Source organism: Flagellimonas algicida (assembly GCF_049629585.1).
Lineage (GTDB): Bacteria > Bacteroidota > Bacteroidia > Flavobacteriales > Flavobacteriaceae > Flagellimonas.
In genome coordinates this window covers 287,588-344,034 of the sequence record NZ_JBMYIX010000002.1, presented here as the reverse complement: position 1 = coordinate 344,034, position 56,447 = coordinate 287,588, and the positions used below count along the sequence as shown (strand labels likewise).

Below are 56,447 nucleotides of genomic sequence, written 5' to 3'. Positions count from 1 at the left end.
GGGCATCTTTGGCAAACAGTTCCCCCAGTTCCAAGAAATCGGCCACTCGTCCGGCTTTTTCCAATTCCTGGTTTTTGGAGTCGATGGTGCCGGGAACCTTTACGTTCTCCCAGAAATCCTTACGCAAGTCGGAAATCTCTTTGACGGCCTCTTCCAGCTCTTTGGCGTTTCGGGCCATACCACATTTGTTCCACATGATCTTGCCCAACTTCTTGTGATAGTAATCCACGGAATGGATTCCAGAACCGCCCATCAATTTTTCCATACGGTCGCGAACTTGCTTCTCGGCCTCATCGAATTCCTTGGAGTCGGTTGGGATTTTTCCGGTACGGATATCATCGGACAGATAATCACCAATGGTATAAGGGAGTACAAAGTATCCATCGGCCAGACCTTGCATCAGGGCCGAAGCCCCCAAACGGTTGGCACCGTGGTCGCTAAAGTTGGCCTCACCAGCTGCGTAGCAACCTGGAATGGTGGTCTGTAGGTTGTAATCCACCCAAAGTCCACCCATGGTGTAGTGTACTGCAGGATAGATCATCATCGGGGTTTTATATGGATTCTGATCCACGATTTTTTCGTACATCTGGAACAGGTTTCCATATTTGGCTTCGATAACTTCCTCACCCAATTTTATGATGGTGGCCTCATCTGGATTTTTAAGTCCAGAGGTCAAGGCTTTTTCTTTTCCATATCGTTTAATGGCCGAAGCAAAATCCAAATACACGGCCTCTCCGGTCTTGTTCACACCAAATCCGGCATCGCAACGCTCCTTGGCAGCTCTTGAGGCCACATCACGGGGCACAAGGTTACCGAAAGCGGGATAACGTCGCTCCAAATAGTAATCACGATCTTCTTCCGCAAGTTGCGTAGGCTTCAATTTCCCTTCACGGATGGCCACGGCATCTTCCATTTTCTTGGGCACCCAAATACGACCATCGTTTCGTAGGGATTCGGACATCAAGGTCAATTTGGATTGATGCTCCCCTGAAACCGGAATACAGGTCGGGTGAATCTGCGTAAAACACGGATTGGCAAAGAAAGCCCCTTTTCGGTGTGCCCTCCAAGCCGCCATTACGTTACTTCCCATGGCGTTGGTGGATAGGAAGAACACGTTTCCATACCCCCCGGTAGCCAAAACCACGGCATGGGCACTATGTCGTTCTATTTCACCACTTACCAAATCCCGGGCGATGATACCACGCGCTTTGCCATCCACTAGGACCAAGTCCATCATTTCATGGCGGTTGTACGCTTGGATCTTACCTCGATTGATTTGTCGGTTCATGGCCGAATAGGCCCCTAAAAGCAACTGTTGCCCAGTCTGGCCTTTCGCATAAAAAGTTCTTGAAACCAATACCCCTCCAAAGGAGCGGTTGTCCAAAAGCCCTCCATATTCACGGGCAAAAGGAACCCCTTGGGCCACACATTGGTCAATGATGTTTCCAGATACCTCAGCCAATCGGTATACGTTGGCTTCACGGGAACGGTAGTCCCCTCCTTTGATGGTATCGTAGAAAAGGCGATAGTTACTGTCACCATCCCCTTGATAGTTTTTGGCTGCGTTGATTCCTCCCTGGGCAGCAATGGAGTGTGCCCTACGTGGGGAATCTTGATAGCAGAAAGTCTTTACGTTGTAACCCAACTCGGCCAAGGTAGCGGCTGCCGCACCTCCAGCCAATCCTGTTCCTACCACAATAACATCGATGTTCCTTTTGTTGGCGGGATTTACAAGATTGATATCGTTCTTATGTTTGGTCCATTTATCGGCCAAAGGCCCAGATGGAATTTTGGAATCCATTATGCCCATACTTAATGTGTTACTGGGTTAAGGTGGTGATACAGGGCGATGAAAGCAAAGCCCAATGGAATGACCACCGAAAATATTTTTGCAAATGTCTTGATACCTGGAGAGTACTTGTTGTTCAATCCCATACTCTGGAAAGAAGAGGCAAAGCCATGCCACAGGTGAAGACCCAGAAGGAAAAATGAAACAATGTAGATGATGGTCCTCCAGAAGGGAGCGAACTTTTCTACGGTTTCATGGTAATAACGCGTTGGGTCCTCTGGGGAAACCTCTATGTATTTGTAGGCCATTTCATGAACCCAAAAATCATAAAAGTGGAGTGCCAAAAAAGCTAAGATCACCAATCCGGAATAGATCATGTTTCTGGACACCCATGGTGCGTTGGCGCTTCCCTTGTACTTCACATAACTGCCACCCCTTGCTTTCTTGTTCTGGATTTCCAAGGCAAAACCCATGACAAAATGGATGATTACCCCCGCAATCAGAACGGGCTGAAGAACAAATTGTACCAATGGATTGTATCCCATGAAATGGGACCAAGCATTAAAGGTTTCAGGGTCTAGGACCGAGGCAATGTTAATGGTAAAATGTTGTGTAAGAAAAACAACCAAAAAAAGACCCGAAAGTGCCATCACAACTTTTCGGGCAATTGAAGATTTTATCAATCCACTCATTAGTGCTGGTTTTGAGACAAATTTACAGCACGGACGAGTTTTTAACAAGCTTTCAATATTGGAAAACAGCTTATTTAGATTGATTTTAAGCTGTTGGGCGCCCCTTGGAAGAAATAGGTTTGGCCAATACATAAGGCTTGATCCTATTTTCAAAACCTTCTTGAGATGTTAAGTTTGGGATTTTTGACCGATATTACCGATAATTACCAACCGAAACTTTATCATGGACATTGCCATTTTATCCGTTAGCCTCAACGTACATTCCACCAGAAGAATAGCACAGGAGGCGCAAAATGCAGGACATTATGTGGAAATGATCGATCATACCCGATGTTCGGTACAGTTGGGTACGGACAAACCCAAAATTTATCTGGATGCGGAGGATATCACCGATGAGTTCGATGCCATTATTCCCCGTATTGGCACCACGGTTACCCGGCATGGGGCCGCCATTGTGAAGCAGTTTGAGATGAACGACATCTTCAGTACGGCCAGGTCCTTGGGCATAACCCGGGCCCGAAACAAGGTACGGACCCTCCAGATCATGTCCAGAAAGGGAATCCCCATTCCCGAAACGGTATTTTCCATCAACCCCCACAATGTTGAGGAACAGATCAAGTTTTTGGGTGGCGGTCCGGTGATCATAAAATTGCAGGAAGGCACCCAAGGCAAGGGGGTAATGCTGGCCGAGAGCAAAAAATCGGCCAAGTCCATCATAGATACCCTTTACAATATGAACACGAGTATTTTATTGCAGGAATATATTGAGGAGGCCCATGGCGAAGATCTTCGGATCATTGTGGTGGGAAACAAAGTGGTGGCCAGCATGAAGCGGATCAGCAATATCGATGATTTTAGGTCCAATGTACACCGTGGTGCAGAAACCGAAGCCGTCCAGTTGACCCCAAAAGAAAAATATATTGCCCTCAATGCAACCAAATACTTGGGTCTCGGAGTTGCTGGAGTAGACCTTATCCGTTCCAAAAAAGGACCTTTGTTGATAGAGGTAAATGCCTCTCCGGGATTGAAAGGAATAGAGGCCGCCACAAATGTGAACGTGGCCAAGCACATCATCCAATATGTGGAAAAAAATGGACGTAGAAAAAGATAATAAGACCATCACCATAAATGGGGAGAGCATAGCTCCGGGGGAACAAAAATCAGTTGCGTTGAACATAGCCCGTTTGCCTACGGGAACACTCATTGATATCCCGGTGCATGTATTCAATGGAAAGAAGGCCGGTCCAACCGTGTTGGTGCAAGCCGGATTGCATGGCGATGAGATCAATGGGGTGGAGACCTTAAGGCGAATGCTTCAGGAAAAGAAGTTCAATGTGAAAAAGGGGGCGGTAATGGTGGTCCCTATCCTCAATATTTTTGGATTTATCCATTTTTCAAGGGATGTACCGGATGGCAAAGATGTGAACCGTAGTTTTCCCGGGCGCAAAACAGGTTCCTTGGCTAGCAGGATTGCCCATACCTATGCCTCCCAGCTATTGCCGAAAGTGGATTTTGGAATCGATTTACATACCGGGGGAAGCCAACGCCATAACCATCCCCAGGCACGCTATACCCAAGAAGACCCCAAAAGTAAGATGCTGGCGGAATCCTTCGGGGCGCCATTTCATTTTGCCTCCAAACTGATAACAGGGTCTTTTCGGAAGACGACTTTTAAAATGGGCATACCCACCATGGTGTATGAAGCAGGGGAGAGCATGCGGTTTGATGAAAATGCCATTGCGTTTGGCATGCAGGGGATACAAAATGTATTGAACGGCCTCAACATGTTTTCCAAGAGTGAACCAAAAGAAGAAAAGCAATCGGTCCATCTGGAGTATACCCGATGGGTCAGGGCACCAAGGGCCGGAATGTTCATACCAGAGATTGCGAATGGACAATCGATTCAAAAAGGAGAAGTTTTGGGGTTGGTTACGGATACCTACGCGAAAAAGAACAAAAAAATCAAGGCTCCATTTGATGGTTATGTCATCTGTATCAACCACCAAGCCGTGGTCAATCAAGGTGATGCCCTATTTCATTTGGGGCGTTAGGCCTTTCTTCTCCTCTTCAATTTTGGAAAGGCTCCATGCAATGGCGCTTTCCAAATTTTCAAACTGGCGAATTTTTTCCTTGAAGAACAGTCGCTCCAAAACAATGCTGGACAGCCCACCTTTGTCATAGCTCACAATGGAATAGTATTTGAGCTGATGTCGATTTCTATAAAATTTGAGCCAATCCGTGGGGACAACCGAGTAAGGGTTAATGCGATTGGAGATGTAGGCAACGGGCTCATCCCTCCCAATGATTTCGTAAGCGATGTCTATAATTTTTTTGGCCATGGACCAGTTAAAGACCACACCTTCCTTGATTTCAGAAATGACCAATCCATCAAAGAAATAGAAAATCCCGAATTCGCATTCCCGTATTTCACGGATGTTCTTAAAAAAGTCTATGTCCTTGACGGTTCTCTGCATGCCAAAAAAACTTGGACCGTAAAATTAATCAATCCCAAGACGTATTCCGACACTGTTTTATGAACAGCTTAATTTTTTTAAAGGTAACTGAGCCACCATTTTTCCCTATGGTCGGTCTTGTAATTATTGTACCAGCTACAAATAGGGTACAGGGCCAAGGTCAGCAGAATCCAAATGAGATATACCACCCACAGACTGAACCCATATCCCCTCAATTGAGGCTGTAAGGTGACCCATAGATCGATGACCATATCGGAAAAACTGAACCCGGTAAAGATGGCAGCAAATACGGCCAATATATGGATGACATAAATATGGACGATGTAAAAAAACATGGGTACCCGACCAATGACCACCAATTTTTGGGTCCAGCGGTTTTGCCAATTTTCCACCAAGCCCAAAAAGATCAGTGAAGGTCCAAGCGTGATTAATAAGTAAAGCAAGGATGGGGGATATTTGGTCACATTGAAAAAGGAGGCTATGGTTAGCCCAATACTATCTTGATTTGCCCAAAGATTAGGGTCACCATAGGTGTTGAAAGTCCTCAGGGCAAAAAATATCAGAACCATCCCAGCACCAAGTTGGAAAAGCCTTTTAATCCGAAGTTTGGAATCAAAAGACGGTAGATAGAACCCGCCAAAATAATATCCGAGGGGCATTACAAAGATCCAAGGGATTATGGGGTATCCCACAAAGACTTGGAAACTGCCCAAATCCACCAAATTGAACACATGCAATAACGACCATATACCAGAAGTCACCGGGTCGGTCGGAGCAATGGAATCCAACAGGTTATGGCCAAAAACCGCAATGAGGGAGAGCGCAATCATAAGCTTTTTGGGAAGATGGATGAATCCGGCCAAAAAGATCATGCTGATACCCAACACCCAAATTACTTGAAGAAGGATGGTGGAATAGTCCAGCTTGAACATCCACGCCAGCTTTATAATGGTGAATTCGGCAATCAACAACCAAAGACCGCGTTTCAACAACCATGTGGACAGGGCTTTTTTAGTGATGCGCTGTCCTACAAAAAAAGCTGAGGTCCCGGCCAAGAAAACAAAGACCGGTGCACAAAAATGGGTAACAAACCGGGTCCAGAACAAAGGGACATTGGTTTGGGACATGTCCGTTGGGTCAAAGAAATAGGCATCGAAATGAAAATAGTCACGGACATGGTCCAATGCCATGATGACCATGACAAGTCCTCGGAGCATGTCAATGGATTTGATTCGGTTTTTTCGGTTGGTCTGCATGATGATGTGTTGATGGTTGTTTTTTACCAAAAGGAATAACCTTCTGTACAAGTGCGTTTTAGCATCACCAAATTACGCAAAACCCTTGGAAGAAAATGACCCGAAAATTGCTTTATTTTAAGAAAGGAGCGATTTCCTCAAGAACTAGGGATTATTTTTCCATACTCTTTAGCTGAATCCCCAATGCTTTGGTGGAAAGCTGCACTTCCAACAGGGACAAGAGCAAGGAAATGACCAAAAAGACCAGACTGACCCCAAAGATGACATTGGCCCAAATGTTCAGTTCCACATAGATGAGGAACATGGTCACAGCGGCCAATAAAAAACTGATAATGGCCGTGGCCTGCATGTTTTTGATGATGCCCAAGCGCTTTCTGAGTTGGTTTATTTGTTGTTTCAAGGGTTGGGCCGAGGTTTCCTCAAACTGTTTGTGCAACTGTCGGATCAGTGCCGCAATGGCCAAATACCGGGCATTGTAGGCCAACATGGTCAGTGAAATGGCCGGAAACAAGAGGGCCGGGATGCTTAGGTTGAGCTGCATGGATTTTATTTTAACGGGAAGGTATGAATTTGTCTTCGGGAACACAATTACCTACATTTGGGCAAATCATTTTTTGACATGAAATACTTCCCAATAGACCAAACCCTATTCATAAAGAACCGCAAGAAATTTATGGCGCAGATGAAGCCCAAAAGTATTGCGGTGTTCAATTCCAACGACATTTATCCGATTGGGGCGGACAGTACCATGCCCTTTGAGCAAGCTAGGGATATTTTTTACTTGAGCGGTGCGGATCAGGAGGAAACCATTCTGCTACTTTTTCCGGATGCCTTGGACAAAAAACACAGGGAAATCCTCTTTGTAAGGGAGACCAACGAGCATATTGCCGTTTGGGAAGGGGCCAAGCTAACCAAGGAACAGGCCACTACCGTATCAGGGATTGAAACCGTCTACTGGCTCACGGATTTTGACAAGGTCTTTTTTGATTTGATGACCGAAGCGGATACCATTTATTTCAACACCAATGAGCATTACCGTCAGGCTGTGGAGACCCAGACCCGGGAAGACCGTTTCATCCAAAAATGTAAACAAGACTTTCCGGCCCATCAATGGGCCAAGAGCAATACTATTTTACAACAGATTCGCGGGGTAAAGGAACCTGAGGAAATCGCATTGATGCAGACCGCTTGTGACATCACCGAAAAAGGCTTCCGAAGAATCTTGGGATTTGTGAAACCAGGCGTTTGGGAGTATGAAATAGAAGCGGAGTTCCTTCATGAGTTTGTACGGAACCGTTCCAAAGGCTTTGCCTATACACCCATCATTGCATCGGGCGCCAATGCCAATGTGCTCCACTATGTGGAAAATAACCAACAGGTGAAAGATGGGGATATGATCTTGATGGATTTGGCCGCGGAATATGCCAATTACTCCAGTGACCTTACCCGGACCATACCTGCCAATGGAAGATTCACCGACCGTCAAAAAGCAGTGTACAGCGCGGTGCTCAGGGTAAAGGACGAAGCCACCAAAATGTTGGTGCCCGGCACCCTTTGGGCTGAATACCATAAGGAGGTGGGCAAAATCATGACCTCGGAATTGTTGGGTCTTGGGCTTTTGGACAAGGCCGATGTGCAGAACGAAGACCCCAAATGGCCCGCCTACAAAAAATACTTCATGCACGGCACCAGTCACCATATAGGGTTGGACACCCATGATTACGGAGCATTGAAAACCCCCATGAAGGCCAATATGGTCTTTACCGTGGAACCTGGAATCTATATTCCAAAAGAGGGTATGGGCATCCGTTTGGAGGACGATGTGGTCATACAGGAAAAAGGGGAACCGTTCAATTTGATGCGCAACATCCCCATTGAGATTGAAGAAATAGAGGGGTTGATGAATACATAATCTTGTCACATCGAGCGTAGTCGAGATGATTGGATTCTTCACTTTGCCCAGAATGACAATAACAACTATGAAACTGATTCTGTTTTTACAACAAGCCGATATTGAAAAGAAAATACAGGAAGCCCCGGACAGTGCCTATGAAATAGGCGTGGTCATTGGTAGTTATTTGCCCTTTGTGGTGCTGGCGGGGATTGCCTATGCCCTGTATTATTACAATAAGAAAAAGCGGGGTTCTGATTGAAGTTCAATTAGATAAGGACATTCTATCAAGTGAAACCACAAATCCATTGCCTCATATGGGCTGTTTGTCAATTGTGTCGGGGTAGAGATACAGAAATACCTGAACTTACTTCAAAAATTTCAGCATACATAGATGACCGAAAGCGAATTTATATCATATTGGGATAGGGAATATCCAGAGGCGCTGCCCATCAATCACGAACTAAAGTGGAAATATAAAGACCGATGGTTCAGAATCCATAGCTTGCCAAGCTCCAAAAGATATGCTGAGAACGAAGACGAGTATGGAATTATACTCGATAGACAGAACCAATTGATTAACGACCTCATTGGACAGAAAACGGAAATGTTCATATCGGTTGGATTGTATGAGTATGGGTCATTGGGTGATCGGAGCAAGGAGTTGGAAGGGTTTGATAAATTTCAAAAAGTTTTTTCAGTGGATCTCAAAAAGGAACGACCAGAAGCATATGAAGATGAAGTGCATTTGGAGATATATGTTACCGTAAAAAAATGGGAAAAGAACAGTCAAGACAAGATGCTAAGGGCAATTGCGGATGACAAGTTTCGGGCAATGTTTGTCTGCCCTTCAAAACAATGCATAATTGCCCCATATGATGGAGGGGTCGATATTGTGATGGACACTACCCAAAAGAGAAACGAATTAAAATCGAAATACAAGGATTGGCTTTCCGATAGAGAAGACGGACTCTAAAAAGTATCTGGAGGAATCTTGGTACCTTTAGTTCTATGAAAACATACATCATTGGAGCTGGGTCTGTGGGCAAGACGTTGGCCGTTTGTCTCCATCATCAGGGAAAGGAAGTGGAATTGATTCGCGGTCGCGAAGGTCAGGGCAAACCCCATCAGCAAAAGATTACCTTACAGCTTAAGAATGGAGCTCAGCTTGAGGCGAATATCAGCATCAGTACCTTGGACAACCATAAAACCTTGGATGGGTTGGTGGTCCTTACGAACAAGTCGTTCGGAAATGAGGCACTCGCCGAAAAACTGCAATCCAAAGCCAAAACTTCACCCTTGGTTTTGTTGCAAAATGGACTGGGAGTGGAACAACCTTTTTTGGAGAAAGGCTTTGACGAATTGTACCGATGTGTCCTTTTCATGACCAGCCAGCATAGCGATGCCAATACTGTTAGTTACAAACCCGTTGCGGAATCACCCATTGGGGTTGTTCAACAAAAAACTTCGAGCTTGGAAACGGTGGTCGGCCTATTGGATACCCCCAATTTCAGATTTGTGGCGGAAAAGAACATCCAGCGCACCATCTGGAAAAAAGCCATTGCCAACAGTGTTTTTAATTCCATTTGCCCCTTGTTGGAGGTGGATAATGGCATCTTTCACAGGAATAAGGAAGTGTTGGCCATTGCGCAACGGGTAATCACGGAATGCGTGACCATTGCAAACAAAAAAGGAGTGGATTTGGGTACTTCGGAATTGGAAGACCAGGTATTGACCATAAGCCGAATGTCCGACGGCCAGTTTATCTCCACTTTGCAGGACATCAACAACAAAAGGGAAACGGAAATTGATACCCTGAACTTTGAAATTTACCGAATGGCCCAGGCCATGAACCTATCTGATCGGGTAAAGGAAACCCGATTATTGGGCGAGCTGGTAAAGCTAAAATCCGAACTGCACCGATAGGGTTTTTCTTCTTTTTTTTGCAGGTTTTTGGAAAACCCCGTCCATCACTCTACGGGATTGGGGAACTCCAGTTTAGTTTTACGGGTATATTTGATAAGATACCAAGTTACAATTCCTGGCACGACCAATGTCTGCCAAAGGAAAAACGATAATTGTTCCCATCCACCTAAATCCACACCTTCACCATCTGCAATGAATAATGAATTGCCCAATGGGCCAGCCGAAAAAACAACGATACTGACCACGATCCATCCAAAATGCAATCCCAATGGCGTATACAATGATTTCGTTTTGGCAAAGGCATAGGCCAACATCCAACCTCCTGCTCCGGTCAATAGAAAAACATAGGCCATTGGAATGAGACCACGACCAAACATTTGATAACTGAACCAATGATATATTCCAAATGCCGATGCACTGATGATGCATGCCCAATTAACCCCTAATCTTTTGATTAACAGATATAATAATGCCCCTCGAAAAATAAGTTCTTCAAACAGGGCGGCCTTAAACGCCCACGATATTCCATTTATGCTTTCCCAAATTCCATAATCAGGGTTTCTTACATAGCCAATGTCTTTAAAATAGGACTGGCCTAGTAAATTGATAGTGCAAAACAACGCCATGGAAATCAAACCAATAAAAAACCCTTTCAAGCGTCTCTTGGTCGGTAGTATCCCTAGAACAGTGATGTGTTCTTTTGAAATGATCCAAAGAATTAACCATGAGAGAAGAAAAACAACTACAATACCTAACAAACTGCGCTAAAAAAGAATAAGATCTTTCAATATACTCTTATTTATTTTAAAAAAAGTTAGCACTACAATGTGCACTAAACAGAATTTGAGTTTCTAATCGCATCTGATTGGAGGGGGATTCCACATGAATCATATACAAAATCAAATATTGGAAGCCAGAAACAGGGATAAATACAACGCCACTTCATCTTCACCTTTAATTTTCTGCTCGCTTCACAAAACCGATTCTTCTTCTTTTTTGTGGTTTTTTGAAAGTCCCCGTCAATTACTTTATGGGATTGGTGAACCCATACCTGCCATTCGTCAATTGGGCACACAAACTCATCTAGGGAACCCTGAACTTCGAAGCTCTAACGCTTGAACCGTCCCGTTCTGGCCGCAGATAAGTTTAACCTACTTCATGCCTTGGAGGCGTGCATAATTAAAAAAAGAATGGCAGATTTTATAAAACTGGCAGTACTGTTCTGTTTGTTTTGTCCGAATCTGTTTGCACAGCGCATACAGCCAGATTCCCTAGAACAAAACATCAATTCCGAGTTCAATTACAAAAAGCTGATCATCCCCACAGCTTTGATAAGTTATGGGTTTATAGGTCTTGAAAGTGAAGGCATTAAACGCTTTAATCTACAAATGAGGAGCGAGATGGATGCACTCCGGGACAGGAGTACATATATAGATGACTATAGTCAATACGTTCCCATGGTGTCCGTGTATGCCTTGAATGCAATTGGAGTCAAGGGGAAGCACAATTTTAAGGATAGGACCATCGCCTTGGGCACCGCATATGTGCTCATGGGGGTCACGGTGCAAGGCCTCAAGAGACTCACCGCAATCCAAAGACCGGATGGAACCGCGTATAATGCATTTCCTTCGGGCCATACGGCAACCGCTTTTATGGCCGCCGAATTTTTGAACCAGGAATTTAAGGAAGTATCCATCTGGTATGGGATATCGGGATACATGGTGGCGGCATGTACCGGCTTTCTGCGGATGTACAACAACCGACATTGGTTCACCGATGTGGTCACTGGAGCTGGCATTGGGATTTTAAGCACAAAACTGGCTTATCAAATCGCTCCCTTTGTGAAAAAAATGGTGTTTGGGGATAATGATTTTTTTAAAGGCATCAAGATAGATTTCCAAGGCGGGGAAACGTTTGGGGTGGTGCTATCTGCATCGTTTTGAGAACAGGAATTGGGATTACTCAACTTTTTTCTGAAGTAGGTTGGAGATGGCAAAGGCCATTAAGGCTGGCAACACCCAACCCAATTGATGGTTGGTCAAGGGCAACCATTCAGTGTATGGCCCTATTGTGGAACCCAATCCCACACTTCCCAAAAAATCCGGAACACTAAAAATCACGGTGGTGACCACCACCCAACGAAACACCCTAGTTGCGGCAAACTTGTCAGGCACCACATTCAGCACGATCAAGACAATGGTAATGGGATAAATGAGCATAAGGGCGGGAAGTGCCACGGCGATGATATAATCCACGTTGAGTTGCCCCATGAGAATCCCTAAAAGACACCCAATGACGGCCGTAATCCGATAGGCCAAAACGGAATCATTGAATTGCCCTTTGATAAAATCCGAAGTACCGGTAACTATGCCCACAGCGGTGGTGAAACAGGCGAGACTCACCAAAAGACTGAGGAACCAATGGGCGGTGCCACCCAATGTCTGTAGACTGATACCACTTAAAAGGGAAGTCCTAGAAATGGATGGGTCAAACGAATCTCCAAACACGGCCCCGGTAAAAATCAGTCCGGCATAAACCAAGAACAACCCGAGACCTGCTAAAAACCCAGATTTTCGGATGAGATTTTTTTTGGATTCGAAAGATGCATCCTTGTTTTTTAGATTGATGGAAATGATAATGACAGCCCCGACCACAACGGCCCCGATGGCATCAAAAGTTTGGTAACCTTCCAAAATTCCATGACTGAACGGATGGGCTATGCTGGGTGCGACAAAATTAAAATCAAATGAAAAGGTGGTCACCACAAAAATAAATAGGAGGATGACCAAGATGCCCGGGGTGAGCAGTTTGCCCACCAAATCCAATATTTTAGATCGGTTTACCACAAAAATGTATACCAATGCAAAGTAAATAACACTGGTGATCCAGGCAGGGGCATCCCATAAAGGTTGAATAGCCATTTCATGGGTAACGGAGGCCGTCCGGGGAGAAGGGAGGGCAATGGAAATGGCATAGACCAAATAGCAGTATACCCAACTGAATACTGGGGATACTTTTTTGGCAAAATCGAACATGGTACCCTGTAAACGGGCATGGGCCAAAATACCCAATAGGGGAATGACCACGGCCGAAAGGCAAAAACCCAAGGTGACCAGCCACCATAAATTCCCCGAATTGAATCCCAATTGTGGAGGTAGGATAAGGTTGCCCGCACCAAAAAAAAGTGAGAAAAGGGCAAAGGCGGTAATCGTTAACGTTTTTTTGTTCATAAAGTGTTGATAATATTTTCTTAATGTGTTATATTTCGAGAACGCAATTCAACGAAATAATCTGACTTTTTGTCGATTAGCGTGTATTTCATCGAAAAAAACGATTTGGTGAAATATCCGTAAAATAAAAAGTTATCAACATTCGTTCAAAAAGAAAACCGTTCAACTAAAATTCAACGTATAACAAAAAATTACAGTTAACTAATTACGGCATTTTTTCGATTCCCCAAATCGCATGTGCTCACCAAACAACACCGACTATGAAGACTTCCTCTACCCAACATGGCAACAAATTCTCCTCGTTCTTCTGCAATCTTTTTGGACACCACTACACTGTTTCCAAAAAAGTGACCCAACACATCAAGGAATACAAATGTATCCATTGCCAAAAACAAGTCACTACCGATGTAAGCGGCAAACTTTCGGCCCTTACGCCCCAAATGCAGGAAATCAACAGCACATTGGAAGATATGTACAGAAAAAGAAGAAGTAGGGTGGTGCACCAAGTGGCATAACCCTTTTTTCTTTTAGGGAAAACATTGCTTATCCCGGAAACTTAAGTAAGTACCTACGCTATCGGTTGCGTGCCCCAAGACCATGAAGTGGATACCCTTGATTTTCGGGATTTTTTGTATTATCCATTGAAGGAGTTCCAGCCCTGGGCCGTCAATGGAATTTTAGTTTTGGCACGGGTCACCAAATGTGCCCCTTCGCTCTCTTGGGTCATGTGCCCGATCACGGTCAGGTTGGGATTGGCCTTGATCTTTGGATAGTCCCCTTGGTCAATGGTGAACAATAGCTCGTAGTCCTCACCCCCGCCCAAAGCAATCATGGTGCTATCCATTTTAAATTCTTCGGCAGTAGAGATGACTGTTGGGTCCAATGGGATTTGGTCTTCGAACAGATTACAACCAACTTCACCCCGTTTACACAAGTGTAGGATTTCCGAGGAAAGTCCATCGCTGATATCGATCATGGAAGTAGGCTTCACTTCCAATTTTTGAAGCAGCTCCACCACATCCTTTCTGGCTTCGGGCTTTAACTGTCGCTCCACAATATAGGAATAGGGCTCCAAATCGGGCTGACTGTTAGGGTTGACTTTGAACACTTCTTTTTCACGCTCCAACACTTGCAGTCCCAAGTAGGCTCCTCCCAAATCGCCGCTTACCACCAATAGATCATTGGCTTTGCTTCCCTTTCTGTAAACAATACCCTCTTCATCGGCTACACCCAATGCGGTGACACTAATGATCATACCCTTATTGGAAGAAGTGGTATCCCCGCCCACAAGGTCCACATGGTATATTTTGCAGGCTGTGGCCACGCCCTCATAGAATTCCTCCAAGGCTTCCAAAGGAAATCGATTGGAAACGGCAATGGAAACGGTGACCTGGGTGGCCATGGCATTCATGGCGTAGATATCGGATAGGTTTACAATAACCGATTTGTACCCCAAATGCTTCAGGGGCATATAGCTCAGATCAAAATGGACACCCTCCACCAACATGTCGGTGGAAACCACCGTTTTTTTATCCGAAAAATCCAGCACGGCGGCATCATCGCCAATGCCTATTAGGGATGAAGGCTGGTTTAGTTTAAAACTTTGGGTAAGGTGGTCAATGAGCCCAAACTCTCCCATTTCCTCCAAGGATGTACGCTGCGGATTCTTATCTTCTATCATGGGGCAAAAGTAAACAGGATAATTATAAATTGTATCTTTAGTAGAGACTTAAAATTGCTATGTTATGGCGATTAGAGCTATTTTACCGCTTTTGGCGATTTTGTTTTTTGTGGGATGTTCCAGTGATAACGGAACACTTTTAACCAATGATGGAAACCCCAACAACGATCAAAATGGTGGAGCAGGGGATGACGGGCCAAATATCGGGACTGGAGCAGTGACCCGTGGTTTTTTTGCCTGTGAGGGAGGTATGGCCAATGTGTATCCTTGTGAGGGGTACGACCTGCTTTTCCAAATGGATTTAAGCGCTTTTGCGGCAGCCAAGGGCAACGATATTTGGGGTTGGACCGATACCACCACCGGAAATGAATACGCTTTGGTGGGGTTGGACAATGGCACCGCATTTGTGGACATTACCGATTCGGAAAATCCAATGTATTTGGGAAAACTCTTGACGGCTACCGTGGCAAGTTCTTGGCGGGACCTAAAAGTATATGGCGATTTTGTTTTTATCGTTTCCGAAGCAAGTAATCACGGCATGCAGGTTTTTGATTTGAAAAGATTGCGAGACGTGACTGAACCTCCGGTCGTCTTTACGGCCGATGCCCGATACACCGGAATTGGAAATGCACACAATATTGTGATCAATGAAGCTATGGGGTTTGCCTACCCCGTGGGAACCGCCCGAAACGATACCTTTAACGGGGGAGTACATTTCATAGACATACAAAATCCCACAAGCCCTAGCAGTGTGGGGGGCTACGGCGCCAACGGGTACACCCATGATGCCCAAGTGGTTACCTATAACGGACCGGATGCGGACTATACGGGACGCGAAATCTTTATCGGCGCCAATGAAAATCAAATTGCCCTTGTGGACATTACGGATAAAGCCAACCCCGTTGAGATAGGGACCCTGACCTATCCCAATATCGGATATACCCATCAAGGTTGGTTTACCGAAGACCAGCGCTATTTTATTTTGGGGGACGAGTTGGATGAGGTGGATTTTGGTTTCGATTCCAGAACCCTTGTTTTTGATTTTTCCGATTTGGACAGTCCAGTGCTGCATACTACCTATTTGGGCCCGACCGGCGCCATTGATCATAACGGATATGTGTTGGGCGATGAATTTTTCTTGGCCAATTATACGGCGGGAATGCGGGTGTTGGATATTGCCTCCATTGTTTCTGGAACCATTACGGAAAAAGCCTTTTTCGACACCTACCCTTCCAATAACACTGCCGGATTCAATGGGGTGTGGAGTGTTTATCCCTTTTTTGAAAGCGGTAAGATTCTTATCAACGACATCAATTCTGGATTGTTTGTGGTTCAAAAATCAAACTAGGCCATGAAGAAACCCATTCTACTTTTTTTTCTTGTACTGTGTTTTTGGTCTTGCTTGGATGATGATTACACCATGGATCAAAATATAGAGCCTCCTTTCTTGGGAGAGGTGCAATGGATGAAAAGTTTTGGTGGGTCTGGGGAAGATAATGGGCGTTCCATCATCCAGACCATGGATGGGGGATATGCCATTTTGGGATACAGCAATAGTACGGATGGGGATTTGACCGGGAAGAGCTTGGCGGTAAACGATTATTGGTTGATGAAATTGGATGCCGAAGGCAATCTGCTGTGGAGCAAAACCTACGGAGGTAGTAAGGATGATCGGGGGCAATCCGTAATCCAGACCACGGATGGAGGCTATACCATAGTGGGCTATGCCATGAGTGACGATGGCGATGGGAGCAACAATGAAGGTTTTCACGACAACTGGATATTACGATTGGATGCCAACGGGAGTATTTTATGGGAACAAAGTTTTGGCTTTTCAGGGCATGACCATTGTTACGATGTGGTCCAGACCGATGACGGTGGGTTCTTTTTTGCCGGATTTTTGGATGTGACCCAATCCAATGGCGAAGGTAACTCTGGAAAAGGGGACAACTACCTTACCAGACATGGAGTGGGGGAATTTTGGGGAACAAAAATAGATGCTGATGGCAATCTACAATGGCGACGCTATTTTGGGGGAACCAATAACGATCGGGCGCACGGGGTGGTCCAGGCCAATGATGGGGGATTTGTCATGGCTGGGTTTTCGGAAAGTGATGATTTTGATATCTCCAACACCAAGGGCAGTTATGATTTCTGGGTGATAAAAGTGGATGGCAATGGCACCTTGCTCTGGGAAAGATCTTTTGGAGGAACAGGGATAGAGGTATCCAACGACATTGTCAAGACCCCGGATGGCGCATATGCCATAGTGGGGCATACCTTTAGCACGGACACCGATATTTCCCGGAACCATGGAGGTTCCGATGTCTGGCTCATCAAAATAGATGATAATGGGAATTTGCTTTGGGAGAAAACCTTTGGCGGAACAGAATTTGATGACGCCAATGGTTTGGCGGTCACAAAAGAGGGTGGTTTTGTGATTGCTGGAAATTCCAAAAGCATAGATGGCGATGCTACCGAAAACCAAGGGGAAAATGACCTTTGGATCATCAAGACCGATGCCCAAGGAAATCTCATCTATCAAAAGACCTTCGGGGGGTCCAATCTGGACTTTGGTTTTAGCGTAGTGGAAGGCAATGATGGAGGGTTGGTATTGGTGGGCGATGCAGCCAGTGTGGACTTTTCAGGAATCGATTCCAAAGGCATGACCGATCTTGTGGTCATCAAAATAAAATAAGCCTTTTGGCTCCATAGAAAACCCCTATGGACATATTCGTTATTATAATGTTAGGATCTATGGTAAAACCCTACAGATACAGTATATTTGTAGGCTATTTAGAACAAATCCAGTTAAGATGATCAAAGTTTCGGAAACAGCTAAGCAGAAAGTCGTGACGCTCATGACCGAGGAAGGTTTTGATGCCAATACCGACTTTGTGCGCGTAGGCGTAAAAAGTGGAGGGTGCAGCGGTTTGTCCTATGAATTGAAATTTGATAAGACCGCTTCGGATACCGATAAAGTTTTTGAGGACAATGCTGTGCGCATCATTGTGGACAAAAAGAGTTTTTTGTACCTGGTGGGCACCACCTTGGAATATTCAGGAGGACTCAACGGGAAAGGCTTTGTCTTTAACAACCCCAATGCACAGCGTACTTGTGGTTGTGGAGAGAGTTTTTCTTTATAATTGAATTGATAATTGGTCATTGCCAATTGATTTATTGACAGAACATGGCGTATACAGAGGAAGAATTAAAAAAAGAGCTGGAAACCAAGGAATATGAGTATGGTTTCTACACAGATATAGAATCGGACACCCTGCCCAAGGGCCTGAACGAGGAAATCGTCATTGCCATTTCCAAAAAGAAGGAAGAGCCGGATTGGATGACGGAATGGCGCTTGGAAGCTTTTAGGGCTTGGAAGGAAATGGAAGAGCCCGAATGGGCCAATGTTACCTACAAAAAACCCGATTTTCAGGATATTTCCTATTATTCCGCACCCAACAAAAAACCCAAGTACAACAGCTTGGATGAGGTAGATCCAGAGTTGCTGGACACCTTCAAGAAGTTGGGGATTTCGGTGGACGAGCAAAAAAAATTGGCCGGTGTTGCTGTGGATATCGTAATGGACTCCGTTTCTGTGGCCACCACCTTCAAAAAGACCTTGGCCGAAAAGGGAATTATTTTCTGTTCCATTTCCGAAGCCATCCAGGAACACCCTGAGTTGGTAAAGAAATACATCGGTACAGTCGTTCCCAAGAAGGACAACTTTTATGCCGCGCTGAACTCAGCGGTATTCTCCGATGGATCTTTCTGCTACATTCCAAAAGGGGTGAGATGTCCTATGGAACTCTCCACCTACTTCCGTATCAACCAAGCAGGTACAGGCCAGTTTGAGCGTACCTTGGTCATTGCCGATGAGGGTAGTTATGTGAGTTATTTGGAAGGTTGTACGGCGCCTTCGCGTGACGAGAACCAATTGCACGCGGCCGTGGTAGAGCTGATTGCAATGGATGATGCCGAAATAAAATATTCAACCGTTCAAAACTGGTTTCCTGGCGACAAGGAAGGCAAGGGAGGGGTTTTCAACTTTGTGACCAAGCGTGGACTTTGCGAAAAGAACGCCAAAATTTCTTGGACGCAGGTGGAAACAGGCTCGGCCGTGACTTGGAAGTATCCTTCCTGTGTGTTGAAGGGGGACAATTCCATTGGGGAATTCTACTCCATTGCCGTGACCAATAACTTTCAACAAGCGGATACCGGGACCAAGATGATCCACTTGGGCAAGAATACCAAGAGTACCATTATTTCCAAAGGAATTTCTGCAGGACAGTCACAAAACAGCTACCGCGGATTGGTACAGGTGAACAGCCGGGCAGAAAATGCGCGGAATTTTTCACAATGCGATTCCCTTTTGATGGGCAATCGATGTGGGGCACATACCTTCCCATACATCGAGGCCAAGAACAAGACGGCACAAATAGAACATGAGGCTACTACCAGTAAAATTGGTGAGGACCAGATTTTCTATTGCAACCAACGGGGTATCGACACCGAAAAAGCCATCGCTTTGATCGTAAACGGATTTAGTAAAGAGGTGTTGAACAAACTGCCCATGGAGTTTGCCGTGGAGGCCCAGAAATTGTTGGAAATCAGTTTGGAAGGATCGGTTGGATAATCAAACAACACAAATGAATATGAAAAAGCTACTTATACTACTATTGGTTGTTGGCGCATTTTCATGCAAGCAGGCCAAAAAGGAAGCTGCTGAAACCGAAGTAGGCATGACCGAGGCAGCAAAGCCAGAACTGAAGCTCTATGCTTTTAGTGGAGGTACCGTAAATGCCAATATGTTGGAGCTCTTTTCACAGGATACCACTTATACGGGCCAGTCCAAGGAATTTGCCGATGCTTTTTACGTTATCGTTCACCCCAAAGGCACTTTGATGTGGGATGCAGGCCTTCCCGAAAGCTTGGTAGGTCTTCCAGAGCCCTTTACATCACCGGATGGAGCATTTACTGTTTCCCGAAAGGATTCTGTGGCCAACCAATTGGCCAGCATCGACATGACTGTTGATGATATTGATTTTATTGCGTTGTCCCACACCCATTTTGACCATATTGGCCATGCCAATGTATTTGCAGGGTCCACTTGGTTGGTACAGGAAAAAGAATACGACTTTGTGACAAGTGAGGACAACCAAAAGAACAATCCGGACATCTACAATTCCATTAAAGACCTTACTAAAGTGAATAAAATTAATGGGGATTACGATGTGTTCGGGGATGGAAGTGTCGTAATGAAATTTATGCCGGGCCATACCCCTGGTCATCAAGTGTTGTACTTGGATATGCCAGAGCATGGACCGTTGATGCTTTCTGGCGATATGTACCATTTTTATGAGAACCGGGAGTTCCGAAGAGTGCCCATTTTTAATTATGATGTGGCCCTTACCAAGAAAAGTATGGGAGAGTTTGAAGCTTTTGCCGAAGAAAAAGGGGCAAAAGTATATTTACAACACTCCAAGGAAGATTTTGAAAAATTGCCCCAGGCACCCAACTATTTACAATAATATTTGAAGAAGAACAGAATGCTAGAGATCAAGAATTTACACGCGAGCATAGAGGATAAAAAAATCCTGAAGGGGATCAACCTTGAGGTGAACGCAGGAGAGGTACATGCCATTATGGGACCCAACGGTTCCGGGAAGAGTACCTTGGCCTCCGTAATTGCCGGAAAGGAAGAATTTGACATCAAGAAAGGGACCATTTCCCTGGATGGTGAGGATTTGGAAGAACTGGCCCCCGAAGAAAGGGCGCACAAGGGTATATTCCTGTCGTTCCAATATCCTGTTGAAATTCCCGGGGTAACGGTGACCAACTTCATAAAAACGGCCATCAATGAGTCCAGAAAGGCAAGGGGGTTGGAAGACATGCCGGCAAATCAGATGCTCAAGTTGATTCGGGAAAAATCGGAACTGCTTGAAATTGACCGAAAGTTTTTGTCCCGCTCCTTGAACGAAGGATTTTCCGGTGGTGAAAAGAAAAGAAACGAAATTTTCCAAATGGCCATGATGGAACCCAAGTTGGCCATTTTGGATGAGACCGATTCCGGATTGGATATCGATGCCCTTCGAATTGTGGCCAATGGGGTCAATAAATTGAGAGGCAAGGACAACGCGATCATTGTAATTACACACTATCAACGTTTGTTGGACTATATCGTTCCAGACTTCGTCCATGTACTCCACGATGGTAAGATTGTAAAATCCGGGACCAAGGAATTGGCCTTGGAGTTGGAAGAAAAAGGATACGACTGGATCAAGCAGGAAGCTACGGTATAGGAATTTATGTCATTCCCATGAAAATGGGAATCCATTCTGAGAAAAGACCTTAATTAATGAGATTCCTGCCTGCTCAGGAATGACAATGAAAAGATAAAATGGATTTAAAAGATAAATTACTTTCCTCTTTCTTGGCTTTTGAGAACAGTGTGGACTTGGAGAACCCAGTTCATGACTTGCGTTCCGAGGCCATCAAGAACTTTGAGGAAAAAGGCTTTCCCTCCAAAAAAGAAGAAGCTTGGAAATATACCTCCCTGAATAGTTTGCAGAAGGTGGATTTCAGTATTTTTCCGAAGGAGGAAAGCACCTTGGAATACAAGGACATCAAAAAGTATTTCCTTCACGAGATAGACACCTACAAGATTGTCTTCGTGGACGGGGTCTATAGCTCCTATCTCTCGGAGACCACCCATGATGGTGTGGATGTCTGTTTAATGAGTTCTGCGTTCAGCAAACCCATGTTCAGACAGGTAATAGATGTGTATTTTAACAAAGTGGCCTCCAAGGACGAGTCCTTGACCACCTTGAATACGGCCTTTTGTAAAGAAGGTGCCTACATCTACATCCCGAAGAACAAAATGCCCAAAAAGCCCATCCAGATTTTGCATTTGGCCACTGGGAACGAGGCGGCTTTGATGTTACAACCCAGAAACCTGATTGTGGCCGAGGAAAATGCAGAGGTACAGATCATTGAGCGACACCAAAGTTTAACGGAGAACGAAGTCTTTACCAATTCCGTAACCGAAATTTTTGCGGCTAAAGATGCCAATGTGGACTATTACAAAGTGCAGAATGATGCCAATACGGCCTCGTTGGTAGACAACACCTATATTTCCCAAAAGGACAATAGCGTGGTACGGGTGCATACCTTTTCCTTTGGCGGAAAGTTGATTAGGAACAACCTGAACTTCTATCAAAACGGGGAACGAATCGATTCCACTTTGAAAGGAGTTACCATTTTGGGCGAAAAGCAGCATGTGGACCACCACACCTTGGTGCACCATGCCCAGCCCAACTGCGAGAGCCATCAGGATTACAAAGGAATTTTTGGGGAGAAATCCACAGGAGTCTTCAACGGGAAGATCATTGTGGACCAGATTGCCCAAAAAACGAATGCCTTTCAGCAGAACAACAATATTTTGATCAGTGACAAGGCCACCATCAACACCAAGCCCCAATTGGAGATTTTTGCGGACGACGTAAAATGTTCCCATGGGTGTACCATTGGCCAGTTGGATGAGGAAGCACTGTTTTATCTCCGTTCCAGGGGGATTCCCAAGAAAGAGGCTACGGCCTTGCTGATGTATGCTTTTGCCAACAACGTTTTGGAGAGTGTGCGTATTCCAGAGGTGAAGACCAGAATCAACAAGATCATCGCCAATAAATTGGGGGTTCGTGTTGGATTTGAGCTGTAATCCCATAACAATCTTTAGGCAATTTTCATGATAAAGACCTCTTTGGACATAGCGGCCATCCGAAAAGACTTTCCCATTTTAAACCGGGAAGTCAATGGGCAACCTTTGGTGTATCTGGACAATGCGGCCACATCGCAGACCCCTCAACAGGTGATTGATGTGATTGTGGACTATTACCATAACTACAATGCCAATATCCATCGTGGAGTACACAGTCTTTCGCAAGAGGCCACGGATGCTTATGAGATTGCCCGGAACAAGATTCAGAAACATTTTAACATAGCCCACTCTTATGAGGTGATTTTCACTTCAGGGACCACCCACGCCATTAACTTGGTGGCTACCGGGTTCACCTCCTTTTTGAAGAAAGGGGATGAGGTATTGGTATCGGCCATGGAACACCATTCCAACATTGTGCCGTGGCAAATGCTCTGTGAGCGCACCGGTGCGCAATTGAAGGTGATACCCATGAACTTGGACGGGGAATTGGTCATGGAAGAATACCATGCACTTCTCTCGGGGAAAACCAAATTGGTGTTCTGCAACCATGTATCCAATGCATTGGGGACCATCAACCCCATTAAAGAGATTATTGACGCGGCCCACAAGGTAGGTGCAGCAGTCTTGATCGATGGGGCACAGGCTGCAGCACATATCAAACCGGACCTGCAGGCCTTGGATGTTGATTTTTATACCGTTTCCGCCCATAAAATGTGCGGCCCAACCGGTGTGGGCATGCTGTATGGCAAGGAGGAATGGCTGAAGAAACTACCGCCTTATCAAGGAGGTGGGGAGATGATTTCGGAGGTCACTTTTGAAAAAACGACTTATGCTGACCTCCCCCATAAATTTGAAGCGGGTACGCCCAATATTTGTGGTGGAATCGCCTTTGGGGCAGCATTGGATTATATGAACCACCTTGGTTTTGATGCCATTGCCCAGTATGAGGACGATCTCATCCAATATGCCACGGAACAGTTGCTTTCCATTGAAGGGCTTAAAATTTACGGGACGGCAGCCCACAAGACCTCGGTGATTTCCTTCAACATTGAAGGGATACACCCTTATGACATCGGCACCATTTTGGACAAGTTGGGCATTGCCGTTAGAACAGGGCACCATTGCGCACAGCCCATCATGGATTTTTACAAAATACCGGGTACGGTACGGGCCAGTTTCAGCTTCTACAATACCCAAGATGAGGTGGATAAGTTGGTGGCAGGAGTGAAAAGGGCCAAGGGGATGCTGCAATAGTCTGGTAGTTATCTTTATCTTAAATCGTTGATAAGCCACGGACCGAGTTGTATTTTTGAACAAAACCAAAGCATGACCATACAAGAAATACAGGAAGAGATCATAGACGAGTTCTCCATGTTCGATGATTGGATGCAGCGCTATGAGTATATGATCGAGTTGGGAAAATCCCTTCCCTTGATTGATGAACAATATAAAGTGGATGACAACCTTATCAAAGGGTGTCAGAGCAAAGTTTGGGTGCACGCCGAACTAGATGATGACAAACTGGTGTTCACCGCAGACAGTGATGCCATTATCACCAAGGGGATCATTGCCATCTTGATTAGGGCGTTCAGCAACCAAAAACCCCAGGATATCATCGATGCCGATACGGGCTTTATTGATGAAATCGGATTAAAGGAACATTTGTCGCCAACGCGAGCCAATGGTTTGGTGAGCATGGTAAAGCAACTGAAATTGTATGCCGTTGCGTATCAAACACAATTAAAATAGTAGAAAATGAGCGAAGAAGCCACCATAGATACACAAGATTTGGGAGAAAAGATCGTCAGGGTACTCAAGACCATCTATGACCCGGAAATCCCTGTAGACATATACGAACTGGGCCTTATTTATGATGTGTTCGTGAATGAGGACTACGATGTGAAGATACTCATGACCTTAACATCACCCAACTGCCCGGTAGCTGAAAGCTTGCCCATGGAAGTGGAGGAAAAGGTAAAGTCTTTGGACGAACTGAAGGATGTTGAGGTGGAGATTACCTTTGACCCCCCTTGGACCCAGGAGCTGATGAGCGAGGAGGCCAAGTTGGAACTGGGGCTCCTTTAAGAATGTCATTCCGCACTTGATGCGGAATCCAAACGTATAATTAATAGATTCTTACTTCCGCAGGAATGATAGCATGGAAAAGGAAATTGTAAATAGGGTTGCCCAAAGCAAATTGGTCACTTTTGATTTGGAGGATCTGTATCCATCCGGAGAGAGGAGGGTGTTGGATATCAAAGACTGGTTGCACGAAGGCTTTATTCTGCGTGAGAAGGAATTCAGAATACATGTGGAAGAGCACGATTGGTCGGTCTACCAAGATACCTATGTGGCCTTGCACTGTTCCACGGATGCCATTGTGCCCGGTTGGGCCTTTATGTTGGTGGCCTCACGATTGAATCCCTATACAAAAAAAGTGGTGGTGGGCTCTTTGGAAGACTTGGAAACCTCACTCTACCAAACCCTATTGGATCAGCTGGATGTGTCCCCATTTGCGGACAAGCCCGTGATCATTAAAGGGTGCTCCCATAAACCTGTCCCAGAAAACGCCTATATCATGGCCATAACCAAAATACAGCAAGTGGCCAAGAGTGTGATGTATGGAGAGGCTTGTTCCTCGGTACCGATTTTCAAGAAGAAGTAATACAGTATCTTTTTTAGTACAGTCAAGAAATATAGCTGCTTAGGTAACTATTCTGACTCCTAGTATTCAATCTATTTGTTTGTAAAACAAAGAATCCCCGCGGATACGGGGACTCTTTAATCAAAAAAATAAGAAAATGAAAACTAAAAAAACCTTTACTGTATGAAATATGTACGATGTAGGCATTGAACAGCTCTAACATCAAGGCGCAAGGAAGACAATTCAAGCCAAAAAAAGTAGGTTGAATTGACGCATGGCACATTTGACTTGACGAATGTAGGTTTTCAATGAACGGGATGGTTTTAAGCCTACGGGTTTGTAGGTGACATTTCTTATTTTTGCGGTTCTAAACAGTAAACTCCATACACTATGAAAAAACTACTTTTTACCCTATCGGCATTTTTTGTGCTGGCCACGTCCCTGGCCCAGACCGAAGAGGAACTAAAGGCCCAGATTGCCCCTAAAAAAGATTCCATTGCAGCGATCCAAGGACGAGTAAACGCATTACAGGCGCAGTTGGATGCCCTTCCCGGTTGGAAAATAGGCGCCTTTGGTACTATTGGGGGGAACTTTTCCAACTTTGACAATTGGTACGCCCAAGGCATCCCCAACAACTCTTCAGGGAATATTGGCTTTACGGTGAATGCCTATGCCAATCTGCAAGAAGAGAAATTCTTTTGGAGAAATGCAGCCACGGTAAACCTTGCTTGGGTAAAGTTGGATGATAAGGACGACCCCGCCGATGATGATAGTTTCAGACAGGCTACCGATGTCTTCAACATTTCATCTTTATACGGAAGAAAGCTGAGCGAGAAATTTGCCATATCTACCTTGGCGGAATATCGGACCACGCTTTTGAGCAATTTTAATGATCCCGGGTATCTCGATTTGGGTATTGGGGCCACATGGACACCCATTACCGATTTGGTGGTGGTGATCCACCCACTCAACTACAACTTTGTGTTCAGTAGTGAGGACACCATTTTTGAATCCTCTTTGGGTGCCAAGATTGTGGCCGATTATACCAAGAAAATCGGAGCGGTGAACTTTAAGAGTAACTTGTCCCTGTTCCAGAGCTACGAAAGCGGCGATTTGAGCAACTGGACCTGGACCAACTCTTTTGGCTATACCTTGTGGAAAATGATCGGGGTTGGGTTCGATTTTGGTTTGAGGAACAACAAACAGGAAACCTTGAACTATGTCATCAACAATGCACCTACACCAGACCCCAATGCCACTTTTGATACCATAGACAACAAGTTACAGACCTATTGGACCTTGGGATTGAGCTATAAGTTCTAGAGGAAATCAGGCACATATAAAACATAAAAAAAGCCCTCATTACGAGGGCCTTTTTGTGGGGTCTAATATGATTTTTTCAGTTTTTAAGACCATGTCTAAGTAGGTTAAGATCATGTGAAGATCAAGGGTCGACACTATATGACTTAAAAACAGGATGAAAGTAGTTCTTATGTGGTTATCCCTTAAACTTTTGTTGTGAACTGTCCAAAATATGTGGTGGAACGCTATTTGGAAAGTAGTTGGTCGGAGAATTTAAACACATCATCCTTGCGGATTTAGTATTCATCCAAGTGCTCCGGATACAAAAAGTTGTTGTACGGAAAACGTGTTACATGAATGTCCCGCACCTCATCGTACACCCGCTTTCTAAATTCATCCAAATTTTCCTTGTTCAAGGCGGAAATGAACAAGGCCCTGTCCCCAATTTTATTGAACCAGGTGTTCTTCCATTCCTCCAAGGTAAAATGGGCCGAGGTACGCTCGGTGACCAGATCGTCCTCATCAATGGTCTCTGGAAGGTATTGATCGATTTTATTGAACACCATAATGGTCTTTTTGTCGGAACTTTTGATTTCATCCAAGATTTGGTTCACGGATGCGATATGCTCCTCAAAGTTGGGGTGTGATATATCTACCACATGCAACAATAGATCAGCCTCACGAACCTCATCCAAGGTGCTTTTGAAACTTTCAACCAATTGGGTGGGGAGCTTGCGGATAAACCCTACCGTATCACTCAACAGAAAAGGGAGATTGCCAATGACCACTTTTCTAACTGTGGTGTCCAGGGTGGCAAAGAGCTTGTTTTCCGCAAACACATCACTTTTACTGATCACGTTCATCAAGGTGGATTTGCCCACGTTGGTGTATCCTACCAAAGCCACCCGGACCAACGCCCCACGGTTTCCACGCTGGGTCTCCATTTGACGGTCAATTTTGGTGAGCTTCTTTTTCAGGAGCGCAATGCGGTCCCGCACAATACGTCTATCCGTTTCAATCTCGGTCTCACCGGGTCCACGCATACCAATACCCCCACGTTGTCGCTCCAAGTGTGTCCAAAGACCTGTCAGTCGGGGGAGAAGATATTCGTATTGGGCGAGTTCCACTTGGGTACGGGCATAGCTGGTCTTGGCGCGTTGCGCAAAAATGTCCAAGATCAATCCTGTTCGGTCCAGTATTTTACATTTGAGTATTTTCTCAATATTGTTCTGCTGGGCTGGGGTAAGCTCATCATCAAAGATGACGGAACCTATTTCGTGTTCCTTTACATAGTGTTGTACCTCCTCCATTTTTCCACTTCCAATATAGGTCTTGGGATTGGGCACTTCGACCCGTTGGATGAATCGTTTTTCCACCTCGCCCCCAGCGGTGTAGGTCAAAAACTCCAATTCGTCCAGATATTCGTTCACTTTGGTCTCATCCTGACTTTGGTTGATGACCCCAACGAGTATCGCTTTTTCGTAGTCTATGGTTTTCTTTTCTAGCATGAAATCAATTAAAGTGCAAATCTAATCAATGTTTTGGAAGCGGTTTTGTACTTTGGGTTTTGTTATGACCGTCCTGAACTAAAAATAATTTTCATTGTATCACCATAAGAACCGATATAGCATAGCCTTTTACAACCTGGAAAACTTCTTTGACACCAAGAACGACCCCCATTTGTTGGATGATGATTTCACTCCGGACGGGGATAGGGAATGGAACGAATCCAAGTACAGCAATAAAGCCCATAAAATAGCCCGGGCCATATCAGAAATAGGTGTGGAGGATAGCGATGTTCCACCGGTGCTGTTGGGCATTGCCGAAGTGGAGAACAAACAAGTCATCCAAACCCTGCTCAACACCAAGGAGCTGAAAGGAGTAGACTATGATTTTGTACACTTTGATTCCCCGGATGAACGGGGTATAGATACGGCACTGATCTATCACAGCAAACATTTTACGGTGCTGGATGCCGAGACCATTCCCTTGTTGGTTGACAATACCAATGGGGAGCGCGACTTTACCCGGGACATTTTATATGTCCATGGAAGATTGCATGCCGAAGAAGTCCATGTTTTTGTAAACCATTGGCCGTCCCGAAGAACAGGGGATGTCGAAACCAGCTACAAGCGCATAAAGGCGGCCGAGACCATTCTGAATAAAATTGAAGCACTGGGTGAAGACAACCCAAATTGCATCATCATGGGGGATTTTAATGACGACCCCAATTCCGAGAGCATCCAGACCTTGATGGAAACAGGGAGATTTATCAATCCGATGAAAAAGCTGTTGTCCCCCTTTTCCGGAAGCGCCAACTACAGGGGGGAATGGAGTCTCTTTGACCAGGTGATACTTTCCCACACCTTTTTGGACTATGAAGTGGGCACCCATAGTTTTAAAAAGGCTGAGGTGTTTGCTCCAAAGTTCCTTCAAGAGTGGAAAGGGAAGTACAAGGGCAACCCGTTTAGGACCTATGCAGGGGAAAAATATTTAGGCGGGTATAGCGACCATTTTCCAGTATATGTGGTACTGGAGGAAAACCTATAATTTAACTAAGAAAAATACTACACAACACAAAAGTGAATTTTCACAACACCTTTACGAAAAGGAGTGTGCATTTCATCGAAAAAACAACGGTTTTTATCGAGGATATTAACCGGCGCCAATATATTCGTAGTCCAAATCTTACCATAAAATCAACATGGACTACAAAAGACCTATTCGGGCGACAGGAATTCTTCTCCCCCTTATCTTTTCCCTTCTAGGTGTTTCTATTGTAACGGGGCAATCCAAAAAGGCGAAGGAGCAGATAAAAGCTACATACAACCATGGAAAAATGGCGACGCTGATTTCCGAAATGGAACAGGAGCATCAATCCAAGACCTTGAAAATAAACCAGCTTCTTCAATCCAATAAAGGATTGAAAAAATCTGAAAAATCTGCCAACGGAGGCCACATAGCCCTTAAGGATATTGGTTCTGATGGCACCCCGCTTTACTATACCACCTTGAGCGACCCATCGACCAAGACAGCAAGGGCCTATACGTTGTACGCAGATGGCCTCATGAACCTTGGATTGAACGGTGCTGGAATGCAGGTGGGAGTTTGGGATGCCGGGGTGGCATTGACCAGCCATCAAGAGTTTAATTCCCGGGCCTTGAATTCGGACAACACAGACGAAGTAAGCCTACATGCCACTTTGGTGACCGGAAACCTTATTGCATCTGGGGTGGAGCCCAGTGCCAAAGGGGTAGCGTATGGCGCACAGGCCATGACCCACGATTGGACCCGTGACAAAATTGAAGTGGCCGAAGCTGCAGCCAATGGACTGTTGTTGAGCAATCATTCATACGGAATACTCTCGGACCGGGTGCCGGACTGGTACTTTGGGTCTTACATTAAAGTCGCCCAGGATTGGGACCGAATCATGTACAATGCCCCTTACTATTTAACGGTAACGGCTGCGGGAAACAATCAAAAATCCTATGACAACGCCACACCAAATTTTGGAAGCACTGCGGACGGCTTTGATCTATTGCTTGGATTCACGGTGGCCAAAAATGGACTTACCATAGCGGGCGCCAATACTGAAATTGGCAGCAAAGGCGAACTGAAGGAAGCCACAGTTGCGGGATATAGTAGCTTTGGTCCTGTGGATGACGGCCGTATTAAACCGGATTTGGCCGGGGATGGGTCCAATATTCTTTCCACTAGCTCTGAAACCAATTCCAGCTACCAACTTTCTGCCGGGACTTCCATGGCAGCGCCAGGGGTTACCGGATCTCTTTTATTGTTGCAACAATACCATGAAGAGCTGTATGGCGCTTACATGAAAGCGGCGACCCTAAAAGGTCTTGCTTTGCATACTGCGGATGATGTAAATGCCCAAGGTCCCGATTACAAAATGGGCTGGGGGGTGATGAACGCCAAGACGGCTGCCGAGGTGTTACAGAACAAAGAGTTTACCACATTGATCAATGAAGAAAGTTTGACCAATGGAGAAACCTTTTCCATTACGGTTACGGCCAATGGTACGGAGCCTCTAATGGCTTCCATTTCTTGGACCGATCCTGAGGGAAATTACATCAATAGGGGGGACCTGAACAATACCACTGCTGCCCTTACCAACGATTTGGACATCAGAATCACCAAATCTGGGGAAACTTACTATCCTTGGAAATTGAATCCTGCCAAAGCCAACAACTCGGCGACACAGGGAGATAATAAAGTAGACCCCTATGAACGAATTGAAATTGGGAATGTCAACGGGCAGTATACCATTACGGTTACCCATAAGGGTAATTTGACCAATGGGTTCCAAGATTTTTCATTGATCGTTTCTGGGGCACGGGTTTCCCAGTGTTCCATTGAAACGCCATCCAATGTGGAATTGATTGCATCCACGGATACAAGTTCGACCATCTCATGGTCCAATGCCAATGAAACTCTTTTTGAAGTGCAATACAAGGCCATTGATAAGGATGAATGGAATACTGAACTTCTTTGGGACAATCAATTTGAACTTTCCAATCTGGAGGTTGGGACGGTTTATGAGTCCCAAATCCGTGCTATCTGTACCGAGAATGCGGTTTCGGAATTTTCGGAACTCTTTCAGTTCGAGTTCAATGGTGAGGATACCGAGGCAATGGTTTACCAACCTTTGACCTATGCGCAAGATTTTCAAATACAGGTCTATCCCAATCCTGCCGTAAACTATTTGGCCCTACAATCGGAATTGTCCCCGGATGCCGAATATTCCATAGTGACCACATCTGGGAACATCATTGAAAGGGGAAAAGTGGCAGGAACCATCAATGTCTCTGCACTGGCTTCCGGTCTATATGTTTTGGTGGTACAGGATTATGCCGGTATCAGAAGCACCAAATTTTACAAAAACTAATGTCTATGGACATTTTCACTCAAAATTTAATAGAGTCCAAGACAAGAAGGGCAAAGTGGATCATAAAGCTCTTTCTATTGCCCATCATACTTTTCTGAAACATAAAAATCCAATTTAAAGGGATTCTTCGCATTACTTAGAATAGGAATGGAATATTATAAAAGTGATACGATTTGCCCCAAGGTTTAATATTCAGACATCAGACATCAGACATCGGACTTCTGATATCTGAATAAAACACACTCATCATTAGACCTTCTTGATTTCTTCTTCGGAAAGCAACTCCTCGTTCCGTAACCTCAGAAATACCTGGGCCGTGGTCACCACATCCAATTCGCAATAGGAGATGATCCTATCAATGTCCTTGTCCTTGTAGTAGACATCTTTTACCATACTGCCATCCATGTCCTCTTTTGGGGAGGGAATCCCGAGAATGTGGGCCAGTAATTTTAAAGAGGTGTAGTGTTTATAGTCTCCGAATTTCCAGAGTTCCATAGTGTCCAGATGGGGTACTTCCCATGGTTTTTTGCCGAACAAGTCCAATTTATAGGGAAGGTTTATGCTGTTGATGACCATACGGCGGGCAATGTACGGAAAGTCGAACTCCTTGCCGTTGTGTGCGCACAGCAGATGTTTGGTTTGACTGAAATGGTCTTTCAGCAATTGTTTGAACTGTTTCAAGATTTCGGTTTCCTCCCCATGAAAGGAAGTTACCCTAAAGCTTCTGGTCTCTCCTTTGATGACAAAATACCCAACCGAAATGCAAACAATTTTCCCGAATTCGGCCCAAATTCCGGCCCGTTCATAAAAGTCTTCGGCACTGATCTCGTCTTTTCGTTGGTATTGTGTTTTTTGCTCCCAGAGCAATTGGGTGGTTTCATCCAAGTCTGGGAAACCCGGATTTTGGGGTACGGTCTCGATATCCAAAAAGAGGATATTCTCTAGGTTAAGTTTATAAAGCATGGCAACGTATTAAAAAAGAGTGGTCTGCTTTGCAGGACTCTCATGTTCCAATAACCATTTTTTTCTATGCAGGCCACCTGCATATCCAGTGAGGTCTCCGTTGGTCCCAATGACGCGATGACAGGGAACCACAATCCAAAGAGGATTTTTGCCATTGGCCGAGGCTACTGCACGAATGGCTTTTACATCGCCTAGTCTTTTGGAAAGTTCCAAATAAGAAATGGTTTTTCCAAATGGGATTTCAAGAAGGGCATCCCAAACCTTTTTTTGAAAATCGGTCCCGGAAGGATTCAGCTTGAGGTCAAATTGCTTTCGTGAACCCTCAAAATATTCCTTGAATTGGTAGACGGCATCTTCCAACACTTTAGGGATTATACCAATAGGTTTTATTTCATCAAACACAGACACGGAAGCAAGCCCATTCTCATCACCTTGAAATTCCGCATAACCTATAGGTGTTTGTAAATAAGCAGTTTCCATTATTCTACCTCATCTTCATCTTCAATAATTCCTAAACGTTGAGCGCGTTTGTGCCAATTCTTTCTGGCCAGGGATTGAAGGTCTTCCACGTTGTCACTTTCATCCATAATCTCCAATCCAAGAAGCGTTTCAATAACATCCTCCATGGTCACCAATCCACTTACCGAGCCATATTCGTCCACCACCAAGGAGACATGCTCCCGTTGCTTCACAAGCTTGTCAAATAATTCAGGAATGGGCTTGGTTCTGTTGGTTACTAAGATTTCGCGCTTTAATTCTGAAAGTGTCTGACTGCCTTTTTTGTTGATGATAGCTTCCATTAGCTCATCTTTAAGGAAAAAGCCCGTGATGTTATCCATACGATCTTTATAGAGTGGAATCCGTGAAAAACGTAAAGGGCGGTTAGCATCAAAGAATTCTTTGATCGTCATGTCCTCGGATGCTATTTTCATTACCGTTCTTGGTGTCATCACATCCTTGGCCAATATCTCATCAAACTTGAGGAGGTTTTTGATGACTTTGGATTCTGATTCATGAAAAACACCTTCTTCATGGGCAATTTCGGTCATGGCTGTAAAATCCTCACGGCTCAATACGCTGCCATGCTCTCCCTTTGCCCCAATCAACTTGGTGAATAGTTGTAATATCCATAGTAGCCCGGTCCATTTTAGCGCAAATACCATGATGCTAAGTGCTTTGCTGGTAAAGTTGGCCAGCTGTTTCCAATAAGTGGCCCCAATGGTCTTGGGAATGATTTCCGAAGCTACCAAGATCAAAATGGTCATTATTGTGGATACAATCCCCACCATGAGGTCTTCGGTAAATTGAAACCCAAGTATAGTTCGTTTTGTGGTCCCATAAAGATCGGCATAGGCCACCTTGGCCTGTACCCCCACCAATATGGCGCCAACGGTATGGGCTATGGTGTTGAGGGTAAGAATGGCGATCAACGGTTTGTCCACGTCTTTCTTTAAAGCCTCCAAAGTACCGGCGTATTCCTTGCCTTCCTGCTTTTTTAAGTTGATGAACGTTGGGGTGATGCTCAGTAGTACCGCCTCCAAAATGGAGCACAAAAAGGAAAAGAAAATGGAAATGAGGGCGTAGAATAGTAGTAGTCCCATGAATCTAAGTGTTGATTCAAAAGTAGCTAAAATTCTATACAGCCAAAGCGTTGGTTACGCTCATTTTATGAACGGACTACTTAATATCCAGAAAAATCCCAATGGCAAAGGATGGGTCGGCATAAATGATACGACCATCCAGAGCACCACCATAGGTTGCCGATACCCCCCACTTTGGTGAAATATAATAGGCAGCTTCGGCCCCAAGGCCGATAAATTCCACATTATTGGCAAAAATGCTTCCTTGGCTATTTTGGGCACTCAGGGTGCCGTTGTGCATGGATTGTACCACATCCAGTTTTCCGGCGACCCATAGGCGGTTAAAAAATTGCACGCCCAATTCAGCGCCTGTCCGTATTTCGTCCGAGAAGTTCTGGGTTCTGTTGTTGTAACCTAGATACGCTTTGGCATAGGCAGGGAGTTGGGCTAGGGCAAAAGGTTTTCCTGCGTCTATCCGAACCATTTGGTTGAACTCCCCATCCCCGGTCTGATAACTGCCGTCACTGCCCCCGGAATCGTTTCCAGAAGGTATGCCAAACAACAATGTGGTTGAAAGGGCCAATTTTTCATTTTGAATCAGTCCATAGGTAATCCCAAGGTCAATATCCCCAATGGAGTTCACCGCTTCCCCCGGCGTGATGAGCTCCCCGGTGGTCTTTGAAAAAATATCATTTTGATAGGTCCGGGAGAAGAAGGGAACATAGCCTACCACATTCCAGCGATCGGTAATACCATATTCCGCATACAAATTCAGGTTGAACTGCCCTCGGGTGGCGTTCGGCTCTATGGCCCCGGTATCGGTGTAATGTTGGTCGGCCTCAAGGTACCATGCGGACAATTTGTAATACCCTTTCCCGCGTTCGCGCGTCCATTGACCATAGGTCAGCTGGCCAAGTATTAAAAATCCAAATAAAAGAAATTGGTATATTTTCATGGGTTGTTTTAATGTGCGGTTCAATTGATCAGGCCCTCCCCAACTTTAACATTAAAGGGTTTGCACCAATACAAAAGATATTGGTACTCATTGAGGCCAACATCTTCAATGGCATAGGAGTGTGCTCCTTCAAAAACGGTCACTGCCCCAACCTCTAATGCTCCATTGACAGAATTGGGATTGTTGGACAGGTACAGGTAAAGTCCAGGTAAACTGGATGACGCCTTGTAGTCCGCATTGAAAGACAGAATGAGGTTGCCTCTATCTGCCCTAAGGGTAAAAGTCCCCTCAAGGGTGTAGGCACTTGTGGTGGCAATGGTTCCATCTCCGTTGGACTCCATGTTGTTCTCCACAGGGTCTACGGATATTCTTATGGTGTCTTCAGCCGTTAGGGTATTCCCGTCTATAACCACGGACACACTTATGGTGGCCTCGCCTTCTGCAATAGCCATGGCCACACCTTGATCATTGATGGTGACGATGGAAGGGTCGGAGGTGGACCAAATGACCTCCGCATCTTCAGGCTGGCCAATATGGTTCAGGTATGTAGCTGAGTAGGGATGACTATCCGAGATTTGGATGCCTGTTATGGGATTGTTGATACGGATAGTGGGTTCCACAAAGTCATCCACATAATCTTCACCAATACAACCTGAGAAAATAAAAAAGACGATGATCCAAAAGAAATGGCGCATGAAATCCATAAAGGACATTTTTTCAATTTTTGTTGAAGGAATGCCCTTTATTAGTGAGTCCTTGTCCAGAAAGCTTACAAAAACTTTTTAAAAAAAGTGTAAAAAGCTCTGGAAGCCTGTTGTTAAGAGGTCTTAACTCCTTAAAAATATTTATTCCACAGAGGATGCGCGATAAAATACATCTTGAAGTGCAGTACGGATATTCAATCGGTACAACTGTCGATGTTCCCGTGAAGGATACACCCTGTTGGATAAAAATATGTATACCAGTTTGTTGTCAGGGTCGGCCCAAACAAAAGTTCCTGTAAATCCTGAGTGCCCAAAACTGTTGGGGCTGGACAGGGGGGAAGGATAGGCTTTTTCCAAAGCAAGCTCGGAATTGTTAAGTAAGGGTTTGTCAAAACCAAGTCCTCTTCGGTTATCGTTATCGGGATATTGAACCTTGCCAAATTCTTTCACGACTTCCTTGGAGATAATTTGCTTGTCTCCTATGGCTCCGTAGTTTTCGTAAAATAGCATGATCTTGGCCAGGTCGTCCGCGCTTCCAAACAGGCCTGCATTTCCAGATACCCCACCTTTAAGGGAGGCGTTTTCATCATGGACCCAACCTTTCACGAAGGTCTTTCTGAACACACTATCGTTTTCTGTGGGGACAATGTCATTGACATAGTTCTTTTTGCTGGGGTTGTAGCCCAAAGTGTAACAGCCTAGAGGTTGATAGAAGTTCTGGTCCAAATAGGTTTCGTAATCGGTACCCGTAAGTTGTTCTATCAATCTTGGATAAATGAGGAAGGTAAGCCCGGAGTAAACATATTTTTTTTCATCGGAAACTTTAGACCTATCGATCATGCGGTTCATTTTGGCTTCAAAGCGGTCGCTGATGAATAGGTTCTCATACACTTGTTGCTGAAATTTTTCACTTGGAGTGTCCCTGACAAATCGCCGCTTTATCTTCCCGTTCTTCCGCATCACTTTTTCCAAAAAGATAATATAGGGCACCAAACCAGCTTGATGGCTCAAGATTTCACGAAGGGTCAGATCTTTTTTGTCCTTGTGTTTTTTCCAAGAGGGCCAATAGTTGCTGAACGGGGCGTCCAGATCAAGTTTGCCTTCGTCCACCAATTTCATCAAAGCGGGCAATGGCCCCAAGATTTTGGTAACGGATGCCAGGTCATAAAGATCGTTCAGGGCAACGGGCTGCACGCTATCATAGGTGTGGTATCCGTATGCTTTATGAAAGATTACCGTGTCGTTTTTGGTGACCAACACTTGGGCACCGGGGAAGGCTTGGTCTTTTATACCAAGTTCCATGATGGAATCCACTTTTTGGTTGATGTAGGCTTCATCCAATCCCAATTTTGAGGGAAGGGCATGAATCAGGTTTTGTTGTGCAAGAAGGCTGGTTGAAACAAAAAGAAAACAAAAGCAGAATGCAAAGAGGTTTTTCATAAGTTAGTAGGGTTGGTTGTATGTATTTTTTGAATCATCCCAAGGTACGGATAAAGTCTTTAGCAAAATAACTGGCAATGATGCTTGCCCCGGCCCTTTTAATGGCGGTCAACTGTTCCAACATCACGGTATCATGGTCCAGCCACCCTTTTTCCGCAGCCGCTTTGATCATGGCATATTCCCCCGATACTTGATAAACAGCAATGGGCACATCCACTTCATTTTTAATGTCCCGCACAATGTCCAGATAGGGTAGCCCCGGCTTTACCATAACAATATCGGCACCTTCATCTATGTCCATTTGGGTTTCGCGGATGGCTTCGAGCCTATTGGCAAAATCCATTTGATAGGTTTTTTTGTCCTTGGGTACGTTGGCAATATCCACAGGAGCCGAATCCAAGGCATCCCGGAACGGACCGTAGTAAGCGCTGGCATATTTGGCGGAATAGCTCATGATTCCGGTATTTTGGAACCCTTCATCTTCCAATGTCTCCCGAATGGTAAGAATGCGTCCATCCATCATATCGCTGGGGGCCACAAAATCGGCTCCGGCCTGCGCATGGGATACGCTCATCTCTGCCAGTACCTCGGCAGTTTCGTCATTGAGGATTTGACCTTCGGCCACAATCCCATCATGGCCATAGGAAGAAAATGGGTCCAACGCCACATCGGTCATCACCAACATCTGTGGGCAGGCATTTTTGACGGTTTTTATCGCCCTTTGCATCAAGCCATTGGGGTTGATGGCCTCTGTACCTTTGTTGTCCTTCAGCTTTTCATCGACCTTAACAAAAAGCAATACCGAGCAAAGCCCCATTTTCCAAAGTTCCTTGACCTCTTTCTCAAGATTGTCCAAACTCAACCTAAAATAATTGGGCATGGAAGCAATTTCTTCTTTGATCCCCTTGCCTTCCACCACAAAAAGGGGCACTAGAAAGTCGTCTGGGGTTACAAGGGTTTCCCGAACCAATCTTCGGATGGATTCGGAGGCGCGTAGTCTTCTATTTCTGATCAATGGATACATACTGATGCTTAAATTTCAATTTCACCGGATAGGTAGGGAGCTGCTTTGCCGGAAATTTTTACCCGGTCTCCCAAATATTCACAGATTAAGTCCCCTCCTCTTTTGGAGAGTTGTTTGGCGGTCATTTTGCTTTTGCCCAACACTTCGTACCAATACGGGGTTAGCGAAGTATGTGCCGAGCCCGTCACGGGATCTTCGGGAATGCCACATTGCGGGGCAAAGAATCTGGAGATAAAATCCACCTCTTGGCCCGGTGCTGTAACAATGACGCCTCTACAATCCAACTGGTTCAATAGATGCAGGTTGGGGGTAATGGCCTGCACTTCTTGTTGGGAGCTGTAGACCATCATAAAATCCGTTTTTCCCTTAAAGGTTTTGATTGGGGTCAGCCCAATGGCGTTGTCCAATTCCCTATTGTTCCGAATGGCCACTATTGGGTCGGAGGGAAAATCCAAGGTCATCCAACCGTTAGCCGTTTTTTCTACGGTCAATTCCCCGCTTCTGGGAGAATAAAACCGAATGGTTTTTTCATTGTGATTGTAGTAATTGAACAACACATATGCCGTGGCCAAGGTGGCATGACCACACAAATCGACCTCAGTTTCTGGAGTGAACCATCGTAATTCGTATGCCTCACCTTTACGAACAGCAAATGCAGTTTCGGCCAGATTGTTTTCTTCCGCAATGCTTTGCATAAGAGAGGTATCGAGCCACGCATCCAAAATGCAAACTGCTGCAGGATTACCGCCGAAAGGACGATCAGTAAAAGCATCGACTTGATATATTTTCTGCTTCATGGGTTTGGTTTCAAACAAAGCTACACATTAAACCCAATTTTTTGGATGTTGCAGCACCTCAATTAATTGTTCCTCTGGACTACCTTTTTCTGGGTGATGGTCATACCTCCATTGGACATGGGGAGGGAGACTCATCAAAATACTTTCAATACGGCCATTGGTGCGGAGACCGAAGAGGGTCCCTTTATCATGAACCAGGTTAAATTCCACATACCTTCCGCGTCTAATTTCCTGCCAGTCCCTTTGTTCTTGGGTATATTCCAGTTCTTTTCTTTTCGTAACGATTGGGATATATGCTTCTAAAAAGCTATCTCCAACCTCGGTGACATAGTTGTACCAATCTTGCATATCCATGGTTTCCGTTGCTTTGCAATAGTCAAAAAAGAGACCGCCAATCCCCCTTGCCTCATTACGATGGGCATTCCAGAAATACTCGTCACATCTCTTTTTGTAAGCGGGATAAAATTCTGGATTATGGGCGTCACAGGCATTTTTACAGGTTCGGTGAAAATGTTGGGCATCCTCTTCAAACAGATAATAGGGGGTCAGGTCCTGACCGCCACCAAACCATTGGTCCACGATGTCCCCATTTTTATTGTACATCTCAAAATAGCGCCAGTTGGCATGTACGGTAGGTACCATGGGACTCTTGGGATGGATGACCAAACTGAGTCCGCAGGCAAAAAAATCCGCATCTTCCACGCCAAAATACTGCTGCATACTTTTGGGAAGTTCACCATATACCTTGGAAATATTCACTCCACCTTTTTCAAATACATTTCCATTTTCAATGACACGGGTCCTCCCTCCACCACCTTCGGGGCGTTCCCAAATGTCCTGTTGAAATTTGGCTTTTCCATCCACCTCTTCAAGTTTTGTGGTAATGTTATCTTGTAGTTTTTGGATATAATCGTAGAATTTGTCCTTCATTGATCGAGTATATGTATGAATTGTGTTTTTAAGCTTTCAAAATCGATATTGGAATCAATCTTGACCGAAACCAAGGTCATAGATTTTAATAGTTCGATGATTTCATTTTCCGTTTTTTCAGGATTTTCCCGAAATACCAACCTTCCCACGGCATTGTTATGGAAATCCATTTTTTTGGCCAATTCTTGGTTTGGGAAAGCATGTTCATGCCAATCCGTAATTTTTTTGGCCCACTCCAGAACAGAATCCCGGTTGTGACGTATTCGATAACATCTTTTGGCGATCAAATAGTTCCAAAGAGCATGTCTAAATGCATTGGCCGGACCATTTTTATGATGCAAACGGCCGTAGTTTTCTGTGGATATGCGAACGCAATCCTTGGTAGCCCGAATGGTCGGCACAATAAAAAGCGGGTGGCCTATTCCAATGAATATAACTTTCAGTATATTTTTAAAGTCTACCCGTTTCAGTACCGCTATTGGGTTCACGCCTTATATTCTTTTACGGCATCTATGAATGCTTTGGCATTTTCCAATGGTATATTGGGAAGGATGCCGTGCCCTAGGTTCACAATATATTTGTCCTTTCCAAATTCTCGGATCATTTGGGTCACCCTCTTTTTGATTTCAGCTGGAGGGGAAAGCAAACGAGCGGGATCAAAATTTCCTTGTAGGGTAATGTTCCCTCCAGTTAGGTAGCGTGCATTTTGGGCTGAGCAGGTCCAATCCACACCAACTGCGGATGCACCGGATTGTGCCATTTCTTTCAGTGCGAACCAACACCCTTTGCCAAAAACAATGACCGGGGCCAAATCTTTCAATGCATCAACGATCTGTTGAATGTACGGCCAGGAGAACTCTTGGTAATCAGTAGGAGAAAGCATGCCTCCCCAAGAATCGAAAACTTGGACGGCATTTACACCCGCCTCTACTTTGGCCTTAAGGTATGCAATGGTGGTATCCGTGATTTTTTGAAGCAATTGATGGGCCACTTCCGGTTGGGAAAAGCAGAGTCCCCTTGCCTTATCAAAACTTTTGCTCCCTTGGCCTTCCACACAATAGCAAAGAATGGTCCAAGGAGAACCGGCAAAACCGATAAGAGGGATTTCATCATTCAACTTTTCCTTGGTCATGGTAATGGCTTCCATCACGTAGCCCAAGGTATCCTGAATATCTGGGACGATCACCCTTTCCAAATCTTCTTTGGAGCGAATGGGGTTTGGGAGGTAAGGGCCAAAGTTCGGTTTCATCTCCACTTCAATGTCCATGGCTTGCGGAATCACCAAGATATCACTGAAAAGGATGGCTGCATCCATTCCATACCGTCGGATGGGCTGCACGGTAATTTCAGAAGCCAACTCGGGAGTCTGGCATCGGGTAAAGAAATCGTATTTATGCTTGAGTTCCATAAACTCCGGGAGGTAACGGCCTGCTTGGCGCATCATCCATACGGGTGGCCGCTCAACGGTTTCACCCTTCAAGGCTCTTAGGAACAAATCGTTTTTAATCATGTCTTGTAAAATGGTTTATGGCCTGTACCAACACGTTTTCCACGGTCGGTTTATTGGCTATTACAATATCGTCTGAATGTTTTTTGGCCTCATCGGCCGTAGTAGTACCAATACAGAACAGGGTACTGTTGCCAATGGAGTTCTCCAAAAGATAGCTTCTGATACCACTTGGACTAAAGAACAGAATGCCGTCAAAATCCCGTTGAAACGCCCTTGGCATTAAATGGGTTTTGTAAACCACCGTCTCTTTATACCGAATGTTATTTTCAGTAAGTGCCTTTGGTAAGGTGTCCCTTCTTAGGTTTCCGCATAAAAACAGAAAAGTTTCATTGGGATATTTTTCCACAATGAATTGGGCCAATTCTAAGGCGTATTCGGTCATTTTTACCACCCTCAGTCCATTCTCTTCCAAAAGGGCTTTGGTTTTTTCACCAACACAAAAGAACTGAAAATTGGATGTGTCCCGGTTTTCAATTCTTTTAAGGAAGGCTTTGACCGAATTTTTACTGGTAAGGATATAGTGGGTAAATTCCAAAGGAATATCCGCATCCAAAAATTCTATGCGAAGGGCATCATACTCCACCAACCCCAAACCTGAATTGAGGAACAATTCCTTTTGCGGTACGCTTAGTTTTTTAGTGGAGAGCACTGTTCTCATTTCTAATTTCCTGCATCAATTTATCCCCACCTTGCTGTAAGACTTCCTTGGCACATTGTTCTCCAAAACCATTGGCTTGGTTCAAGGGAACATTTTTATTGAGGGAAATTTTTTGTTTTCCGTCCAATGAAAAAACAACGCCCTCAAAATGTACCGTTTGTTCTTTTATTTGTGCCAAAGCACCGATGGGTGCGGTGCAACCACCTTCCAATGTCCGTAAAAATTGACGTTCAATGGTCGTGGCGATTTCAGATTCCTTATGATTTAACTTGGCGAGCGCTTCCTTTGAGAAGGTGTCCTCATCCTTGGCCACGACCACCATGGCGCCTTGAGCGGGAGCAGGAATCATCCAGTCCAGTTGAAGGGCATCTTTGGGTAGCAATTTAATGCGCTCCAATCCGGCCTGGGCAAAAATGGCACCGTTCCAATCGTTCTCAATCAGTTTCAACAATCTTGTGTTGACATTTCCCCGTAAATCCACTACGGAATGGTGAGGGTATTTGTTCAACCATTGGGCTTTTCTGCGCAAACTGCCGGTAGCAATGGTAGCAGGGACATCGGATTCCAAAAAGTTCAATCCCTTGTGCACCAAAATATCGTGGGTAATGGCACGCTCCAACACGGCTACTTGTACAATGTCTTTTGGCAATTGGGTGGGAACATCCTTCATGGAGTGTACGGCAATATCTATCTGCCCTTTCAATAGGGCAATATCCAAAGTTTTGGTAAAAATGCCGGTGATTCCCAATTCGTACAGGGGTTTGTCCAATATCTCATCCCCTGTGGATTTTATGGGAACCAATGAGGTGTCGTACCCCAATTCTTCCAGTTTTTGCTGTACAGTAGTGGCTTGCCACAGTGCCAATTCACTATCGCGGGTCCCAATTCGTATGATCTTGCTCATTTAGAATCGATTTCTAGCTGAAAGACTTTCTGGATAAGTTCCAGGCTGTCCTCGGTATCCACTTCGGAACGCTTCAGGTGGTTGGCAAACTGTTTGGTGATTTTTTGGATGATTCGATCAGAGATGATTTCGGCCTGATCTTGGTTGAAGTCATTTATTTTTTTGGAATGAAAGTCAATTTCCTCGGCCTTCATGGTTTTTAGCTTTTCCTTGAGCGCGTTGATGACCGGAGCAAACTTTCGGGTTTCCAACCACTTTAAAAAATCTTTTTTGACCTGTTCAATGATTGCTTCCGCCTTGGGGACATATTCCTTTCTTTTGGCCAAAGCTTCATCGGTAATCTGGGAAAGTTGGTCCAAATGTACTAAGGAGACATTGTCCAGTTCCAAAACATCATCCGCCACATTTTTGGGTACGGACAGGTCCAGAATCAAAAGTGGTTTCTTGGGGTAGATCAATGCCTTGGACACGGTGGGCAACTGTGCCCCGGTGGCCACCACAAGGATATCCGCTTTTCGTATTTCGGTCTGTAGATCCCCATAATCCTTTACGGTCAAATGGAATTTTCCAGCAATATCCTCCGCTTTAGCCCGAGTCCGGTTGATTAAGGTAATATGATGGTTGTTGGAGTGTTTAATAAGGTTTTCGCAGGTATTCCTTCCGATTTTTCCAGTGCCAAAAAGTAGAATGTTCTTTTCAGAAATGTCGGGGACATTGTCCAAAATATACTTTACCGAGGCAAAGGCCACCGATGTAGCCCCAGAGGACAGTTCGGTTTCGGTTTTGATGCGTTTACTCGCCTGGATCACGGCATTGCAAAGCCGTTCCAAAAACGGATTGGCCATGTCTTGTTTTTTGGCCCGGTAGAATCCTTGCTTGATTTGGCTTATGATTTCAAAATCACCCAAAATCTGGCTGTCCAACCCTGTGCCAACCTTGAACATATGGGAAATGGCCTCATGGTTTTTGTAGACATAGGCTACTTCTTGAAACTCTTCCACGGTGCCCTGTGTTTGGTCACAAAGCAATTTTATAAGTTGATAGGGATGTTGGGCAAAACCATAAAGCTCGGTCCGGTTACAGGTAGAAATGGCTAATAGACCATCAATACCAAGTTCCTTGGCCTTTGCCAGAATATGGTCTATGGCCGGAACATCCAGGCTAAACTTTCCCCGCACCTCAGCATCTGCCTTCTTATAGCTCAGTCCAATGGCGTAGAAGGAATTATGTTTCGAAATGTTGTAATTCCTCATAAAGGATAAAAATCGCAGCACAAAAATAACAGTGCTGTGTTTTAAAAAATAACGCTAGAGGTACTATAAATAACCCGTGAGAATTTTTTAAGATGAAAATTCAATAAAAACCGCCCAATGCACTATTTTTATTGATAAATTTGATTGCACAACATATAATTTAGAGTCATTCTAAATTGAAGGAAAACGTTTATAAAAGCAAAACTGTTCATGAAAAATATCGCTAAAGGTTCCTATGAGGAAATTCTGGTGGAAGATGGGTTTTATATCCTTAAGATTCAGAACGATACACAAGAATTGCAGACGGTGGAACGGGAGATTGACAGTTCGTTTATCCAGTTCCATTTTTGCCTGAAAGGCAAAACGCGTTTCAATTTTAATGAAGGAAATTATCATCTGGAGGTAACGGAAGAAAACTCCCTCTTGCTGTATAACACGCAAAAAGATTTGCCTTTGAATCTTATTGTGTCACCCAACTCATGGTTGTTATCGGTGGTAATGACCATACGGAAGTTCCATTCCCTTTTTTCCAATGAAGCGGAGTACATCCCTTTTTTGAGCGGTGAGAACAAGGAGAAAAAATACTATTCACAAGAAATGGTGTCGCCGGCCATTGCTGTTGTGCTGAGCCAGTTAATGAATTACAATTTGCATCCTTCCATCAAACAATTGTATATCAAAGGAAAAGTATATGAGCTGATATCCCTTTATTTTAATAAAACCGAAGATGCCGATTTGGAACAATGTCCCTTTTTGGCCGATGAGGACAATGTGCGGCGTATTAGAATGGCCAAGGAAATCATGATTTCACGAATGGCGGAGCCACCCACCTTGGCCGAACTTTCCCAAGAAATTGGATTGAGCTTGAAAAAACTGAAAGAAGGGTTCAAGCAGATTTATGGCGATTCGGTCTATGGGTTTTTGTTCGATTACAAGATGGAGTACGCCCGAAAAATGTTGGAAACCGGAAAGCATAACGTCAATGAAGTGGGCTTAAAAGTGGGGTACAGCACGGCCAGTCATTTTATCGCTTCCTTCAAAAAGAAATATGGCACCACCCCCAAAAAATACTTAACTTCAAACGCATAAAAATTACAAAATGAAAACTCTTGTACTGTCCCTTTTTGTCATGGGCTTTGCGTTGCAGATTTCCGCACAGGACGCTCCAAGCTCGGAAGAAGCTCAAAATGTGAAAATGCCCGAATTGGTCCTGGTGTTCACCAAAACAACGGGGTATAGGCATGCTTCCATTGAAAAAGGGATGCAGACCTTGCGCGAATTGGGGAGAAAGAACGGTTTCGTAGCCCTTCAAACCGATTCAGGAACTGACTTTAACCCTCAAAATCTGAAGAACTACAAATTGGTGGTCTTTCTGAGCACCACCGAAGAGGTATTGGATGATGCCCAACAGAAAGCCTTTGAAGGGTACATTAAAAATGGCGGTAGTTATTTGGGAATCCATGCCGCTGCGGATACCGAGTACGACTGGCCTTGGTATGGGAAATTGGTAGGGGGTTATTTTGAAAGTCACCCGGAACAACAGAAAGCCAAAATTGATGTAGTGGACAAAGCCCATCCCTCCACAACCCACCTGAACGATGTTTGGATGCATTTTGATGAGTGGTACAATTTTAAGCAGTTGAACCCTGACGTTTCTGTCTTGATGAAACTGGATGAAACCAGTTATAAAGGTGGCAAGAATGGAGCCAATCATCCCATAGCCTGGTACCACGAATATGATGGGGGTCGTGCTTTTTATACCGGTTTGGGGCATACTGATGCCGCTTATGATGACCCCGATTTCAGGCAACACCTCCTGGGGGCCATTGAATGGTGCCTAAAAAGAAACTAAAACGGGCCTAGCCACAATAATCCCAATATTGCTTTTGATGTTCTTTAGGTAATCCACCAAAGGCTCTTGGGTGATTTCCACTTTTCCATTTTTGCTCGATGCATGAAGTAAATGCAATCGCCCATCCGGTTGATGTATGGCTATGCCGGTATGGGTAACGTCCAACCCTTTAATGGAGGTGGCCAATGCAATAATGTCCCCGGATTGTATTTGCTGTTCCTTGCTTTTAATCCGATCTTGGGGCAAGTAACACAGATTTTCCTTGGCCAATTCTTTTTCAGCTTGTTGTATGATGGCAAAGTTGGTGTCATCGCTCAAAAACGGATACAGGGAACGGTGCGTTCCCATAAAATTGATAGGCTTGTTGAGTTCAATTCCTCCCAAATCCGAGGTAATGTCCTTGACCAATCCCTTCTCTTCATTATTCCGAATCCACTCTGTAAAGTAATGTAAACGAGAAGGATAGCCTTTTAAGTCACCATCTCTATACCGAATGGTCTCCAAGGTTTTGGTGAAATCTTCAAACGAGTCTTGTTTTGACTTCAACATGGTTCCGAAGGCGAGTACATTTTCAACAAAAGTGGTACAGTCCAACCCTTGTAAGTTCACTACCAAAGTTTCGGTTTCACCCACTTCAAGGGTTTTTTCCACATAAGGGGTGTCCAGAAAGGATTTCCCGACTGCTACAATGGTATCACCCAAAAAAGAAGCTTGGGTATTCTGCAAGGCTGCGATTTTGTCCTCAAAAAGGGATTTATCTTTTGGGGAACAGGTAATTTGCTGGGCAGAGGCCATCAACCCTAAAAATAGTAGGGGCAAAAAGGTTTTATATTTCATCATTTTTGGTGTCATTGGTTTGTTGGAGCATTATCCGTGTTCGGGCTATGCTCTCAGGGTAATTTTTCTGCAAATAGTTTATCAATTTCTCACGTACATGAACCCGAAGGTCCCAAGCTGTGGAGGAATCCTTGGCACTCATCAAGGCCCTTACCTCTACATGGGTAGGCTTGGAATCGGTAACCTGAAGGATATTCACTTCACCATCCCAAAGTTCCGTGTTTTGGAGAATGCGGGTCAATTCTTCGCGAAGATCATCAAAGGAAACCATGTAATCCACATATAAAAACACAGTTCCCAAAATGTCTGCGGAGCTTTTGGTCCAGTTTTGGAACGGTTGATCAATAAAATAAGGGGTAGGGACAATCAATCTGCGCTTGTCCCAAATACGGACCACTACATAGGTAAGGGTAATTTCCTCAATCCGGCCCCACTCGCCCTCCACAATGACCACATCATCCAATTTTATGGGTTGTGCAATGGCAATTTGAATACCCGCCAATAGAGTTCCGATGAATTTTTGGGCGGAAAAACCAATAATAATCCCGGCAACCCCAGCAGAGGCAAAAATACTGATCCCAATTTCACGGATTTCCTTGAAACTCATCAAGGCAAGTCCAAGAGCTAGTATGATGACAATAAAGATCACAATGCGTTCCAAAATGGTGAACTGGGTGTAGATCTTACGGGCCTTTAAGTTATCGGTCTCCCCAACATCATAGTTTTTGATGATAATCTGTTTCACAATTTTCAATACCGCAATGATCAACCACGTCATGGCCAAGATAAAGAGCAAGGTGCTGGCCTTTCGGAACCAAAACCCCAACTCTTCCAAGTTCAAAAGATCCCGCAGGGATTTCATTCGCAATACAATGGAAACGAAAATCAACAGCAGGGGCTTCGTCAATCGCCTAAACGAACCGTTGGGCAAAAGGTATTTTGGATTTTTCCCCAACCGTTTTAGGATGATGGAAAACACCCAATACGCCAGGGCCAAAACAAAGAGGGCAATCCCCAGATAAATGAGCGATTCCTTGGAAACGGTTTCAATAAAAAGGTCCATGACAACAAAAATAGGGAGAAAAGAACACGGGCTAAAATCCGGAATGCTAAATGAAGATTGAATTTAGTTATGGACCATAGAAAAGTAATTGGATTCTAAAAACAACAAGTCCGTACCAAGTTGTATTTTTGGGGCCTAAAACAAAAAGCTGTGCCAAAAGGAGTTTTATTGGTCAATTTGGGTTCGCCGGACAGCCCTACCGCGAAGGATGTTAAACCATATTTGGATGAGTTTCTCATGGACGAGCGTGTCATAGACGTGAACCCCGTTCTGCGAAACATCATTGTACGGGGAATTATCCTGAACACACGTCCAAAGCGTTCGGCGGAAGCCTATTCCAAGATTTGGTGGGAGGAAGGCTCTCCTTTGATTATCATCTCGGAACGTTTTATGGAAAAAGTGGGCCAACAGACCAGCCTGCCCATTGCCTTGGGGATGCGGTATGGTTCCATGACCATTAAGAACGCGTTACAGGAGTTGAAGGATAAAGGAGTGGATGAGGTATTGTTGGTGCCCCTGTATCCCCATTATGCCATGTCATCATATGAAACCGTAGTGGTCAAGGTCATGGAAGTGCAACAGGAGCATTTCCCTAGCATGCAGTTGACCACCTTACCAGCTTTTTATAGCAATCCGGATTACATCAAAATATTGTCCAATAGCATAGCGGAAGGTCTAAAGGGTTTTGATTACGACCATATTCTTTTCTCCTATCATGGGATTCCCGAGAGGCATATTAAAAAATCGGACCCCACAAAATTCCACTGCCAATTGAATGGGGCCTGTTGCAAGGCCAATTCGGTGGCCCATCATACCTGTTATAGACATCAATGTTATGATACCACCGAGTTGGTGATAGAGCAATTGGGATTGCCCAAGGATAAAGTGAGTACTTCGTTCCAATCCCGATTGGGAAGCGACCCATGGTTACAGCCCTTCACCGACCATGAATTTGAACGATTGGGTAAAGAGGGCATTGAGCGTTTGGCCGTGATCACTCCTGCTTTTGTAAGCGATTGTCTGGAGACTTTGGAAGAAATCGCCATGGAAGGCAAAGAACAATTTGTTGAAGCAGGGGGGAAAGACTACATCCATGTCCCATGTTTGAACGATAGGGATGATTGGGCAAGTCTTATGGCACAGTGGATCAATACTTGGTCAACAAATCAAACCCTGCCGGAATATAACATCCAATAATTTTTGGAGTACAGTAAAACAAGTCTATGAGCATTGAAAACTTGGAGCACAGTCTCAAAGAAGTACGGGAACAACTCAAAAACCATGAGCTCTACGCGCAGCTGGATTCTGTTGAGGACATCAGGACCTTTATGGAGAGCCATGTGTATGCCGTTTGGGATTTTATGTCGCTATTAAAGGCCCTGCAACGTGAGCTTACCTGTACCGACCTTCCTTGGAAGCCTGCTTCGGATACCACAGTGGCAAGATTCATCAATGAGATTGTCTTGGAGGAGGAGAGCGATTTCAATGAGGAGGGAGTGGCCAAAAGCCATTTTGAAATGTATCTGGATGCCATGGAGGAGGTCAATGCCAATACCTCCAAGGTCAATGATGTCATTGGAAGCTTCGGGAATCTTGAAGCAATCGCAGGGCAAATCAAAAATGCGGATTTAAATCTGGCCGAAAAGAACTTTTTAAGCTTCACTTTTGAAGTCATCAACACCCAAAAACCGCATATCATTGCTGCGGCCTTTACCTTTGGAAGGGAAGAATTGATTCCGGACATGTTCTTGGGCATCATAGAACAATCTGGGAAAAAAGGTCCAGAGCAGTATCCCAAACTTTCCTATTACCTAAAACGGCACATTGAATTGGATGGGGACGAACACGGACCCATGGCGGTGAAAATGATGAAGATGCTCTGTGGCCAAGATGAACAAAAATGGACCGATGTCGCTGAGTATAGCCAAAGAGCTTTGGAGCATAGAATGGCTTTATGGGAAAGCATCACCAAAAAACTAAGGGAGAACAAAGGTAATTTGATCGAGGCGTTGTAGATTTGGATTAGATTTACCACACACAAAGCCTTACACCCAAAGAACACCATTGGCATGGCCAAAGTAACCTCTGACGCACTCGGGAAAGAACCCATTGGAAAATTATTGATCAAACAGGCCGTACCTGCATCCATTGGCATTCTGGTGATGTCCTTGAACGTGTTGGTCGACTCCATCTTTGTGGGTAATTGGATCGGCTCCATTGCCATTGCAGCCATTAATGTGGTGTTGCCCGTTTCCTTCTTTATTGCAGCTTTGGGAATGGCCATTGGTATTGGCGGTTCCAGTATTGTGTCGCGTGCCTTGGGGGCTAATAACAAGGAAAAAGCCCTTAAGACTTTTGGAAACCAGATTACACTGACCGTTTTGGTTACGGTGGTCATGGTGGCCTTGGGACTTTATTTTGTGGACACCTTGATACCGGCCTTTGGAGGCAAGGGTTCCATTTTTGCCCCTGCCAAAATTTACTATACCATTATCCTGTATGGGGTGCCGTTCTTGGCGCTTTGTATGATGGGAAATACCGTGATTAGGGCCGAGGGGAAACCCAAATTTGCCATGGTGGCCATGATTATCCCTTCGGTGGGGAACCTGCTCATGGACTACATTTTTATCTATGTGTTCGATTGGGGCATGCACGGGGCCGCTTGGGCCACTACCGCAGGATATTTAATGTGTTTTGGATATATTCTCTATTTTTTTCTATCAAAAAACTCTGAACTGAAGATTGGTTTTTCCCATTTTGGGTTGGACAGATCCATTCTTCAGGAAATTGGCTCCCTAGGATTTGTGACCTTGGCACGTCAGGCCGTGACCAGTATCACCTATCTGCTCATGAACAACATCCTCTTTAATTTGGGAGGGGAGGCCATGGTGGCGGTCTATGCCATTATCGGCCGGATGCTCATGTTCGCCCTTTTTCCTGTTTTTGGGGTCACCCAAGGGTTTTTGCCCATTGCAGGCTTCAATTATGGGGCAGCACAATATGATCGGGTCAAAGAATCCATTTATACGGCCATCAAGTATGCTGCTTTGGTGGCGACCTTGGTCTTTGTTGTCCTCATGGTTTTTCCGGCAGAGATCGCTTCACTTTTCCTGAGCAACAAGCCCCATTTGCCGGCAGAGGAATTGGCCACCAATGCATTTGTGTTGCAGCATTCCCCTTTGGCCATGCGGTTGGTCTTTGCGGCTACACCGATCATTGCCCTTCAATTGATAGGTGCCGCATATTTTCAAGCGGTAGGGAAGGCCATTCCGGCGTTATTGCTCACACTTACCCGACAGGGCTTCTTTTTTATACCGCTTATTTTGTTGTTGCCCCAATTTATGGGGGAGATGGGCGTTTGGCTATCCTTTCCCATAGCCGATGTACTTTCCACCATTGTCACAGGGATTTATTTGGCGCGTGAGATTAAAACAAAGTTGTCTGGATTAGTTGCATAAGATTGCTTAATTTGGGACAAACATTTTAATCATCCATGAAGAAAACACTATTGCTCGGTCTAGTGCTAATGACCGGAATTGCCTGTAAGGAAAAAGCAGAGAAAAAATCAGAAGAGAAAACCGCCCACACCCTTTTTGTTGGAACGTATACCAATGGGGATAGTGAGGGGATTTACAAATACACCTTGGATACTGCAACGGGTGCGCTTGGAAGCCAAGAATTGGCTGCCAAATTGAAAAACCCTTCGTATTTGACGATTTCCGAGGATAAGAACAATCTCTATGCCATACAGGAGACTGGCGATTTTGATAGTCTTGGGGGAGGTGTTACAGCATTCCGCTTGAATGAAGGTGTTTTGGAAATCCAGAATAGCAAAGGAACCCAAGGAAATGGTCCTTGCCATGTTTCCTTGTCCGAGGAGGGTTATTTGGCCGCTGCCAACTATGGTGGGGGCAATGTGGCCCTGTATCAGTTGAATGACGATGGATCGCTTGCCGGGGAACCCCAAGTGATCGACCATAAGATTTTGGATACCACCCGAACCTCCCGTGCGCACATGGCAAAGTTTACCAAAGACGGACTTTTTGTAGCGGATTTGGGATTGGATGGTATAAAGCGTTACAAAAGGGAAGGGGGGCAATATGTGGTTGGAGACCAAGCCTCAATCGACTTGGCCGCTGGAGCTGGCCCCAGACATTTTACCTTTGGTAAGAATGGTAACATCCTATATGTGATCAGTGAGTTGAACAGCACGGTTTCCGTTTTTGAAAAAGACGGCCAAGGGTCTTACCGAGAAATTCAGACAGAATCTACATTGGCTGAAGGGTATACTGAAAAAAGTTATTGTGCCGATATACACCTATCCCCTGATGGTAAGTTTTTATACGGTTCCAACCGCGGGGAGAACACTATCGTAATCTTTGCCGTAGATCAAGAATCCGGAAAACTGACCTTGGTGGGCAGGGAGTCGGTTCGTGGTGACTGGCCCCGTAATTTCTCATTGGACCCCACAGGCGAATTTTTATTGGTGGCCAATCAAAGGAGCAATAACATCATCGTTTTCAAAAGGGATGCTGAAAAAGGCACCTTGCAATTCTTAAGCGAGACAAACTTGGGCAGTCCGGTTTGTATAGCCTTTCTGAATTAGTTTTAAGTTATTCGCATCGGTAGGTTATGCCTTTTTTATCAAAGGAAGGGGATGCATTGGGACGAAGTGAGCCGTGCCAAGAATCCCGATACCATTTATCTTGGTCATCATCACTGCGATAATCCGCTGTAAAAAAGTTGAAGTCATCAGTAAAAGTGATGATGATATCCCCTTTTCCATCAGCATCGTGCCATCTACCGGTCATCACGTTATTCTTTAATCGGCCCCAAACTCCGCCAAGTGCGTTTTTGTGTATTAGATAGTAGGCTCCGGCGACTTCGTTGTTGTCAATTAGAAGGTCAAAGCGACCTATTTCAGTACAATAGTTTTTGGAAATGACGGTGTTTTTTACTTCAGTTTGAGCGTAGAAGAATTGGCATGCCAGACTGAAAAAGAAGCAGGAAAGAGAAGTTTTGTTGATCATAGCGGCATCAAATTTTAAGGCGAATTAATCTGTAGTTCTGCAATTGATCGGGTTGGATAATGGTATTGTTTTCCTGATCAAAGTTGTCCAATTGGGAATCTGAAACAAAGTACATATACTCATCATGGATGGCAAATGTCGTTGGAATGTCGGATGGATTGAAAAATGACATGATTCTCTTTTCGGACAGGATTTTGGTGCTCTCAGGATTCAGTTCAAATTGAAAGACCCCATTTTGGGACAGGTCCCTTTTCCCATTTACTATGGCAATCAGGGTGTTTTTATGGAATTTCAACCCATCGATTCCCTTAAACTGATTGGGTGGGTTCAACAACTTCTTTGAGGCGATGTCCAAAATCCGGATGCCGGAGGTGTAAGTGGCCAAATAGAGATATTTACCATCATCGGATACTGTAATGCCATTGGAATGTTTGATTTCTTCATGGGTAAAGAAGACCTCCAAGGCCTTTTTGGGCCCGGTCAGGGCATAGAGGGTGTCACTTTCCGAATCGGTGATATAAGCTTCACCATTGGGCGTTATGGCAATATCATTCAGGTAGATTACCTCATCCGAGTTTAGGGTATACGACGCGATGAATTCCCCTGAAGTAGGGTTCATCAAAAGAAGAACGGACGAATTGTTGCTTTTGGGCAAACTGTTTCCCAAGGCGAAGAGGGTGTCTCCTTGAATAGTCATCCCAAAACCGGAGAGGTATCCATATTCTTTACTTCCAATAAAATCCTCGGCATGGGTCCCATCCAAATCAGAACGTACAATTTTATCCTTCTTCAAGCTGTTGAGGTATACTTTTTTGGAGGAAGGATCAATGGCGATGCCTTCGGGAATCAAATCCTTTTTAAATTTGAGCGGAACGGAATGGGTTTCTTGCGCGCCGGCAAGGGTACAGACCAACAGCAAAAGCCCCACAAGCATTTTCATTGAACGAGGATTTTTAGGGAAAATACTAAAATATGGGCCAGTTTAAGGGTACATTATCAGAACTTTAAGGTTTAGGGTACTTGTTTGATACCGGATACATGGGAAGCGATTGCCTTCCATTGCCCCTCACGTTTTATGAGGACATTGCTGGACTGATAAATGGTTTTTATGGAGTCATTGAAGATATGCCCAGTACCACAGATCATGGCCGTGCCATTGGGCAGAATGTCCAAGCGTTTTATTTCATAAAAAAAGGAATCGTGGGTGCTGGCATGTTCCTTGATCCAGGCGAGTTCTCCTTTTTTATTGGACCAGTTTCCTTGATTGTCAATCATTTGAAAATCGTCTCCCAAAATGGAATCGAGCAATAGAGTGTCCTGTTCCCGATAGGCTTTGGGCCATTTTACTTCTTTTAATTGGCTCAGGAGATGCCGATCTTGTTCAGTGATAAGGTTTTGTCCTGTTTCGGTTTCCGTTTTGGAGGTACAGGACCATAGGATAAAACATCCAATAGCGACACTTAGAAAAGTCTTCATGTGTTCAGTTTTTCCAAATGTAGCAGGAGTGATGAAAGACATGTAACAACACTGGGTAAGCTGCGGGAAAATAAGGGCAGGTCGATGCCGTTAAACCTCCACTAGGTTCTTTCGGTAGGTCCTACTGAATTTAATTTTATCTCCATTCTTTAAACGGAGTATGCCATCACCATTGCTGTTTTTCTGATGGCAATCCATAAAATCCACGTTCACCAAATAGGACCGATGCACCCGTTTAAAGGTTTTTGAACTGAGCATTTTCTCTACTGACCTAAGACTTTGGTATTTTACAAAAACTCCTTTTTTCGTATGGAGCACAATGCAGTTGTTGCTGGTTTCAATATAGATGATTTCTTCAGGAATCAGTAAAAAACGGGAACTGTTCCTGGACACTTCAATTTGAATTTTCTTTCCTGAAAAGGGTGCGATTGGAGTGTCAATTTTTTGGTTGTGTTCCTTGTTTATAAAGTAAAACAGGAGTGCAAAATAGCAGAATAGGTTAACGGCGATATTGTTGGTGAGCCCTGCATGCAATAGATTGAAATTGGGAGAGGCGCAACGAAATACCACGGTCATCATAAAGACTACCAAAACCTGTCCAATAAGAATGTTCATTGCCGTGGCGGTGATGCCCAACCCTCCTTGAAGGGCCAATGTTTTTCCGAAAGGTTTTTGTTCCCAGTTTTGGGCCCAAACTTTTATGTGTTGGGCAGAGAAGGTCCAAAAAACAAAACTGGTCACGGCCAAAATGGTCAATTCAGAAAAGCAGGTTGCTCCTAAACTTACTTGGAACATACGGCCAATACCCATATTGAGCAGCACAAAAATCGATATCAGTGAAATAGGCTTGGACATATTTAAAGATACGGATTTTGGAATGGTGAAGCCAAGCAAGGAAAATTACTTTGCAAAGTACACCAGCAGGGCAATGATGATCAATCCAAATAGTACTGCTAAAAAGATTTTCCAAGCACTGTACGGACGGGTGCCGGAGATCTGTCCATTTTCCCCATTGATAAAGAAATTGTACTCCTTGCCCTTATAGCGATAGGCACTTATATAAACGGGTAACAAGATATGTTTAAAGGTCTCTTCGGACAGCTCCATATCCATGTGGGTCACACGTTGGGTATCCCCGCCAATATCCTGTCGGCACCATCGCATGGCAATATCACGGGCCACGTCTTTGGAATGGAGGTGCCCATCTTTCAACGGGATGGTATATTTTTCGGTAACAAATCCAGAAAGAAAACCGCTATTGAATGGTTGCAGTTTTTGGAGGTTCCAATGGGAAATTTTTTGGGGGATCCTTCCCGATTTTTGTCGAGACGCCTTGATGAGGGTGTCGTCCACAAAACCAGAAATCTCACCTGAAGCTGGATACCAACGGGTTTTCCGAACCTGCTGGGTCACCATCTTTCCATTGGAGTTCCTGACCCTTCGGGTTTCGTAATAATATTCGCCCCGTTGTCCCGTATAACTTGCCGCAAGTTGGGCATCAAAGGTCCAATAGGGTAAATACAGCCCTTTGGTAAATTGAGGGTCCAAAGCGGCCTTCTTCAGTTTATTGGGTGCAAACCACAAGCGGTTTACCCAATTCTTGAAAATGATAAAGGATTTCTTTTGATCAATCTGAAAGGGGAGCACCGCGCCAGGTAAGATCCAATCTTCCTTATAGGCATCTTCAATCACCAGAGGCATACCGCAGTATACACAGTGGAGCGACTTATAGTTTTCTTCGACATGTTGATTGGCACCACAATTTTTGCAGTGCAACATGGAGATTTCCTCACTGTGTTTCTGTGAGCCCATTTCCTTGAGGTAGGGGTGCAGCTCCAGTTCCTGAAAACCATTTTCGTTTATAGCAATTGATTCCTCATGACCACAATATTCACAATTTATACTGGTGGTCCCAGGCTTGTATTTTAGCTCGGCACCACAGTTGGTGCAGGCTTTTTTGAGCTCG

The 56,447-nt window shown here is 44.7% G+C and carries 58 protein-coding genes (2 of these 58 running past the window's edge); 28 read left to right on the top strand and 30 right to left on the bottom strand.

Features of this window, described 5'->3' with window-relative positions:
* Both ACPD8L_RS10365 and ACPD8L_RS10360 read right to left on the bottom strand, forming a co-directional pair.
* Positions 1–1,810, bottom strand: the 5' portion of a protein-coding gene (locus ACPD8L_RS10365; protein ID WP_116216757.1) for a fumarate reductase/succinate dehydrogenase flavoprotein subunit. It extends 194 nt beyond the left edge of the window; the window shows 1,810 of its 2,004 coding nt (coding positions 1–1,810); it begins with the start codon at positions 1,808–1,810; its stop codon lies beyond the left edge, outside the window.
* Between the two features lie 2 nt (positions 1,811–1,812).
* Complete coding sequence (locus tag ACPD8L_RS10360; protein ID WP_129653975.1) at positions 1,813–2,481, bottom strand: succinate dehydrogenase cytochrome b subunit; 669 nt, start codon at positions 2,479–2,481, stop codon at positions 1,813–1,815.
* A 223-nt stretch (positions 2,482–2,704) separates the two neighbouring features.
* Here ACPD8L_RS10360 and ACPD8L_RS10355 point away from each other — a divergent pair, with 223 nt between their 5' ends.
* Positions 2,705–3,592: a RimK family alpha-L-glutamate ligase gene (locus tag ACPD8L_RS10355; protein WP_116216759.1), complete on the top strand. Its 888-nt coding sequence runs from the start codon at positions 2,705–2,707 to the stop codon at positions 3,590–3,592.
* Complete coding sequence (locus ACPD8L_RS10350) at positions 3,573–4,532, top strand: succinylglutamate desuccinylase/aspartoacylase family protein (protein ID WP_293303595.1); 960 nt, start codon at positions 3,573–3,575, stop codon at positions 4,530–4,532. The genes ACPD8L_RS10355 and ACPD8L_RS10350 overlap by 20 nt, the downstream gene beginning before the upstream one ends.
* Here the strand turns inward: ACPD8L_RS10350 and ACPD8L_RS10345 are convergent.
* The 3 genes from ACPD8L_RS10345 to ACPD8L_RS10335 form a co-directional block, all read right to left on the bottom strand.
* Positions 4,512–4,955 carry a hypothetical protein gene (locus tag ACPD8L_RS10345; RefSeq protein ID WP_293303594.1) on the bottom strand — a complete coding sequence of 148 codons (444 nt, stop codon included), beginning with the start codon at positions 4,953–4,955 and terminating at the stop codon, positions 4,512–4,514. The two genes, ACPD8L_RS10350 and ACPD8L_RS10345, sit on opposite strands and share 21 nt — an antisense overlap.
* A 77-nt stretch (positions 4,956–5,032) precedes the next feature.
* Positions 5,033–6,211 carry an acetyltransferase domain-containing protein gene (locus ACPD8L_RS10340; protein ID WP_421810463.1) on the bottom strand — a complete coding sequence of 393 codons (1,179 nt, stop codon included), beginning with the start codon at positions 6,209–6,211 and terminating at the stop codon, positions 5,033–5,035.
* Between the two features lie 151 nt (positions 6,212–6,362).
* Positions 6,363–6,752 (bottom strand): DUF2721 domain-containing protein, encoded by a 390-nt coding sequence (locus ACPD8L_RS10335; RefSeq protein WP_421810464.1) that lies wholly within the window; start codon positions 6,750–6,752, stop codon positions 6,363–6,365.
* Between the two features lie 78 nt (positions 6,753–6,830).
* Here ACPD8L_RS10335 and ACPD8L_RS10330 point away from each other — a divergent pair, with 78 nt between their 5' ends.
* The 4 genes from ACPD8L_RS10330 (at position 6,831) to ACPD8L_RS10315 (ending at position 10,028) form a co-directional block, all read left to right on the top strand.
* Complete coding sequence (locus ACPD8L_RS10330; RefSeq protein ID WP_421810465.1) at positions 6,831–8,123, top strand: aminopeptidase P family protein; 1,293 nt, start codon at positions 6,831–6,833, stop codon at positions 8,121–8,123.
* Between the two features lie 67 nt (positions 8,124–8,190).
* A complete protein-coding gene (locus ACPD8L_RS10325) occupies positions 8,191–8,364 on the top strand; it encodes a hypothetical protein (protein ID WP_293303591.1) in 174 nt (57 codons plus the stop codon).
* A gap of 132 nt (positions 8,365–8,496) precedes the next feature.
* Positions 8,497–9,078 (top strand): DUF3885 domain-containing protein, encoded by a 582-nt coding sequence (locus ACPD8L_RS10320; RefSeq protein ID WP_293303590.1) that lies wholly within the window; start codon positions 8,497–8,499, stop codon positions 9,076–9,078.
* A gap of 35 nt (positions 9,079–9,113) precedes the next feature.
* Positions 9,114–10,028, top strand: coding sequence for a ketopantoate reductase family protein (locus tag ACPD8L_RS10315; protein WP_293303589.1), 915 nt, complete (start codon positions 9,114–9,116; stop codon positions 10,026–10,028).
* 44 nt (positions 10,029–10,072) lie between these two features.
* Here the strand turns inward: ACPD8L_RS10315 and ACPD8L_RS10310 are convergent, their stop codons facing one another.
* A complete protein-coding gene (locus tag ACPD8L_RS10310) occupies positions 10,073–10,654 on the bottom strand; it encodes a CPBP family intramembrane glutamic endopeptidase (RefSeq protein ID WP_423943264.1) in 582 nt (193 codons plus the stop codon).
* A 564-nt stretch (positions 10,655–11,218) separates the two neighbouring features.
* Here ACPD8L_RS10310 and ACPD8L_RS10305 point away from each other — a divergent pair.
* Positions 11,219–11,971: a phosphatase PAP2 family protein gene (locus tag ACPD8L_RS10305; protein WP_116216765.1), complete on the top strand. Its 753-nt coding sequence runs from the start codon at positions 11,219–11,221 to the stop codon at positions 11,969–11,971.
* A gap of 15 nt (positions 11,972–11,986) precedes the next feature.
* On the opposite strand, the gene brnQ is transcribed toward ACPD8L_RS10305, so the two are convergent.
* Positions 11,987–13,258 carry a branched-chain amino acid transport system II carrier protein gene (gene brnQ, locus ACPD8L_RS10300; RefSeq protein WP_423943262.1) on the bottom strand — a complete coding sequence of 424 codons (1,272 nt, stop codon included), beginning with the start codon at positions 13,256–13,258 and terminating at the stop codon, positions 11,987–11,989.
* 260 nt (positions 13,259–13,518) lie between these two features.
* Between brnQ and ACPD8L_RS10295 the strand changes: the two genes are divergently transcribed.
* Entirely contained in the window at positions 13,519–13,773 is a 255-nt protein-coding gene (locus ACPD8L_RS10295) for a hypothetical protein (RefSeq protein ID WP_116216767.1), read from the top strand.
* A 119-nt stretch (positions 13,774–13,892) separates the two neighbouring features.
* Here ACPD8L_RS10295 and thiL read toward each other — a convergent pair whose 3' ends face one another.
* The gene (thiL, locus tag ACPD8L_RS10290; protein ID WP_423943260.1) at positions 13,893–14,939 is read right to left on the bottom strand and encodes a thiamine-phosphate kinase; all 1,047 of its coding nucleotides are present in this window, start codon (positions 14,937–14,939) and stop codon (positions 13,893–13,895) included.
* 64 nt (positions 14,940–15,003) lie between these two features.
* Here thiL and ACPD8L_RS10285 point away from each other — a divergent pair, with 64 nt between their 5' ends.
* The 12 genes from ACPD8L_RS10285 to ACPD8L_RS10230 all read left to right on the top strand — a co-directional run bounded on the left by ACPD8L_RS10285 (position 15,004) and on the right by ACPD8L_RS10230 (position 26,623).
* On the top strand, positions 15,004–16,287 hold the full coding sequence (locus tag ACPD8L_RS10285; protein WP_423943258.1) for a choice-of-anchor B family protein: 1,284 nt from the start codon (positions 15,004–15,006) through the stop codon (positions 16,285–16,287).
* 3 nt (positions 16,288–16,290) lie between these two features.
* Entirely contained in the window at positions 16,291–17,637 is a 1,347-nt protein-coding gene (locus ACPD8L_RS10280; RefSeq protein ID WP_423943256.1) for a hypothetical protein, read from the top strand.
* Between the two features lie 118 nt (positions 17,638–17,755).
* Positions 17,756–18,085, top strand: a complete 330-nt coding sequence (locus ACPD8L_RS10275; protein ID WP_129653988.1) for a HesB/IscA family protein — start codon at positions 17,756–17,758, stop codon at positions 18,083–18,085.
* A 44-nt stretch (positions 18,086–18,129) separates the two neighbouring features.
* Positions 18,130–19,575: a Fe-S cluster assembly protein SufB gene (sufB, locus tag ACPD8L_RS10270; protein ID WP_116216772.1), complete on the top strand. Its 1,446-nt coding sequence runs from the start codon at positions 18,130–18,132 to the stop codon at positions 19,573–19,575.
* Positions 19,576–19,594: 19 nt separating this feature from the next.
* Positions 19,595–20,470: an N-acyl homoserine lactonase family protein gene (locus ACPD8L_RS10265; RefSeq protein WP_423943254.1), complete on the top strand. Its 876-nt coding sequence runs from the start codon at positions 19,595–19,597 to the stop codon at positions 20,468–20,470.
* Between the two features lie 18 nt (positions 20,471–20,488).
* Positions 20,489–21,241, top strand: a complete 753-nt coding sequence (gene sufC / locus ACPD8L_RS10260) for a Fe-S cluster assembly ATPase SufC (protein ID WP_116216773.1) — start codon at positions 20,489–20,491, stop codon at positions 21,239–21,241.
* 98 nt (positions 21,242–21,339) lie between these two features.
* A complete protein-coding gene (sufD, locus tag ACPD8L_RS10255) occupies positions 21,340–22,656 on the top strand; it encodes a Fe-S cluster assembly protein SufD (protein ID WP_116216774.1) in 1,317 nt (438 codons plus the stop codon).
* 27 nt (positions 22,657–22,683) lie between these two features.
* Positions 22,684–23,910 carry an aminotransferase class V-fold PLP-dependent enzyme gene (locus tag ACPD8L_RS10250; protein ID WP_293303583.1) on the top strand — a complete coding sequence of 409 codons (1,227 nt, stop codon included), beginning with the start codon at positions 22,684–22,686 and terminating at the stop codon, positions 23,908–23,910.
* A gap of 72 nt (positions 23,911–23,982) precedes the next feature.
* On the top strand, positions 23,983–24,405 hold the full coding sequence (locus ACPD8L_RS10245; protein ID WP_116216776.1) for a SufE family protein: 423 nt from the start codon (positions 23,983–23,985) through the stop codon (positions 24,403–24,405).
* 6 nt (positions 24,406–24,411) lie between these two features.
* Positions 24,412–24,741: a DUF59 domain-containing protein gene (locus ACPD8L_RS10240; RefSeq protein WP_116216777.1), complete on the top strand. Its 330-nt coding sequence runs from the start codon at positions 24,412–24,414 to the stop codon at positions 24,739–24,741.
* A 73-nt stretch (positions 24,742–24,814) separates the two neighbouring features.
* Positions 24,815–25,321, top strand: coding sequence for a DUF2480 family protein (locus ACPD8L_RS10235; RefSeq protein ID WP_421810474.1), 507 nt, complete (start codon positions 24,815–24,817; stop codon positions 25,319–25,321).
* Positions 25,322–25,690: 369 nt separating this feature from the next.
* Positions 25,691–26,623: a DUF3078 domain-containing protein gene (locus ACPD8L_RS10230; RefSeq protein ID WP_423943253.1), complete on the top strand. Its 933-nt coding sequence runs from the start codon at positions 25,691–25,693 to the stop codon at positions 26,621–26,623.
* Positions 26,624–26,898: 275 nt separating this feature from the next.
* On the opposite strand, the gene hflX is transcribed toward ACPD8L_RS10230, so the two are convergent.
* Positions 26,899–28,110: a GTPase HflX gene (gene hflX, locus ACPD8L_RS10225; RefSeq protein ID WP_116216781.1), complete on the bottom strand. Its 1,212-nt coding sequence runs from the start codon at positions 28,108–28,110 to the stop codon at positions 26,899–26,901.
* A gap of 94 nt (positions 28,111–28,204) precedes the next feature.
* Here hflX and ACPD8L_RS10220 point away from each other — a divergent pair, with 94 nt between their 5' ends.
* Both ACPD8L_RS10220 and ACPD8L_RS10215 read left to right on the top strand, forming a co-directional pair.
* Positions 28,205–29,152 (top strand): endonuclease/exonuclease/phosphatase family protein, encoded by a 948-nt coding sequence (locus ACPD8L_RS10220; RefSeq protein ID WP_423943252.1) that lies wholly within the window; start codon positions 28,205–28,207, stop codon positions 29,150–29,152.
* 154 nt (positions 29,153–29,306) lie between these two features.
* Positions 29,307–31,505, top strand: coding sequence for a S8 family serine peptidase (locus ACPD8L_RS10215; RefSeq protein WP_423943251.1), 2,199 nt, complete (start codon positions 29,307–29,309; stop codon positions 31,503–31,505).
* 249 nt (positions 31,506–31,754) lie between these two features.
* Here the strand turns inward: ACPD8L_RS10215 and ACPD8L_RS10210 are convergent, their stop codons facing one another.
* The 14 genes from ACPD8L_RS10210 to hemA all read right to left on the bottom strand — a co-directional run bounded on the left by ACPD8L_RS10210 (position 31,755) and on the right by hemA (position 44,223).
* Complete coding sequence (locus ACPD8L_RS10210) at positions 31,755–32,468, bottom strand: 3'-5' exonuclease (protein ID WP_293303579.1); 714 nt, start codon at positions 32,466–32,468, stop codon at positions 31,755–31,757.
* A 9-nt stretch (positions 32,469–32,477) separates the two neighbouring features.
* On the bottom strand, positions 32,478–32,948 hold the full coding sequence (locus ACPD8L_RS10205; RefSeq protein ID WP_423943249.1) for a methylated-DNA--[protein]-cysteine S-methyltransferase: 471 nt from the start codon (positions 32,946–32,948) through the stop codon (positions 32,478–32,480).
* Positions 32,948–34,069: a CNNM domain-containing protein gene (locus ACPD8L_RS10200; protein WP_423943247.1), complete on the bottom strand. Its 1,122-nt coding sequence runs from the start codon at positions 34,067–34,069 to the stop codon at positions 32,948–32,950. The genes ACPD8L_RS10205 and ACPD8L_RS10200 overlap by 1 nt, the downstream gene beginning before the upstream one ends.
* 76 nt (positions 34,070–34,145) lie before the next feature.
* Positions 34,146–35,003, bottom strand: coding sequence for a hypothetical protein (locus ACPD8L_RS10195; RefSeq protein WP_423943245.1), 858 nt, complete (start codon positions 35,001–35,003; stop codon positions 34,146–34,148).
* 20 nt (positions 35,004–35,023) lie between these two features.
* Positions 35,024–35,716: an Ig-like domain-containing protein gene (locus tag ACPD8L_RS10190; RefSeq protein WP_116216787.1), complete on the bottom strand. Its 693-nt coding sequence runs from the start codon at positions 35,714–35,716 to the stop codon at positions 35,024–35,026.
* Positions 35,717–35,848: 132 nt separating this feature from the next.
* On the bottom strand, positions 35,849–37,147 hold the full coding sequence (locus ACPD8L_RS10185; RefSeq protein ID WP_423943244.1) for a serine hydrolase domain-containing protein: 1,299 nt from the start codon (positions 37,145–37,147) through the stop codon (positions 35,849–35,851).
* A 34-nt stretch (positions 37,148–37,181) separates the two neighbouring features.
* Positions 37,182–38,171: a porphobilinogen synthase gene (gene hemB / locus ACPD8L_RS10180; protein WP_423943243.1), complete on the bottom strand. Its 990-nt coding sequence runs from the start codon at positions 38,169–38,171 to the stop codon at positions 37,182–37,184.
* A gap of 8 nt (positions 38,172–38,179) precedes the next feature.
* Complete coding sequence (locus tag ACPD8L_RS10175) at positions 38,180–38,968, bottom strand: PhzF family phenazine biosynthesis protein (RefSeq protein WP_423943241.1); 789 nt, start codon at positions 38,966–38,968, stop codon at positions 38,180–38,182.
* Between the two features lie 27 nt (positions 38,969–38,995).
* Entirely contained in the window at positions 38,996–39,898 is a 903-nt protein-coding gene (gene hemF / locus ACPD8L_RS10170; protein ID WP_423943239.1) for an oxygen-dependent coproporphyrinogen oxidase, read from the bottom strand.
* Entirely contained in the window at positions 39,895–40,386 is a 492-nt protein-coding gene (locus ACPD8L_RS10165) for a DUF6973 domain-containing protein (RefSeq protein ID WP_421810482.1), read from the bottom strand. Before ACPD8L_RS10165 ends, hemF begins: the two co-directional genes overlap by 4 nt.
* Complete coding sequence (hemE, locus tag ACPD8L_RS10160; protein ID WP_423943238.1) at positions 40,383–41,408, bottom strand: uroporphyrinogen decarboxylase; 1,026 nt, start codon at positions 41,406–41,408, stop codon at positions 40,383–40,385. The genes ACPD8L_RS10165 and hemE overlap by 4 nt, the downstream gene beginning before the upstream one ends.
* Entirely contained in the window at positions 41,401–42,066 is a 666-nt protein-coding gene (locus ACPD8L_RS10155) for a uroporphyrinogen-III synthase (RefSeq protein ID WP_423943236.1), read from the bottom strand. The genes hemE and ACPD8L_RS10155 overlap by 8 nt, the downstream gene beginning before the upstream one ends.
* Positions 42,044–42,970 (bottom strand): hydroxymethylbilane synthase, encoded by a 927-nt coding sequence (hemC, locus tag ACPD8L_RS10150; RefSeq protein WP_423943235.1) that lies wholly within the window; start codon positions 42,968–42,970, stop codon positions 42,044–42,046. The genes ACPD8L_RS10155 and hemC overlap by 23 nt, the downstream gene beginning before the upstream one ends.
* Positions 42,967–44,223, bottom strand: coding sequence for a glutamyl-tRNA reductase (hemA, locus tag ACPD8L_RS10145; protein WP_116216795.1), 1,257 nt, complete (start codon positions 44,221–44,223; stop codon positions 42,967–42,969). Before hemA ends, hemC begins: the two co-directional genes overlap by 4 nt.
* 210 nt (positions 44,224–44,433) lie before the next feature.
* Here hemA and ACPD8L_RS10140 point away from each other — a divergent pair, with 210 nt between their 5' ends.
* Together ACPD8L_RS10140 and ACPD8L_RS10135 are read left to right on the top strand one after the other, a co-directional pair.
* On the top strand, positions 44,434–45,312 hold the full coding sequence (locus tag ACPD8L_RS10140) for a helix-turn-helix domain-containing protein (RefSeq protein ID WP_116216796.1): 879 nt from the start codon (positions 44,434–44,436) through the stop codon (positions 45,310–45,312).
* A gap of 10 nt (positions 45,313–45,322) precedes the next feature.
* Positions 45,323–46,075, top strand: a complete 753-nt coding sequence (locus ACPD8L_RS10135) for a ThuA domain-containing protein (RefSeq protein ID WP_116216797.1) — start codon at positions 45,323–45,325, stop codon at positions 46,073–46,075.
* Here ACPD8L_RS10135 and ACPD8L_RS10130 read toward each other — a convergent pair.
* Complete coding sequence (locus ACPD8L_RS10130) at positions 46,061–46,915, bottom strand: N-acetylmuramoyl-L-alanine amidase-like domain-containing protein (RefSeq protein ID WP_423943233.1); 855 nt, start codon at positions 46,913–46,915, stop codon at positions 46,061–46,063. The two genes, ACPD8L_RS10135 and ACPD8L_RS10130, sit on opposite strands and share 15 nt — an antisense overlap.
* On the bottom strand, positions 46,902–47,975 hold the full coding sequence (locus tag ACPD8L_RS10125) for a mechanosensitive ion channel family protein (protein WP_423943231.1): 1,074 nt from the start codon (positions 47,973–47,975) through the stop codon (positions 46,902–46,904). Before ACPD8L_RS10125 ends, ACPD8L_RS10130 begins: the two co-directional genes overlap by 14 nt.
* Positions 47,976–48,125: 150 nt before the next feature.
* Between ACPD8L_RS10125 and hemH the strand changes: the two genes are divergently transcribed.
* The 4 genes from hemH to ACPD8L_RS10105 are packed head-to-tail and all read left to right on the top strand — an operon-like array spanning position 48,126 to position 52,581.
* Complete coding sequence (gene hemH / locus ACPD8L_RS10120; protein WP_423943230.1) at positions 48,126–49,172, top strand: ferrochelatase; 1,047 nt, start codon at positions 48,126–48,128, stop codon at positions 49,170–49,172.
* 26 nt (positions 49,173–49,198) lie between these two features.
* Positions 49,199–49,990 carry a DUF3050 domain-containing protein gene (locus ACPD8L_RS10115; RefSeq protein WP_423943228.1) on the top strand — a complete coding sequence of 264 codons (792 nt, stop codon included), beginning with the start codon at positions 49,199–49,201 and terminating at the stop codon, positions 49,988–49,990.
* 54 nt (positions 49,991–50,044) lie between these two features.
* The gene (locus ACPD8L_RS10110; protein ID WP_421810488.1) at positions 50,045–51,433 is read left to right on the top strand and encodes an MATE family efflux transporter; all 1,389 of its coding nucleotides are present in this window, start codon (positions 50,045–50,047) and stop codon (positions 51,431–51,433) included.
* Positions 51,434–51,468: 35 nt separating this feature from the next.
* Positions 51,469–52,581 carry a lactonase family protein gene (locus tag ACPD8L_RS10105; RefSeq protein ID WP_421810489.1) on the top strand — a complete coding sequence of 371 codons (1,113 nt, stop codon included), beginning with the start codon at positions 51,469–51,471 and terminating at the stop codon, positions 52,579–52,581.
* A 7-nt stretch (positions 52,582–52,588) separates the two neighbouring features.
* Here the strand turns inward: ACPD8L_RS10105 and ACPD8L_RS10100 are convergent, their stop codons facing one another.
* From ACPD8L_RS10100 to ACPD8L_RS10080, 5 genes are all read right to left on the bottom strand, one after another.
* Positions 52,589–53,005 carry a hypothetical protein gene (locus tag ACPD8L_RS10100; protein WP_423943225.1) on the bottom strand — a complete coding sequence of 139 codons (417 nt, stop codon included), beginning with the start codon at positions 53,003–53,005 and terminating at the stop codon, positions 52,589–52,591.
* 7 nt (positions 53,006–53,012) lie between these two features.
* Entirely contained in the window at positions 53,013–53,945 is a 933-nt protein-coding gene (locus ACPD8L_RS10095) for an SMP-30/gluconolactonase/LRE family protein (protein ID WP_423943223.1), read from the bottom strand.
* Positions 53,946–54,016: 71 nt separating this feature from the next.
* Complete coding sequence (locus tag ACPD8L_RS10090) at positions 54,017–54,481, bottom strand: DUF4440 domain-containing protein (RefSeq protein ID WP_423943222.1); 465 nt, start codon at positions 54,479–54,481, stop codon at positions 54,017–54,019.
* A 90-nt stretch (positions 54,482–54,571) separates the two neighbouring features.
* The gene (locus ACPD8L_RS10085) at positions 54,572–55,336 is read right to left on the bottom strand and encodes a LytR/AlgR family response regulator transcription factor (RefSeq protein ID WP_421810493.1); all 765 of its coding nucleotides are present in this window, start codon (positions 55,334–55,336) and stop codon (positions 54,572–54,574) included.
* 45 nt (positions 55,337–55,381) lie between these two features.
* Positions 55,382–56,447, bottom strand: the 3' portion of a protein-coding gene (locus ACPD8L_RS10080; RefSeq protein ID WP_423943221.1) for a TFIIB-type zinc ribbon-containing protein. Its footprint extends 26 nt past the window's final position; 1,066 of the gene's 1,092 nt are visible here — the last part of the coding sequence; its start codon lies off the right edge, out of view — the gene reads right to left on this strand; the stop codon is at positions 55,382–55,384.

What these genes read in the sequence shown, in the direction of transcription:
- ACPD8L_RS10155 (WP_423943236.1), bottom strand. Translation starts at nt 42,066, where the DNA reads ATGAGAACAGTGCTCTCCACTAAAAAACTAAGCGTACCGCAAAAGGAA.
- ACPD8L_RS10230 (WP_423943253.1), top strand. Translation starts at nt 25,691, where the DNA reads ATGAAAAAACTACTTTTTACCCTATCGGCATTTTTTGTGCTGGCCACG.
- ACPD8L_RS10110 (WP_421810488.1), top strand. Translation starts at nt 50,045, where the DNA reads ATGGCCAAAGTAACCTCTGACGCACTCGGGAAAGAACCCATTGGAAAA.
- ACPD8L_RS10295 (WP_116216767.1), top strand. Translation starts at nt 13,519, where the DNA reads ATGAAGACTTCCTCTACCCAACATGGCAACAAATTCTCCTCGTTCTTC.
- ACPD8L_RS10280 (WP_423943256.1), top strand. Translation starts at nt 16,291, where the DNA reads ATGAAGAAACCCATTCTACTTTTTTTTCTTGTACTGTGTTTTTGGTCT.
- ACPD8L_RS10090 (WP_423943222.1), bottom strand. Translation starts at nt 54,481, where the DNA reads ATGAAGACTTTTCTAAGTGTCGCTATTGGATGTTTTATCCTATGGTCC.
- ACPD8L_RS10135 (WP_116216797.1), top strand. Translation starts at nt 45,323, where the DNA reads ATGAAAACTCTTGTACTGTCCCTTTTTGTCATGGGCTTTGCGTTGCAG.
- ACPD8L_RS10130 (WP_423943233.1), bottom strand. Translation starts at nt 46,915, where the DNA reads ATGATGAAATATAAAACCTTTTTGCCCCTACTATTTTTAGGGTTGATG.
- ACPD8L_RS10210 (WP_293303579.1), bottom strand. Translation starts at nt 32,468, where the DNA reads ATGCTTTATAAACTTAACCTAGAGAATATCCTCTTTTTGGATATCGAG.
- ACPD8L_RS10195 (WP_423943245.1), bottom strand. Translation starts at nt 35,003, where the DNA reads ATGAAAATATACCAATTTCTTTTATTTGGATTTTTAATACTTGGCCAG.
- ACPD8L_RS10340 (WP_421810463.1), bottom strand. Translation starts at nt 6,211, where the DNA reads ATGCAGACCAACCGAAAAAACCGAATCAAATCCATTGACATGCTCCGA.
- ACPD8L_RS10360 (WP_129653975.1), bottom strand. Translation starts at nt 2,481, where the DNA reads ATGAGTGGATTGATAAAATCTTCAATTGCCCGAAAAGTTGTGATGGCA.
- hemE (WP_423943238.1), bottom strand. Translation starts at nt 41,408, where the DNA reads ATGATTAAAAACGATTTGTTCCTAAGAGCCTTGAAGGGTGAAACCGTT.
- ACPD8L_RS10330 (WP_421810465.1), top strand. Translation starts at nt 6,831, where the DNA reads ATGAAATACTTCCCAATAGACCAAACCCTATTCATAAAGAACCGCAAG.
- ACPD8L_RS10115 (WP_423943228.1), top strand. Translation starts at nt 49,199, where the DNA reads ATGAGCATTGAAAACTTGGAGCACAGTCTCAAAGAAGTACGGGAACAA.
- hemB (WP_423943243.1), bottom strand. Translation starts at nt 38,171, where the DNA reads ATGTATCCATTGATCAGAAATAGAAGACTACGCGCCTCCGAATCCATC.
- ACPD8L_RS10085 (WP_421810493.1), bottom strand. Translation starts at nt 55,336, where the DNA reads ATGTCCAAGCCTATTTCACTGATATCGATTTTTGTGCTGCTCAATATG.
- ACPD8L_RS10310 (WP_423943264.1), bottom strand. Translation starts at nt 10,654, where the DNA reads ATGGCGTTGTTTTGCACTATCAATTTACTAGGCCAGTCCTATTTTAAA.
- ACPD8L_RS10240 (WP_116216777.1), top strand. Translation starts at nt 24,412, where the DNA reads ATGAGCGAAGAAGCCACCATAGATACACAAGATTTGGGAGAAAAGATC.
- hemA (WP_116216795.1), bottom strand. Translation starts at nt 44,223, where the DNA reads ATGAGGAATTACAACATTTCGAAACATAATTCCTTCTACGCCATTGGA.
- brnQ (WP_423943262.1), bottom strand. Translation starts at nt 13,258, where the DNA reads ATGAACAAAAAAACGTTAACGATTACCGCCTTTGCCCTTTTCTCACTT.
- ACPD8L_RS10175 (WP_423943241.1), bottom strand. Translation starts at nt 38,968, where the DNA reads ATGAAGCAGAAAATATATCAAGTCGATGCTTTTACTGATCGTCCTTTC.
- ACPD8L_RS10190 (WP_116216787.1), bottom strand. Translation starts at nt 35,716, where the DNA reads ATGTCCTTTATGGATTTCATGCGCCATTTCTTTTGGATCATCGTCTTT.
- ACPD8L_RS10355 (WP_116216759.1), top strand. Translation starts at nt 2,705, where the DNA reads ATGGACATTGCCATTTTATCCGTTAGCCTCAACGTACATTCCACCAGA.
- ACPD8L_RS10205 (WP_423943249.1), bottom strand. Translation starts at nt 32,948, where the DNA reads ATGGAAACTGCTTATTTACAAACACCTATAGGTTATGCGGAATTTCAA.
- ACPD8L_RS10320 (WP_293303590.1), top strand. Translation starts at nt 8,497, where the DNA reads ATGACCGAAAGCGAATTTATATCATATTGGGATAGGGAATATCCAGAG.
- ACPD8L_RS10200 (WP_423943247.1), bottom strand. Translation starts at nt 34,069, where the DNA reads ATGGGACTACTACTATTCTACGCCCTCATTTCCATTTTCTTTTCCTTT.
- hemC (WP_423943235.1), bottom strand. Translation starts at nt 42,970, where the DNA reads ATGAGCAAGATCATACGAATTGGGACCCGCGATAGTGAATTGGCACTG.
- ACPD8L_RS10345 (WP_293303594.1), bottom strand. Translation starts at nt 4,955, where the DNA reads ATGCAGAGAACCGTCAAGGACATAGACTTTTTTAAGAACATCCGTGAA.
- ACPD8L_RS10125 (WP_423943231.1), bottom strand. Translation starts at nt 47,975, where the DNA reads ATGGACCTTTTTATTGAAACCGTTTCCAAGGAATCGCTCATTTATCTG.
- ACPD8L_RS10285 (WP_423943258.1), top strand. Translation starts at nt 15,004, where the DNA reads ATGGCGATTAGAGCTATTTTACCGCTTTTGGCGATTTTGTTTTTTGTG.
- ACPD8L_RS10095 (WP_423943223.1), bottom strand. Translation starts at nt 53,945, where the DNA reads ATGAAAATGCTTGTGGGGCTTTTGCTGTTGGTCTGTACCCTTGCCGGC.
- ACPD8L_RS10325 (WP_293303591.1), top strand. Translation starts at nt 8,191, where the DNA reads ATGAAACTGATTCTGTTTTTACAACAAGCCGATATTGAAAAGAAAATA.
- hemF (WP_423943239.1), bottom strand. Translation starts at nt 39,898, where the DNA reads ATGAAGGACAAATTCTACGATTATATCCAAAAACTACAAGATAACATT.
- ACPD8L_RS10215 (WP_423943251.1), top strand. Translation starts at nt 29,307, where the DNA reads ATGGACTACAAAAGACCTATTCGGGCGACAGGAATTCTTCTCCCCCTT.
- ACPD8L_RS10235 (WP_421810474.1), top strand. Translation starts at nt 24,815, where the DNA reads ATGGAAAAGGAAATTGTAAATAGGGTTGCCCAAAGCAAATTGGTCACT.
- ACPD8L_RS10100 (WP_423943225.1), bottom strand. Translation starts at nt 53,005, where the DNA reads ATGATCAACAAAACTTCTCTTTCCTGCTTCTTTTTCAGTCTGGCATGC.
- thiL (WP_423943260.1), bottom strand. Translation starts at nt 14,939, where the DNA reads ATGATAGAAGATAAGAATCCGCAGCGTACATCCTTGGAGGAAATGGGA.
- ACPD8L_RS10275 (WP_129653988.1), top strand. Translation starts at nt 17,756, where the DNA reads ATGATCAAAGTTTCGGAAACAGCTAAGCAGAAAGTCGTGACGCTCATG.
- ACPD8L_RS10105 (WP_421810489.1), top strand. Translation starts at nt 51,469, where the DNA reads ATGAAGAAAACACTATTGCTCGGTCTAGTGCTAATGACCGGAATTGCC.
- ACPD8L_RS10140 (WP_116216796.1), top strand. Translation starts at nt 44,434, where the DNA reads ATGAAAAATATCGCTAAAGGTTCCTATGAGGAAATTCTGGTGGAAGAT.
- ACPD8L_RS10315 (WP_293303589.1), top strand. Translation starts at nt 9,114, where the DNA reads ATGAAAACATACATCATTGGAGCTGGGTCTGTGGGCAAGACGTTGGCC.
- sufD (WP_116216774.1), top strand. Translation starts at nt 21,340, where the DNA reads ATGGATTTAAAAGATAAATTACTTTCCTCTTTCTTGGCTTTTGAGAAC.
- ACPD8L_RS10245 (WP_116216776.1), top strand. Translation starts at nt 23,983, where the DNA reads ATGACCATACAAGAAATACAGGAAGAGATCATAGACGAGTTCTCCATG.
- sufC (WP_116216773.1), top strand. Translation starts at nt 20,489, where the DNA reads ATGCTAGAGATCAAGAATTTACACGCGAGCATAGAGGATAAAAAAATC.
- ACPD8L_RS10350 (WP_293303595.1), top strand. Translation starts at nt 3,573, where the DNA reads ATGGACGTAGAAAAAGATAATAAGACCATCACCATAAATGGGGAGAGC.
- sufB (WP_116216772.1), top strand. Translation starts at nt 18,130, where the DNA reads ATGGCGTATACAGAGGAAGAATTAAAAAAAGAGCTGGAAACCAAGGAA.
- ACPD8L_RS10335 (WP_421810464.1), bottom strand. Translation starts at nt 6,752, where the DNA reads ATGCAGCTCAACCTAAGCATCCCGGCCCTCTTGTTTCCGGCCATTTCA.
- ACPD8L_RS10185 (WP_423943244.1), bottom strand. Translation starts at nt 37,147, where the DNA reads ATGAAAAACCTCTTTGCATTCTGCTTTTGTTTTCTTTTTGTTTCAACC.
- ACPD8L_RS10265 (WP_423943254.1), top strand. Translation starts at nt 19,595, where the DNA reads ATGAAAAAGCTACTTATACTACTATTGGTTGTTGGCGCATTTTCATGC.
- hflX (WP_116216781.1), bottom strand. Translation starts at nt 28,110, where the DNA reads ATGCTAGAAAAGAAAACCATAGACTACGAAAAAGCGATACTCGTTGGG.
- ACPD8L_RS10305 (WP_116216765.1), top strand. Translation starts at nt 11,219, where the DNA reads ATGGCAGATTTTATAAAACTGGCAGTACTGTTCTGTTTGTTTTGTCCG.
- ACPD8L_RS10250 (WP_293303583.1), top strand. Translation starts at nt 22,684, where the DNA reads ATGATAAAGACCTCTTTGGACATAGCGGCCATCCGAAAAGACTTTCCC.